At 74.2% G+C, this 46,614-nt stretch carries 41 protein-coding genes, 1 tRNA gene and 3 pseudogenes (1 of these 45 running past the window's edge); 26 read left to right on the forward strand and 19 right to left on the reverse strand.

Translation table 11 applies throughout. The annotated features are described in order from the left end of the window. Positions 1-1,743: pseudogene (locus IE170_RS20200) on the reverse strand (acyl-CoA dehydrogenase family protein); it reaches 410 nt to the left of the window's first position. A gap of 257 nt (positions 1,744-2,000) precedes the next feature. Here IE170_RS20200 and IE170_RS20205 point away from each other — a divergent pair. The 5 genes from IE170_RS20205 (at position 2,001) to IE170_RS20225 (ending at position 6,935) form a co-directional block, all read left to right on the forward strand. Further along, positions 2,001-3,062, forward strand: a complete 1,062-nt coding sequence (locus IE170_RS20205) for a polyprenyl synthetase family protein (protein ID WP_229884993.1) — start codon at positions 2,001-2,003, stop codon at positions 3,060-3,062. A gap of 41 nt (positions 3,063-3,103) precedes the next feature. Then, on the forward strand, positions 3,104-3,754 hold the full coding sequence (locus IE170_RS20210) for a class I SAM-dependent methyltransferase (RefSeq protein WP_189810816.1): 651 nt from the start codon (positions 3,104-3,106) through the stop codon (positions 3,752-3,754). A 119-nt stretch (positions 3,755-3,873) separates the two neighbouring features. Continuing rightward, positions 3,874-4,881, forward strand: a complete 1,008-nt coding sequence (locus IE170_RS20215) for an N-acetylmuramoyl-L-alanine amidase (protein ID WP_189810817.1) — start codon at positions 3,874-3,876, stop codon at positions 4,879-4,881. A 138-nt stretch (positions 4,882-5,019) separates the two neighbouring features. After that, a complete protein-coding gene (locus IE170_RS20220) occupies positions 5,020-5,811 on the forward strand; it encodes a DUF5336 domain-containing protein (RefSeq protein WP_189810818.1) in 792 nt (263 codons plus the stop codon). A 113-nt stretch (positions 5,812-5,924) separates the two neighbouring features. After that, complete coding sequence (locus IE170_RS20225) at positions 5,925-6,935, forward strand: LLM class F420-dependent oxidoreductase (protein WP_189810819.1); 1,011 nt, start codon at positions 5,925-5,927, stop codon at positions 6,933-6,935. Positions 6,936-6,983: 48 nt separating this feature from the next. On the opposite strand, the gene IE170_RS20230 is transcribed toward IE170_RS20225, so the two are convergent. The 4 genes from IE170_RS20230 to IE170_RS20245 all read right to left on the reverse strand — a co-directional run bounded on the left by IE170_RS20230 (position 6,984) and on the right by IE170_RS20245 (position 10,985). Continuing rightward, positions 6,984-7,652 carry a hypothetical protein gene (locus IE170_RS20230; RefSeq protein WP_189810911.1) on the reverse strand — a complete coding sequence of 223 codons (669 nt, stop codon included), beginning with the start codon at positions 7,650-7,652 and terminating at the stop codon, positions 6,984-6,986. A gap of 170 nt (positions 7,653-7,822) precedes the next feature. Next, positions 7,823-8,911, reverse strand: a complete 1,089-nt coding sequence (locus tag IE170_RS20235) for a prenyltransferase/squalene oxidase repeat-containing protein (RefSeq protein ID WP_189810820.1) — start codon at positions 8,909-8,911, stop codon at positions 7,823-7,825. Beyond that, positions 8,908-9,642 carry a class I SAM-dependent methyltransferase gene (locus IE170_RS20240; RefSeq protein ID WP_125545201.1) on the reverse strand — a complete coding sequence of 245 codons (735 nt, stop codon included), beginning with the start codon at positions 9,640-9,642 and terminating at the stop codon, positions 8,908-8,910. Before IE170_RS20240 ends, IE170_RS20235 begins: the two co-directional genes overlap by 4 nt. Before the next feature lie 38 nt (positions 9,643-9,680). Next, positions 9,681-10,985 carry a glycosyltransferase family 4 protein gene (locus IE170_RS20245; protein WP_189810821.1) on the reverse strand — a complete coding sequence of 435 codons (1,305 nt, stop codon included), beginning with the start codon at positions 10,983-10,985 and terminating at the stop codon, positions 9,681-9,683. Positions 10,986-11,228: 243 nt separating this feature from the next. Here IE170_RS20245 and IE170_RS20250 point away from each other — a divergent pair, with 243 nt between their 5' ends. Continuing rightward, a complete protein-coding gene (locus IE170_RS20250) occupies positions 11,229-11,855 on the forward strand; it encodes a TetR family transcriptional regulator (protein ID WP_189810822.1) in 627 nt (208 codons plus the stop codon). 101 nt (positions 11,856-11,956) lie between these two features. Here the strand turns inward: IE170_RS20250 and IE170_RS20255 are convergent, their stop codons facing one another. Together IE170_RS20255 and IE170_RS20260 are read right to left on the reverse strand one after the other, a co-directional pair. Next, entirely contained in the window at positions 11,957-12,190 is a 234-nt protein-coding gene (locus IE170_RS20255; protein ID WP_189810823.1) for a ferredoxin, read from the reverse strand. 3 nt (positions 12,191-12,193) lie between these two features. Beyond that, the gene (locus tag IE170_RS20260; protein WP_189810824.1) at positions 12,194-13,657 is read right to left on the reverse strand and encodes an aldehyde dehydrogenase; all 1,464 of its coding nucleotides are present in this window, start codon (positions 13,655-13,657) and stop codon (positions 12,194-12,196) included. 183 nt (positions 13,658-13,840) lie between these two features. Between IE170_RS20260 and IE170_RS20265 the strand changes: the two genes are divergently transcribed. From IE170_RS20265 to IE170_RS20295, 7 genes are all read left to right on the forward strand, one after another. Then, positions 13,841-14,914, forward strand: a complete 1,074-nt coding sequence (locus IE170_RS20265; protein WP_189810825.1) for a Strvi_7410 family MBL fold metallo-hydrolase — start codon at positions 13,841-13,843, stop codon at positions 14,912-14,914. A 363-nt stretch (positions 14,915-15,277) separates the two neighbouring features. Continuing rightward, entirely contained in the window at positions 15,278-16,531 is a 1,254-nt protein-coding gene (locus tag IE170_RS20270) for an SCO2321 family membrane protein (RefSeq protein WP_189810826.1), read from the forward strand. Beyond that, a complete protein-coding gene (locus IE170_RS20275) occupies positions 16,531-17,235 on the forward strand; it encodes an SCO2322 family protein (protein WP_189810827.1) in 705 nt (234 codons plus the stop codon). The genes IE170_RS20270 and IE170_RS20275 overlap by 1 nt, the downstream gene beginning before the upstream one ends. Before the next feature lie 434 nt (positions 17,236-17,669). Beyond that, entirely contained in the window at positions 17,670-18,773 is a 1,104-nt protein-coding gene (locus IE170_RS20280) for an energy-coupling factor transporter transmembrane protein EcfT (protein WP_189810912.1), read from the forward strand. Continuing rightward, positions 18,770-20,584 (forward strand): ABC transporter ATP-binding protein, encoded by a 1,815-nt coding sequence (locus IE170_RS20285; protein ID WP_189810828.1) that lies wholly within the window; start codon positions 18,770-18,772, stop codon positions 20,582-20,584. Before IE170_RS20280 ends, IE170_RS20285 begins: the two co-directional genes overlap by 4 nt. Beyond that, positions 20,581-21,417 (forward strand): ECF transporter S component, encoded by an 837-nt coding sequence (locus tag IE170_RS20290; protein WP_189810829.1) that lies wholly within the window; start codon positions 20,581-20,583, stop codon positions 21,415-21,417. Before IE170_RS20285 ends, IE170_RS20290 begins: the two co-directional genes overlap by 4 nt. A gap of 352 nt (positions 21,418-21,769) precedes the next feature. Then, a complete protein-coding gene (locus IE170_RS20295; protein WP_373299023.1) occupies positions 21,770-22,174 on the forward strand; it encodes an aggregation-promoting factor C-terminal-like domain-containing protein in 405 nt (134 codons plus the stop codon). A gap of 145 nt (positions 22,175-22,319) precedes the next feature. On the opposite strand, the gene IE170_RS20300 is transcribed toward IE170_RS20295, so the two are convergent. Beyond that, entirely contained in the window at positions 22,320-23,489 is a 1,170-nt protein-coding gene (locus IE170_RS20300; RefSeq protein WP_189810830.1) for a steroid 3-ketoacyl-CoA thiolase, read from the reverse strand. A gap of 264 nt (positions 23,490-23,753) precedes the next feature. On the opposite strand from IE170_RS20300, the gene IE170_RS20305 reads away from it, so the two are divergent. Beyond that, a complete protein-coding gene (locus IE170_RS20305; RefSeq protein WP_189810831.1) occupies positions 23,754-25,031 on the forward strand; it encodes a cytochrome P450 in 1,278 nt (425 codons plus the stop codon). A 116-nt stretch (positions 25,032-25,147) separates the two neighbouring features. Further along, entirely contained in the window at positions 25,148-25,519 is a 372-nt protein-coding gene (locus IE170_RS20310; RefSeq protein WP_189810832.1) for a DUF6193 family natural product biosynthesis protein, read from the forward strand. Between the two features lie 211 nt (positions 25,520-25,730). Here the strand turns inward: IE170_RS20310 and IE170_RS20315 are convergent, their stop codons facing one another. Together IE170_RS20315 and IE170_RS20320 are read right to left on the reverse strand one after the other, a co-directional pair. Further along, positions 25,731-26,417, reverse strand: a complete 687-nt coding sequence (locus IE170_RS20315) for a CAP domain-containing protein (protein WP_189810833.1) — start codon at positions 26,415-26,417, stop codon at positions 25,731-25,733. A gap of 207 nt (positions 26,418-26,624) precedes the next feature. Continuing rightward, on the reverse strand, positions 26,625-28,757 hold the full coding sequence (locus IE170_RS20320) for a phosphatase PAP2 family protein (RefSeq protein ID WP_189810834.1): 2,133 nt from the start codon (positions 28,755-28,757) through the stop codon (positions 26,625-26,627). 110 nt (positions 28,758-28,867) lie between these two features. Here IE170_RS20320 and IE170_RS20325 point away from each other — a divergent pair, with 110 nt between their 5' ends. Further along, positions 28,868-29,245 (forward strand): antibiotic biosynthesis monooxygenase family protein, encoded by a 378-nt coding sequence (locus IE170_RS20325; RefSeq protein WP_189810835.1) that lies wholly within the window; start codon positions 28,868-28,870, stop codon positions 29,243-29,245. Positions 29,246-29,342: 97 nt separating this feature from the next. Here the strand turns inward: IE170_RS20325 and IE170_RS20330 are convergent, their stop codons facing one another. Together IE170_RS20330 and IE170_RS20335 are read right to left on the reverse strand one after the other, a co-directional pair. Beyond that, positions 29,343-29,738, reverse strand: a complete 396-nt coding sequence (locus IE170_RS20330) for a nuclear transport factor 2 family protein (RefSeq protein WP_189810836.1) — start codon at positions 29,736-29,738, stop codon at positions 29,343-29,345. A gap of 216 nt (positions 29,739-29,954) precedes the next feature. Continuing rightward, complete coding sequence (locus tag IE170_RS20335; protein ID WP_189810837.1) at positions 29,955-32,021, reverse strand: MDR family MFS transporter; 2,067 nt, start codon at positions 32,019-32,021, stop codon at positions 29,955-29,957. A 312-nt stretch (positions 32,022-32,333) separates the two neighbouring features. Here IE170_RS20335 and IE170_RS20340 point away from each other — a divergent pair, with 312 nt between their 5' ends. Next, positions 32,334-33,161: a peptidoglycan-binding domain-containing protein gene (locus IE170_RS20340; RefSeq protein WP_189810838.1), complete on the forward strand. Its 828-nt coding sequence runs from the start codon at positions 32,334-32,336 to the stop codon at positions 33,159-33,161. Between the two features lie 512 nt (positions 33,162-33,673). Continuing rightward, complete coding sequence (locus IE170_RS20345) at positions 33,674-34,357, forward strand: HAD-IA family hydrolase (RefSeq protein ID WP_189810839.1); 684 nt, start codon at positions 33,674-33,676, stop codon at positions 34,355-34,357. 117 nt (positions 34,358-34,474) lie between these two features. On the opposite strand, the gene IE170_RS20350 is transcribed toward IE170_RS20345, so the two are convergent. Beyond that, positions 34,475-35,068 (reverse strand): TMEM165/GDT1 family protein, encoded by a 594-nt coding sequence (locus IE170_RS20350; RefSeq protein WP_125548304.1) that lies wholly within the window; start codon positions 35,066-35,068, stop codon positions 34,475-34,477. 620 nt (positions 35,069-35,688) lie between these two features. Between IE170_RS20350 and IE170_RS20355 the strand changes: the two genes are divergently transcribed. From IE170_RS20355 to IE170_RS20370, 4 genes are all read left to right on the forward strand, one after another. Further along, complete coding sequence (locus tag IE170_RS20355) at positions 35,689-36,333, forward strand: HNH endonuclease family protein (protein ID WP_189810913.1); 645 nt, start codon at positions 35,689-35,691, stop codon at positions 36,331-36,333. A 127-nt stretch (positions 36,334-36,460) separates the two neighbouring features. Continuing rightward, a complete protein-coding gene (locus IE170_RS20360; protein ID WP_189810840.1) occupies positions 36,461-38,140 on the forward strand; it encodes an alkaline phosphatase D family protein in 1,680 nt (559 codons plus the stop codon). A gap of 130 nt (positions 38,141-38,270) precedes the next feature. Beyond that, positions 38,271-38,888 (forward strand): DedA family protein, encoded by a 618-nt coding sequence (locus tag IE170_RS20365; protein WP_189810841.1) that lies wholly within the window; start codon positions 38,271-38,273, stop codon positions 38,886-38,888. Positions 38,889-39,085: 197 nt separating this feature from the next. Further along, entirely contained in the window at positions 39,086-39,583 is a 498-nt protein-coding gene (locus IE170_RS20370) for a hypothetical protein (RefSeq protein WP_189810842.1), read from the forward strand. A 15-nt stretch (positions 39,584-39,598) separates the two neighbouring features. On the opposite strand, the gene IE170_RS20375 is transcribed toward IE170_RS20370, so the two are convergent. The 5 genes from IE170_RS20375 to IE170_RS20395 all read right to left on the reverse strand — a co-directional run bounded on the left by IE170_RS20375 (position 39,599) and on the right by IE170_RS20395 (position 42,788). Continuing rightward, a complete protein-coding gene (locus IE170_RS20375; RefSeq protein WP_189810843.1) occupies positions 39,599-39,826 on the reverse strand; it encodes a DUF2277 domain-containing protein in 228 nt (75 codons plus the stop codon). A 14-nt stretch (positions 39,827-39,840) separates the two neighbouring features. Further along, positions 39,841-40,233: a TRADD-N-associated membrane domain-containing protein gene (locus tag IE170_RS20380; RefSeq protein ID WP_223856507.1), complete on the reverse strand. Its 393-nt coding sequence runs from the start codon at positions 40,231-40,233 to the stop codon at positions 39,841-39,843. Between the two features lie 198 nt (positions 40,234-40,431). Further along, complete coding sequence (locus IE170_RS20385; protein WP_189810845.1) at positions 40,432-40,725, reverse strand: Imm32 family immunity protein; 294 nt, start codon at positions 40,723-40,725, stop codon at positions 40,432-40,434. Positions 40,726-40,765: 40 nt separating this feature from the next. Next, entirely contained in the window at positions 40,766-41,167 is a 402-nt protein-coding gene (locus tag IE170_RS20390) for a hypothetical protein (protein WP_189810846.1), read from the reverse strand. A 559-nt stretch (positions 41,168-41,726) separates the two neighbouring features. Beyond that, a complete protein-coding gene (locus tag IE170_RS20395; RefSeq protein WP_189810847.1) occupies positions 41,727-42,788 on the reverse strand; it encodes an HNH endonuclease in 1,062 nt (353 codons plus the stop codon). A 183-nt stretch (positions 42,789-42,971) separates the two neighbouring features. Here IE170_RS20395 and IE170_RS20400 point away from each other — a divergent pair, with 183 nt between their 5' ends. From IE170_RS20400 to IE170_RS20410, 3 genes and pseudogenes are all read left to right on the forward strand, one after another. Further along, positions 42,972-43,565, forward strand: a complete 594-nt coding sequence (locus IE170_RS20400) for a hypothetical protein (protein ID WP_189810848.1) — start codon at positions 42,972-42,974, stop codon at positions 43,563-43,565. 632 nt (positions 43,566-44,197) lie between these two features. Beyond that, on the forward strand, positions 44,198-44,767 hold the full coding sequence (locus IE170_RS20405; protein WP_189810849.1) for a hypothetical protein: 570 nt from the start codon (positions 44,198-44,200) through the stop codon (positions 44,765-44,767). Between the two features lie 619 nt (positions 44,768-45,386). Next, positions 45,387-45,725: pseudogene (locus IE170_RS20410) on the forward strand (tyrosine-type recombinase/integrase); the annotation flags it as partial. Between the two features lie 55 nt (positions 45,726-45,780). On the opposite strand, the gene IE170_RS20415 reads toward IE170_RS20410, so the two are convergent. Further along, a tRNA-Val gene (locus IE170_RS20415) sits at positions 45,781-45,855 on the reverse strand. A gap of 104 nt (positions 45,856-45,959) precedes the next feature. Between IE170_RS20415 and IE170_RS32780 the strand changes: the two are divergent. Beyond that, a pseudogene (locus IE170_RS32780) lies at positions 45,960-46,614 on the forward strand (hypothetical protein); the annotation flags it as partial.

A 46,614-nucleotide genomic window follows, 5' to 3' on the forward strand; every position in this document is an offset into this window, starting at 1 on the left:
CGAGGGTGGTGCGGGCGACGGCCCAGCCGTCGCCGGGCTTGCCGAGGAGGGCGTCGGCGGGCAGCAGCGCGCCGTCGAACCAGACCTCGTTGAAGAGGGTGTCACCGGTGATCTCGCGCAGCGGCCGGATGTCGATGCCGGGGGTGGCGCGCATGTCGACGAGGAAGCAGCCGAGGCCGCGGTGGCGGGGGGCGTCCGGGTCGGTGCGGGCGAGGAGGATGCCGTGGTCGGCGGTGCGGGCGGCGCTCGTCCACACCTTCTGGCCGGTGATCCGCCAGGCCCCGTCCGGGCCGGTCCGCTCGGCCCGGGTGCGCAGGGAGGCGAGGTCGGATCCGGCGCCGGGCTCGGAGAAGAGCTGGCACCAGGCGAGGTCGCCGAGCAGGGTGGCGGGGAGGTAGGCGGCCTGCTGCCCGGGGGTGCCGTGGGCGATCAGGGAGGGCACGACCCAGGTGGCGATCCCGAGGTCGGAGATCCGTACGCCGGCCCGGGCCAGCTCCTGCGCGACGACGAGCTGTTCCAGGGGCCCGGCGCCGAGTCCCCAGGGGGGCGGCAGGTGCGGGGCGGCGTACCCGGTGGGGGCGAGGGCGCGGCGGGCGCCGGCCGGGTCGAGGCCGCGGGCGCCTTCGGCGGCGCGGCGGGCGGCGGGCCGGTACCGCTCGGCCTGCGGGGGGAGGTCGGTGCGGACCTCGCGGCGGGCGCCGGCGGCGGCGAGGTCCGCGGCGTGCAGCCGGTGCTCGTCGCCGGGGCCGAGGAGCTGGCGGGCCACGAGGGCCCGCCGCAGGTGGAGGTGGGCGTCGTGCTCCCAGGTGAAGCCGGTGCCGCCGAGGATCTGGATGCAGTCCTTGGCGCATCCGTACGAGGCGTCCAGGGCGGTGGCGGCGGCGAGCGCGGCGGCGAGCGGGCGGCCGGCGGGCGGCCCGTCGGCGGCGCGGGCGGCGTCCCAGGCCAGGGCGCGGGCCTGCTCCAGGCGGACGAGCATGTCGGCGCACAGGTGCTTGACGCCCTGGAAGCGGCCGATGGGCCGGCCGAACTGCTCGCGGACCTTGGCGTGTTCGGCGGCGGTGTGCACGGCCCAGGCGGCGGTGCCGCAGGCGTCGGCGGCGAAGAGGGTGCGGGCGAGGTCGCGGACGAGGCCGTCGTCGAGGGCGAGGAGCCGGTCGGGCGGGACGGGGGTGCGCAGGGCCCGTACCTCGGCGGTGGGGCGGGTCGGGTCGGGGCGGTGTGGGTGCGGACGGCGAGGGCGGCGGTGTCGACGGCGAACCAGCGGGTGCCGGCGGGGGTGGCGGCGGCGAGGAGGACGAGGTCGGCCTCGCCGGCGCCGAGGACGGGAGGGGCGAGGCCGTCGAGGAGGTGTCCGCCGCCGGGGGCGGGGGCGGCGGTCAGGGTGCCGGGCCCGAGGGCGACGGCCCCGATGCGGGTGCCGTCGGCGAGCGCGGCGGCCAGGTCGGCGGCTCCGGCCCGGTCCAGCAGGGCGGAGGCGAGGGAGCTGGGCAGGAAAGGGCCGGGCAGCGCGGCGCGGGCGGCCTCCTCGACGGCGACGGCCAGGTCGAGGAGGGTGCCGCCCTCCAGGTGGGGGGCGAGGAGCCCGGCTGCGGCGAGGCCGTCCCACCAGGCGGGGCGCTCCCCGGTGCGGGGCGGCGCGTCCAGCAGGGCGCGGACCCGGTCGGGCGGGACGTGGCGGGCGGCCCAGCCGCGCACGGCGGCGGCCAGGTCCTGCTGCTCCTGCGTGATGGCGATGCCCATGCGGATCCTGCCGCCCCTCCGGTGCCCCGACGTCCCGGCGGACGCGCCCGGGGTACCCGGCGGCGCGACCGCGGGCCAGGGTAGAACACGTTCCATTCTGACGGAAGGTCAGATGCATGGCGGGGAGCGGCGGTTGTCGGGTGCCGCAACGGGACGCGGCCGAAATCGCTCTGGATCCGGCCCGTTCCCGAATGATCGAATCCGGGGGCGGCCCAGGCCGCCGCCCCCCGCAGCCGCCTCCGGGAAGGAAACGGCCCGTGCACCCCCTTCCGTACGCGGACCTCCACGCGCTGGTCCCCCTCGACGTCGAGGCGGAACTGGACGCCGCCATCCGGCGGCTGGGGCCGGAAGCGGACGCGCGCGCCGCCCGCGGCGCGGTCGCGGGGCTGCTGCGCCGCCACCCGCTGCGGCACCCCCTGTGGCTGCTGCCGCTGCTCGTGCACGGAACGGAGACCGGCGAACCCGCCCCCGCCGCCCCGCTCGCCGCCCTGCACGTGCTGTGGTGGACCTCCGCCTGCCACCTCGACGACCTGGCCGACGCCCCCGGCCGTACGGGCCGCGGGGAGTCCGGGGCCGTGACCGGGGCCGGAGCCGGCCCGAGCGAGGAGCTGATGGCCGCCTTCCTCGCCGGGAGCGTCCTGCCGCTGCGGATCGTCGAGGCCCTTCCCGCCCCGCCCGCGACACGCGCCGCCCTGGCCTCCGAGGTCCTGACCGCCTGGACCGCCGCCGCGGAGGGGCAGCTGGCCGACATCGGCACGACCGCCGCGCACGCCACCCCGGAATCCGCGGTCGCCGCCTACCGCGGGAAGTCCGGCGGCCCCTACTCGATGATCACCGCGATGGCGGCGCGGCTGTCGGGGGCGGAGCCGCAGCGCGTGGAGTCCTGGCGGGAGTTCGGCGCCCTGTTCGGCATCCTGTGGCAGCTGTTCAACGACCAGGAGGACATCCTGACCGGCCGGCACGAGGACCTCCGCAACGGCACACCGACCCACCTGCTCGCCTGCGCCCTCGAAGGCGCCGCCCCACCCGCCGGCCGGGACCGCCTGCTCGCCCTGTCCGAGGCCGCGCGCCGGTCCGCCGCCGCCCGGTCGGAGCTCCTGGCGGCCCTCCTCGCGCCCGCCGTGCTCGACCGCCACCGCGCCGGCCTCGGCGCGTTCCGCGCCCGTGCCCACCGCGTGCTCGCCGCGCTCGGCGGCCACGAGCGGTACCTGCCGGCGCTGCAGCGCCTCGTGGACCATGCGTCGGCGCTGCTGCTCCCGCCGCCCGGCCCTGCCGCGGACGCGCAGCCGACCCGGCCGTGGCGGCCTACCGGGCGGTAGGGCAGCATGGGCTCCGCCCACGCGCAGCACAGGAGGAACCCATGGCCCCCGCCGCCACCCCCAAGCCGGAGACCCTCGCCGCCTTCGAGGCCGCCAAGGGCTTCATGCCCCTGCGCGAGGGGCTCGCGCTGTACGAGGCGGCCGCCGCGGCCGCTGCGCTCGGGCTGCCGCTGCTGGAGGTGGGCACGTACTGCGGGCGCTCGACGATCCTGCTGGCCGACGCCGCCCGGGAGGCCGGCGTGAGCGCCGTCACCGTCGACCACCACCGCGGCAGCGAGGAGCAGCAGCCGGGCTGGGAGTACCACGACCCGACCGTCGTCGACCCCGAGATCGGGCTGATGGACACCCTGCCGACCTTCCGCCGCACCCTGCACCGGGCGGGGCTGGAGGAGCACGTCGTCGCCGTCGTGGGCCGGTCCCCGCAGGTCGCCGCCGTCTGGGGCGGCCCGCTCGGCTTCGTCTTCATCGACGGCGGCCACACCGACGAGCACGCCGCCGGCGACTACGAGGGGTGGGCCCCGCACCTGGCCGAGGGCGGCACCCTCGCGATCCACGACGTCTTCCCCGACCCGGCCGACGGCGGGCAGGCCCCGTACCGGATCTACCTGCGCGCTCTGGACTCCGGCGCGTTCGAGGAGGTCTCGGCGACCGACTCGCTGCGAATCCTGCGCCGCACCGGGCCCGGCATCTGAGCAGGCGCCGGCCGCCCGGGGCACACGGGGCACACGGGGCATATCAGCACACGATCGCACCGCGCCCTCGGACGGCCCAGTGCCCGGCCGCGCAAGCGGGCCCGGTCTAGCATCGCGCCGTGCGCTACGACGACAGCCCCCCGCAGCCCGAGACCGCCCCCGCGCCCGGCGCGGACCGTCGGCGCTTCGCGCGCCGCTCCGCCCTCGCCGTCGCCGCGGCGGTCATCGCCCCGACCACCCTGGCCGGCTGGGTCCTGGTCCAGGTCGGCACCGGTGCCGGGGCGGACGACGCCCGTCCGCCCCGCATCGCGGCGCCGGCCGCGATGGGCACCGGCACACCGACCGCCACCCCGACCTCCACCGCCTCACCGACCGCCACCGCCTCCGCGAGCTCCTCCCCGAGCACCGGCCCCTCGGCGAGCGGCGGCCCAGCGCCCTCCCCCGGCGCCACCTCCCCCCTCGCCGGCAAGACCGTGGTCATCGACCCCGGGCACAACACCGGCAACTTCGACCACAGCCGCGAGATCAACCAGCAGGTCGACATCGGGACCGCCCGCAAGGAGTGCGACACCACCGGCACCACCACCCGCGCCGGCTACAAGGAAGCCGACTTCACCCTCGACGTCTCCCGCCGGCTGCGCACCCTCCTCGAAGGCCGCGGCCTGAAGGTGGTGTTCACGCACGAGGCCGACCGCGCCTGGGGGCCCTGCATCACCGAGCGGGCCCGCATCGGCAACGAGGCGAACGCCGACGCCGTCGTCTCCGTCCACGCGGACGGCGTCTCCGAGGGCAGCCGCGGCTACCACGTCATCCTCCCCGCCAAGGTCAAGGGCGGCGCCGCGGACACCGCCGCGATCGTCGGCCCGTCCCGGACGCTCGGCGAGCGGATCGCCGCGAACTTCGCGCGCGCCACCGGCTCCGGCCCCGCCAACTACCTCGGCGGCGGCACCGGTTTGGTCGTCCGCGACGACCTCGGCGGCCTCAATCTCTCGACCCGGCCCAAGGTGTTCGTCGAATGCGGCAACATGCGTGACAGCAAGGACGCGGCGCTGCTGACGAGTCCGCAGTGGCGGCAGAAGGCCGCGCAGGGCATCGCGGACGGGATCGTCGGCTTCCTCGGCGGGTAGTCCTCACGAGGGGGGGCGGCCTGCCGCCCCGGTCCTCTCGGCCGCGGGAAACCTCCGTACCATGGTCCAGCCCGCCCCCTGCTCCTGGTTGCACGACCGCACCACGAGACGACCGAGACCGAGAAGGACACCTAAGACGTGAACATCCGCTCCCTCACTCGAGGCGACGGCGTGGTGATCGGAGCAGCGGTGCTGCTGTTCATCGCCTCGTTCCTCGATTTCTACTCCGCGACCGGCCTGGACCTGCCGAGCGTGTGGGACACCGACGTCTACCGGCTGGCGCTGCCGTCCGTCTTCCTGCTGGGCTTCATCGCCGCCGGCCTGCTCGTCGCCGGCCGCTTCCTGCCGGCGGGCCGCCAGCTCGCCGGCCTGCCGCTGTCGGCGTGGGGGACGGTCCTCGCGGTTTCCGCCGCCTGGTCCTCGCTGTGGTCGCTCATCACCAGCCCGAGCGGCGCCGACCTGGGTGCGGGCTGCATCATCGCCTTCCTCGCCACCCTCGTCCTGGCCGGCACCGCCCTCTTCGGCGAGAAGGTCCCGGCGCTCGCCGGCCCGCTGCTCCCGGAGGCCCGCCCGGCCGCGCCGGCGCCGTACGGCGGCCAGCCGCAGCCGGGCACCGGGTACGGCTACCCGGGCGGCCAGCAGCCCCCCGGCTACGGCGCCACCCCGCAGCCCGCGCCGCCGTACGGCGGCACCCCGGGCCCGCAGGACGCGGCACCGGCCCCGGCGGCGGACTTCGCCCCGTTCTGGTTCGCCGTGCCGGTGGCCCGCCCGCTGTACGCGGAGGACGGCTCGCCGTCCCCGATCGCCGAACTCGCGCCCGGCACCTGGTACCTGGCGGTGGACCAGCGCGGCCCGTCCACGCTGATCGCCCAGACGCAGGACGGCCGCCGCGGTGTCCTGAACGACACCTCCGGCATCCAGCGCGGCTGACGCTCCGCAGACGGTTCCGACGGCCCTCCGCCCTTCCGGGCGGGGGGCCGTTGTCCTACAGTCGCCCCGTTCACTGACGCACCGTCAGAACCGGTCGGCGGAAGGGACCGCGCATGCGCCTCGGACTGGCACTCGGCTACTGGGGCCGCGGCCCCGACCCCTCCCACCTCGCCCTCGCCACCGAGGCCGAACGCCTCGGCTACTCCTCGGTGTGGACCGCCGAGGCCTGGGGCTCGGACGCCTTCACCCCGCTCACGTGGATCGCCGCGCACACCTCCCGCATCCTCCTCGGCACCGCCGTCGCGCAGATGGCCGCGCGCAGCCCGACCGCCACCGCCATGCACGCCCTCACCCTGGACCATCTCTCCGGCGGCCGCATGATGCTGGGCCTCGGCCTGTCCGGACCGCAGGTCGTCGAGGGCTGGTACGGGCGCCCGTTCCCGGCGAGCCCGCTGACCGCCACCCGCGAGTACGTCGACGTCGTCCGCCAGGTCCTGCGCCGCGAGGCACCCGTCGCCGTGGAGGGCCGCTTCCACAGCCACCCCTACCTCGGCCCCGACGCGACCGGCCTCGGCCGGCCCCTGCGGCCGATCACCCACCCGCTCCGCGCCGACCTGCCGCTGCTCCTCGGTGCGGAGGGCCCGCGCAACGTCGCCCAGACCGTCCGCATCGCCGACGGCTGGCTGCCCCTGTACTGGTCCCCGCTGCGGACCGGCACCTTCCGGGAGGCCCTCTCCGACCTGCCCGAGGGCTTCCTGATCGCTCCCATGGCGCGGGCCCGAGTCTGCGACGACGTCGCCGAGGGCCTGCTGCCCGTCAAGGCGATGCTCGGCTTCTACATCGGCGGGATGGGCCACGCCGCCCGCAACTTCCACGCCGACCTCATGGCCCGCATGGGCTTCGCGGAGGAGGCCCGCCGCATCCAGGAGCTGTTCCTCGCCGGGCGCAGGAAGGAGGCGGTGCTCGCCGTGCCCGACGCGTTCGCCGACGAGATCAGCCTGGTGGGGCCGCGCGAGCGGATCGCCGAGCGGCTGGAGCTGTGGCGCCGCGGCCCGGTCACCGACCTGCTGGTCACCGCCCCGGACCCGCACACCCTGCGCGTCCTCGCGGACCTCAACGCCTGACGTGCGCCGCCCGGCCGGGAAGAGCCCCGGCCGGGCGGCCGCGCCCGGCTATCCGCCGAGCTCGGAGACGCTGGGCACCTGGTCCTTGACGGGTGCGCCGGCGCTCTTGCCGGCGTCCTTCACGCCGTTGATGACGTTCTGGAAGGAGCTGATGTCGGCGTCGCCGACCTCGCCCTTGCGCAGCTTCGTCCCCATCTCCTTCAGGGATTCGATGCCCGCGGTCAGCGGGGCGAGCGCCTTCGACAGCAGCGGGTCGGCCTGGGCGTTGCCGACGGCCGCCTTCAGCCGGTTGTACGCGAACGCGCCCGCGAGGGCCGCCTTGATCAGCGTGAACGTGCGCCCGCTCGCTCCCTTGCGGAACTTGCCCTGCTGGTACGGCTTGATGATCCACTGGTAGGTGGCGCCGGCCGCGAGTCCCGCGTTCGCGACGAAGCGGGTCTTGGCGAACCTCTGGCGCTCGGCCGAGGTGGTGGGGGACGGCTCGGCCTCCGGGAGCGCGGCCCGGGCCGCGGCGTGCACGGCCTGCGCCCGCAGGGCGTCGGCCTGCTCCGCGTGCCCGAGGACCCGGGCGGCCGCGACGCCGTCGGAGGCGGCACCGCCGCCCTGGCCCCTCGCCCCGGCGGCCGCCGAGCCGCCGCACGCGGCACCTCCGGCGACCAGCGCGCCCGACAGCGCCAGCGCCGTCAGGCCGCGGCTGAATCGGATGCTCCTGCGTATCGACACGGTTGCCTCCCGATGGAGTGGGGTGTCCCCGGCAGCGTCACCCCCGGGCCCGGGCCCCGCCACTCGGGCCACCCGATCGGCCCACCCGGGTGGCGCGGGCGGTCCTCCGCCCGCACCATCCCCGCGGCAGCCGCAGCCGCTGCGTCCGCCGGTCGGCGGGCCCGTCAGGAGCGGCGGCAGCAGTCCGGCTCCAGCCCGGCGGGCAGCGACAGCCCCCCGAACACGGCCGTCGTGGCCTCGTCCCCGCCCAGCGCGGCGGCCGCCAGCAGCAGCGAGCCCGCCGTCCACGTCGTCTGCTCCACCGGCCAGACCGCCTCGTCCTCGAAGACGTAGCCGGTCCAGTACATGCCGTTCTCGGCGCGCAGGTGCGTGATGGAGCGCAGGATCTCCAGGGCCCGGTCCGACTCGCCGACCGCCCACAGGGCGAGCGCCAGCTCGCAGGACTCGCCGCCGGTCACCCACGGGTTGGGCAGCACGCAGCGCACCCCGAGGCCGGGGACGACGAACTCCTCCCACCGCTCCTCGATGCGCTCCTTGGCCGCCGCGCCGGTCACGGCTCCGCCGAGGACGGGGTAGTACCAGTCCATCGAGTAGCGGGACTTGTCCAGGAACCGCTCCGGGTGGCTGCGTATCGCGTGCCCGAGCGCGCCGGCCGCGAGCTCCCAGTCCGGCTGCGGGTCCTCGCGGTGCTCGGCGATCGCCAGCGCGCACCGCAGCGCCTGGTGGATCGAGGAGGAGCCGGTCAGCAGCGCGTCCGCGACGGGCGTGCCGTCGGCCTCGCGCTTCCAGCCGATCTCGCCGCCGGGCTGCTGGAGGTCCAGGACGAACTCGACGGCCGCGTACACGACGGGCCACATGAGCTCCAGGAACCGGTCGTCGCCGGTGGCCAGGTAGTGGTGCCACACCCCGACCGCCACGTACGCGGTGAAGTTGGTCTCCCGGCCGGCGTCCTGCGGGCTCACCGTGTCGACGCCGCCCGGCCGGTCGGCGTACGCCGCGTACCAGGAGCCGTCGGTGTTCTGGTGCCGGGCCAGCCACCGGTAGGCGCGCTCGGCGGCGGCGTGCTCGCCGGCCGCGTCGAGCGCCATGGCGGCCTCGGTGTGGTCCCACGGGTCGAGGTGGTGGCCGCGGAACCAGGGGATCGCGCCGTCGGGGCGCTGCACGGCGAGGATCCCCGCGACGGTCGCCGCGGCCTCCTCTGCCGTCAGCACCCCGTCCAGGGCGAGGCGTTCGGTGCGCCCGGTGGAGCTCACTGGGCGGCGCCGACGGGGAGGTGCGGCTTCGTCGCGTACACGACGAAGCTCTTGCCGATGACGGGGTTGAGGGCCTGCTCGGCGAGGCGCGTCGCGAGCGGCTTCTTCATGATGTCCCAGACCAGCAGCTTGTGGTACGCGCGGACGGGCAGGGCCTTGTCGTTGTCGACGCCGAAGGCGCACTTGAGCCACCAGTACGGGGAGTGCAGGCCGTGCGCGTGGTGGGTGCCGTACGGCTTGAGGCCGGCGGCCCGCATCTTGCCGAGCAGCTCGTCGGCCTTGTAGATGCGGATGTGGCCGCCCTCGACCTCGTGGTAGGCGTCGCTGAGCGCCCAGCACACCTTCTCCGGGCCGTAGCGGGGGACGGTGACGGCGATGCGCCCGCCCGGCTTGAGGACGCGGACCATCTCGGCGAGGACGCCCTTGTCGTCGGGGATGTGCTCCATCACCTCGGAGATGATGACGACGTCGAAGGAGTCGTCGGGGAAGGGCAGCGCGAGGGCGTCGCCCTCCATCGCGGTGGCGGTGGCGCCGGCCGGGGCCTCGCCGGCCTCCTTCATCGCGGCGAACCACTTGGCGACCTCGCGGATCTCCTCGCCGTTGCGGTCGACGGCGACGACCTGCGCGCCGCGCCGGTAGCACTCGAAGGCGTGCCGGCCTGCGCCGCAGCCCAGATCGAGCACGCGGTCGCCTGCGGCGAGCGGGAACCGGGAGAAATCGACGGTCAGCACGGGGTCCTGCCTTCGCGGTCGCGGGGGTGGGGAAACATTCAGCGGGTGCGGCGGGCCTGCGCGATCGCGGCCCGGTAGTGGGCCGCGGTGCCCTCGGCGGCCTTGGCCCACGTGAACCGGGCGAGGACCCGCGCGCGGCCGGCGGCGCCGAGCCGGGCCCGCAGCTGCGGGTCGCCGAGGAGCCGGCCGAGCGCGGCGGCCAGGGCCCCGGCGTCGCCGGGCGGCACCGCGAGGCAGGTCTCGCCGTCGGGTCCGGCGACCTCGGGGATCGCGCCGCCGGTGGTGGCGACCAGCGGGGTGCCGGTGGCCATGGCCTCGGCGGCGGGCAGCGAGAAGCCCTCGTACAGGGAGGGCACGCAGGCGGCCTGGGCGCTGCGGACGAGGTCGACGAGCTCGGCGTCCGTGACGCCCTTGACGAAGCGGACGGCGTCCTGGAGGCCGTACGTCTCGATGGCGCGGGCGACGGGCCCCTCCTCGGCGCGCCTGCCGACGACGACGAGGTGCGCGGCGGGCTGCTCGGTGCGCAGCTTGGCGAGGGCCTCGACGAGGAACACCAGGCCCTTGAGGGGCACGTCGGCGCTGGAGGTGGTGACGATCCGGCCGGGCACCTCGGCGACCGCGGGGTCGGGCGACCACAGGTCGGTGTCGGCGCCGATGTGGACGACGTGGATGCGCTCGCCGCGCACGCCGAGGTGCTCGGCGATCTCCTGCTTGGAGGAGCCGGAGACGGTCAGCACGGACGGCAGGCGGCGGGCGACGCGGGCCTGCATGCGCGTGAAGGCGTACCAGCGGCGGACGGAGAGGCGCCGCTTGCGGTCGGGGGCGGCGTCGAGCTCCAGCTGCCGGTCGACGGTGATCGGGTGGTGGATCGTGGTGACCAGCGGGGCGCCGAGGTCGCCGAGGAGGCCGTAGCCGAGGGTCTGGTTGTCGTGGATGACGTCGAACTCGCCGGCGCGGGCCGCGAGGTGGCGGCGGGCGCGCAGGGAGAAGGTCAGCGGCTCGGGGAAGCCGCCGGTCCACATGGTGGCGACCTCCAGCGCGTCGATCCAGTCGCGGAACTCCTCGCGCCGCGGGGTGCGGAAGGGGTCGGGCTGGCGGTAGAGGTCGAGACTGGGCAGCTCGGTCAGGGAGGCGCCCTCGTCGAGGACCGGATAGGGCTGTGCGCCGATCACCTCGACGGAGTGGCCGAGCCGGACGAGTTCCCGCGAAAGGTGCCGCACGTAGACGCCCTGGCCCCCGCAGAACGGGTTCCCCTTGTACGTCAGGAGTGCGATGCGCAACGGCCGGTCACCGTCCGTCACAGACCCTGCGAAAGGGCTCGTCACCACGGCCTCAGCGGTCACTCTCGGCCCCTTTCTGGCTGCAACTTTCGCCGGAGCGTAACCGCTCGGATAATGTAGAACAAGTTTCAGAGTTGATCCGTCGCGGACCATTGAATCTACCGGCCGGAAACCCCACCGTAAGAGGCGGAGCAGGTGATTCGCGCCACCACGCGGCGCCTGCCATGCTGGGCCCGCACCAGCCCGGAAAACGGCCCCGCACCTGCGGGGCGTCTCCAGCCAGCGGCACACCACGGAACGGGGCACATGACAGCGGAAGCGAAGGCCGTCACCACACCGGCGTCCCCTCCCCTGACCGAGCGCCAGGAGGCGCGCCGCCGCCGCATCCTGCACGCCAGCGCCCAACTGGCGGGGCGGGGCGGCTTCGACGCCGTCCAGATGCGCGAGGTCGCGGAGGCCGCGGGCGTCGCCCTCGGCACCCTCTACCGCTACTTCCCCTCCAAGGTGCACCTGCTCGTCGCCACGATGCAGGACCAGCTCCAGCACATGCACGCGACACTCCGCAAGCGCCCGCCGGCCGCGGAGGACCCGGCCGCCCGGGTCGCCGAGACGCTGATGCGCGCCTTCCGTGCCCTCCAGCGCGAGCCGCACCTCGCGGACGCGATGGTGCGCGCGCTGACGTTCGCGGACCGCAGCGTCAGCCCGGAGGTGGACACCGTCTCGCGGCTGACGACCGCGATCATCCTGGACGCGATGGGCCTGGACGCGCCGCCGACCGCGGAGCAGCTCTCGGCGGTCCGCGTCATCGAGCACACCTGGCACTCCGCGCTGATCACGTGGCTGTCGGGGCGGGCCTCGATCGCCCAAGTGAAGATCGACATCGAGACGGTCTGCCGGCTGATCGAGCTGACCGCCCCGCCCGAAAAGGCCTGAACCCGCCGTCGCCGCGGGGCGGCGCAGGGCGGCGCAGGGCCGGGCGGGGGCCCACCCCGCCCGGCGCGCCCGGCCCACCCGTCCCGGGCACCCCGGGCGCCTCACTCCTCGGGCGGGAACACCGCCTCCCCGCTCCCCGCGAGCGTGATCGAGATGGCTTCGACGGGGCAGCCCTCGGCCGCCGCGAGCACCGGCTCGCTCGCGTCGGCCTCCTCCCGCCGCGGGTGCGACTGCCGCGCCGCGTCCAGGGCGAAGCCCTCGGGGGCCAGGCCCGCGCACATGCCGGAGCCGATGCACACCCTCCGGTCGACCTCCACCCGCCACCGGTCGCCCACGGCTCAGGCCCCCGCCCCGTACCCGGCCGGCAGGTGGACCATCTTGTGCTCCAGGTACTCGCCGAACCCCTCCGGCCCGAACTCCCGTCCCAGGCCGCTGTTCTTGTAGCCGCCGAACGGCCCGAGCACGTCCAGGCTGAAGGTGTTCACGTTGAAGGTGCCCGTCCGCACCCCGCGGGCGAAGTCGATGCCCCGCTCGACGTCCGCCGTCCACACGCTGCCGCTCAGCCCGAACTCGGAGTCGTCCGCGATCCGCAGCGCCTCCGCCTCGTCCCCGTACGGGATGAGGCAGACCACGGGGCCGAAGATCTCCTCGCGGGCGATCCGCATCGCGTTGTCCACCTCCCCGAAGAGGGTCGGCTCGACGTACCAGCCGCGCTCCAGGCCGGCGGGCCGGCCGCCGCCGGCGAGGACCTTCGCGCCCTCTTCCTGCCCGATCCGGATGTACTCCAGCGACCTGCGCCGCTGCCGCTCGGCGACGAGCGGTCCGACCTGCGTCGCGGGGTCGAGGGGGTCGCCGACGACGAGGGCCCCGGCGGCCGCGGCGAGCGCCTCGGCGATCTCGCCGTAGCGGCTGCGGGGCGCGAGGATGCGGGTCTGGGCCACGCACGCCTGCCCGTTGTTCATCCAGGCGGCGGGCACGATCCCGGCGACGGCCGAGTCCAGGTCGGCGTCGGGCAGGATCACGGCGGCGGACTTGCCGCCCAGCTCCAGGGTGACCCGGGTCAGGTTCCGCGCGGCGACCTCCATCACCCGTCGGCCGGCGGCAGCCGAGCCGGTGAAGGACACCTTGTCCACGCCCGGGTGCCCCACCAGGTACTCGCTCACCTCCCGGTCGGCGGGCAGCACCGACAGCACCCCTTCCGGAAGCCCGGCCTCCCGCGCGATGCCGGCGAGGAGGTACGAGTCCAGGGGCGACTCGGGGGACGGCTTCAGCACCACCGACGACCCCGTCAGCAGCGCGGGCGCCAGCTTCGCCGCGGCCACGAACTGGGGGACGTTCCACGGGATGACGGCCGCGACGACGCCGACCGGCTCCCGCCGCACCAGGATCGGCCCGAGCGCCCCCTGTCGGCGCTCCTCGAACGGGAAGGCGCGCGCCACCTGGATCGCGGCGTCGTAGACCATCATCGGGCCGAGCGCCTGGGCGAGGATGCTCCAGGAGTACGGGGAGCCGTTCTGGGAGCTGATCGAGCGGGCGATCTCCTCGTGGCGGACGGCGAAGGCGTCCTTGATCCGCGCCACGACCGCGATCCGCTCCTCCAGCGGCATCCGCGGCCAGGGGCCCTCGTCGAAGGCCCGGCGGGCGGCGGCCACGGCGCGGTCCACGTCGCCCCGGGAGGCGTGCGGGACGCTGCCGATGACCTGCTCGGTGTGGGGGGAGACGACCTCGATCGTCCCGGCGCCCAGCGGATCCGCCCATTCCCCGCCGATGAACAGCTGTCCGTGGTCCACGCGCTCGGTCATGGCTGATGCCTCCTGCGGCTTGGCGTTCCGGAACTGATACCAGTTCCAGTTCGAGGAGTCCACGGCTCCGCACGGCCTGCGGAGATCCCGTACTGGCCATCCGGTCCGGCGCATGGTCGACTGGGGCTACCACTGCAACACGTTCTCGCCATGCGGCTCCGCCGGACGCAGACAGGACCCCTCATGCCACGGAACGCACCCCAGCAGCCACCCCGCACCCCGCCGCGGACCGCCGACCACGGCGGCGGCGTCCACTCCATCGCGGTGCCCATCCCGGACAACCCGCTCGGCCACACCCTCGTCCACGTCCTCGACACCGGCCGGGGCCCCGTCCTCGTCGACACCGGCTGGGACGACCCCGCCTCCTGGGACGCCCTCACCGCCGGGCTCGCCGCCCTCGGCACCGCCGTCGCCGACGTCCACGGCGTCGTCGCCACCCACCACCACCCCGACCACCACGGCCTGTCCGGCCGGGTCCGCGAGGCCTCGGGCGCCTGGATCGCCATGCACCCCGCCGACACCGAGGTCGTCGTCCGCACCCGCTCCGCCCCGCCCGGCACCTGGTACGCGTACGTCCACGACAAGCTCGCCGCCGCCGGCGCCCCCGAGGAGCACCTCGCCCCGCTGCGCGCCGCCCGCCGCGACCCCCGCGGCATCCCCGGCCTGCGGGCCGCCGTCCCCGACCGGGACATCGTCCCCGGCGAGCTGCTGCCCCTGGCCGGACGCCGCCTGCGCGCCGTCTGGACCCCGGGCCACACCCCCGGGCACGTCTGCCTGCACCTGGAGGAGCGCCACCCGGCGGGCCTGCCCGGCGCCGGCCGCCTCTTCTCCGGCGACCACCTCCTGCCCGGCATCTCCCCCCACATCGGCCTCTACGAGGACCCCGACGGCGAGGCGGGCGCCCTCGACCCGCTGGGCGACTACCTCGACTCCCTCGAACGCGTCGCCCGCCTCGACCCCGCCGAGGTCCTCCCCGCCCACCAGCACGCCTTCACCGGCGCCCCCGGCCGCGTCCGGGAACTGCTGTCCCACCACCGGGAGCGGCTGGCGGGGCTGCGGCTGCTGCTGGCGGCACGGCCGCTGACCCCCTGGGGGCTCGCCGAGCGCATGGAGTGGAACCGGCCCTGGGAGGACATCCCGTACGCCTCCCGCACCATCGCCGTCTCCGAGGCCGAGGCGCACCTGCGGCACCTCGTCAAGCAGGGCCGCGCGGAACCCGTCCCCGGCAGCGACCCCGTGGAGTACCGAGCCGCCTGACGGACCGGCAGGCTGCGGACGGCCCCCGGACACCCGCCGCGGCGGCGCCGGACCGGGCTCCGCCGCGGCCCGAGCCGGGGTGTGCGGGCGGCCGCCGGCTCCGTCCCCCCGCAGTACCGGCCGGTACAGTGAGGGCCGTCGTCCACCCTCCGTACGGGGGAAAGCCGGTGCGATTCCGGCGCTGACCCGCAACCGTGACCCGCCCGGGCAACCCTGCCGGGCGGCAGCCGGAACGCCCCGTACCGAGGTGCGCGGCTCGTGCCGCCGGATCCCCCGGCGGCCGGCACCGTCGAGGAATACGGAGCCGGAGCCGGTGCCCCCGCACCCTGCCTCCGGCCCCCCTGCAGGAGAGGCACCGCCCCCATGAACGTCCGCCGCAGCGCAGCCGCGCTCGCCGCCTCCGCCGTGCTGTGCGCCGGCGCCGCCCCCGCAGCCCTCGCCGCGCCGGCCACGCCGTCGCCGTCGGCCCCGCCGGTCGTCCCGTCGGGGCTGTACGGCAAGAACGACCCCACCTACGACGGCGTGTGGCGGCAGTCCATCGCCCTGCTCGCCCAGCACACCGTCGGCGTGAAGCCCGCCAAGGAGGCGGTGGCCTGGCTGGCCGGCCAGCAGTGCGCGAACGGCGGCTTCGCCTCCTTCCGCGCCGACGCCACCGCGGCCTGCGGCGACGGGACGGCGTACGACACGAACGCCACCGCGGTGGCCGTGCAGGCGCTGAAGGCCCTCGGCGGGCAGGACGCCGCGGTGAAGAAGGGCACCGACTGGCTGAAGTCCGTGCAGAACGAGGACGGCGGCTGGGCGTACGTCCCCGGCTCGCCGAGCGAGGCCAGCTCCACCGCCGTCGTCATCAGCGCCCTCGCCGCCGCCGGCGACAAGCCGGCCGAGGTGAAGTCGAAGGCCGGCAAGTCCGCGTACGACGGCCTGCTCGCCTTCCGCCTGCCCTGTTCCGCCGAGCCGGCCGCGGACCGAGGCGCGTTCGCGTACCAGCCGGTCGACGGCAAGCTCCTCGCGAACGCCGACGCGACGGCCGCCGCCACGCTGGCCGCCCTCGGCAAGGGCATCGTGGTCGCCCCCGCCACGAAGGACACCCCGGCGGGCGCCGAGTGCACGGACGGCGCCGCCCCGGAGGCCGCCGCCGAGGCCGCCGCCGGGCACCTGGCCGCCGCGCTGAAGAAGGACGGCCACCTCACCGCCGTCGCCCCCGGCGCCGACCAGCCCGCCCCCGACACCGGCAACACCGCCGACGCCGTCCTCGCCCTGGTCGCGGCCGGGCACAAGCAGTCCGCGGCCGGCGCGGTGGAGTGGCTGAAGGGCAACTCGGCCGACTGGGCGAAGGGCAGCCCGGCCGCCCTCGGCACCCTCGTCCTGGTCGCGCACGCCACCGGCACCGACCCGAAGGCGTTCGGCGGAACGGACCTGGTCACCGCCCTGAACGCGATGGGCCCCGCCCCGCAGGCCGCCACCGGCTCCGCGACGGACGAGCCCGCGAAGAAGGACGACGACGGCGAGGGCTCCGGCGGCGACCAGAACCTCTGGTGGATGATCGGCGCCGGAGCGGCCGCCGGCATGGGCATCGGCATCCTGCTGAGCGGCCGCCGGAAGAAGAACCAGCTCTGATGCGCCGCGGCCTGACCCCACTCCGCCGCACCGCCGCGGCGGCGGCCGCCGCCCTGCTGTCCGTGCCGGCACTGCTCCTGGCGTCCGCCCCCGCGCATGCGGCGGGCTACCGCTACTGGTCGTACTGGGAGGGCGCAGCCGCCGGCGGGTGGACGTACGCCCAGGTCGGGCCCTCGATGGCCCGCCCCGCGGACGGCTCCGTGCAGGGCTTCCGCTTCGCGGTCAGCGCGGACGCGGCGGCGCAGGCCGCCCAGCCCCGCACACCGGCCGACTTCGCGGCCGTCTGTGCGGCCACGCCGGCCGCGGAGGGCCGCAAGCGCATAGCCGTCGTCGTCGACTTCGGCGTCCCCGCCGACGCACCGGCCGGCGAGGCACCGCCGCAGGACGCCCCGCGCACCGCCTGCGCCCAGGTCGCCCCGGACGCCGGCGCCGCGGAGGCGCTGGCCGCGGTCGCGAAGCCACTGCGCTACAACGGGTCGGCGATGCTGTGCGGGATCTCCGGCTACCCGCGGCAGGGCTGCGGCGAGCAGGTCGCCGAGGAGCCCGGCCCGGCGGCCGCACCGACCGGGACACCGGACACGGCCGCCGCGGAACCGGCGTCCGGCTCGGACGGCGGCGGCTGGTCAGGCCCGCTGGCGGGCGCCGCGGCCCTGGCCGCGGTCGCCGGCGCGGCCCTCTGGCAGTCCCGCCGCCGCTCCCGATGACCCCCCACCCGAAGCCGGCCGCCGACGACCCGGGCGCGCACGGGCCGGGCGCCCGAGGCGCGGACACCCCGGGCCGTAACACCCTGAGCCCGGATACCCGAGGTTCCGACGCCCAGGGCCCCGGCCCCCAAGGGCCGGACGCCCAAGGGCCGGACGCCCAAGGCCCCGGCACCCGAAGCCCGGGCACTCAGGCCCCGGACGCCCAGGGGCCGGACGCCCAAGGGCCGGGCGCCCAAGACCCGGACAGCCGAGGCCCGGGCGCCGGGAGGTCGGGCGTCGAGGGACCGGGCCGTGCACACTTCGCCGCGGGCGGGCCGGTACCCCGGCCGCGGCCCGCCGGCCGCGGCGCCGCCCCGTCGGCTGCGGCCGCAGGCGGGCCCGGCGGGGCGGCCGCTGACGGGCCCGGCCCGCGGCGCCCCGCCCGCCCCGGGCCGCTGCGGCGGCTGCGGGCGCCGCTGGCCCGCCGGGGCAACGCGCTGCACGCGGGGGCGTGGTGGCTGTGGGCGCTCGGCCTGGCCGCGGCGGCCTCCCGGACCACCAACCCGCTCCTCCTCGCGCTGGTCGCGGCTGTTGCCGGCTACGTGGTGGCCGCGCGGCGCACCTCCGCGCCGTGGGCCCGCTCGTACGGGGCGTTCCTCAAGCTGGGGCTGTTCGTCATCGGGCTGCGCGTGCTGTTCTCCGCCCTGCTCGGCTCGCCGCTGCCGGGCACGCACGTGCTGTTCACCCTGCCCGAGGTGCCGCTGCCCGACTGGGCGCAGGGCATCCGGCTGGGCGGGCGGGTCACCGCCGAGCAGCTCGTGTTCGCGTTCTACGACGGCGCGAAGCTGGCCGTGCTGCTGGTGTGCGTGGGCGCGGCGAACGCGCTCGCCAGCCCGGCGCGGCTGCTGAAGTCCCTCCCCGCCGCCCTGTACGAGGCGGGGGTGGCGGTCGTCGTCGCCATGACGTTCGCGCCGAACATGGTCGCGGACGTGGCCCGGCTGCGGACGGCCCGCCGCCTGCGCGGCCGCCCGACCGGCGGGGTCCGGGCCGTCCTCCAGATCGGCCTGCCGGTGCTGGAGGGCGCCCTGGAGCGCTCCATTGCCGTCGCCGCGTCGATGGACGCCCGCGGCTACGGCCGTACCGCCGGCGTCCCGGCCGCCGTCCGCCGTACGACCGCCTGCCTCACCCTCGGCGGCCTGCTCGGGATGTGCGCGGGCACGTACGGGCTGCTGGCCGCGGAAGGCGCCGCGTACGGGGTGCCGGCGCTGCTCGCCGGCCTGGCCCTGGCCGTGGCGGGGCTGCGCCTCGGCGGCCGGCGCAGCGTGCGGACCCGCTACCGGCCCGACCGGTGGGGGGCGCGGGCGTGGCTGGTCGCGGGCTCCGGCGCGGCGGTCGCCGTGCTGCTCGCGTACGCCGCGGGCGCCGACCCGCAGGCGCTGCGGCCGGGCGTCGTCCCGCTGGTCGCGCCGGAGTTCCCGCTGTGGCCTGCGGCCGCCGTCCTGATCGGTCTGCTTCCCGCCTTCGTGGCACCCGTACCTCCCGAGGAGTCGTCCCCGTGATCCGTTTCGAGCAGGTGTCGGTCACGTACGACGGCGCCTCCCGGCCGGCGCTGGGCGGCGTCGACCTCACCGTCCCCGAGGGGGAGCTGACGCTGCTGGTCGGCCCGTCGGGCGTCGGCAAGTCCACCCTCCTCGGGACCGTCTCCGGGCTGGTGCCGCACTTCACGGGCGGCACCCTGCACGGCCGGGTCACGGTCGCCGGCCGTGACACGCGCACGCACCGGCCGCGGGAGCTCGCCGACGTCGTCGGCACGGTCGGGCAGGACCCTCGGGCCCACTTCGTGACGGACGCGGTGGAGGACGAGCTGGCGTACGGGATGGAGTCGCTGGGCCTGCCGCCGGCCGTGATGCGCCGCCGCGTCGAGGAGACCCTCGACCTGCTGGGCCTGAACGAGCTGCGCGACCGCCCCCTGTCCGCCCTGTCCGGGGGACAGCAGCAGCGGGTCGCGATCGGCTCCGTCCTGACCGCGCACCCGCGGGTGCTGGTGCTGGACGAGCCGACCTCCGCACTGGACCCGGCCGCGGCCGAGGAGGTCCTCGCGGTGCTCCAGCGCCTGGTGCACGACCTGGGAACGACGGTGCTGATGGCGGAGCACCGGCTGGAGCGGGTCGTCCAGTACGCCGACCGCGTGCTGCTCCTGCCCGGTCCGGGTGCGGCCCCGGTGCTGGGGGCGCCGCAGGAGGTGATGGCCGTCTCGCCCGTCCACCCGCCGGTGGTCTCTCTGGGCCGGCTGGCGGGCTGGTCGCCGCTGCCGCTGTCGGTGCGCGACGCCCGCCGCCGCGCGGAGCCTCTACGGGCCCGGCTGGCCGGGGTCGGAGCGGGGGCCGGGGCGGGGGCGCCGCAGGCACCCGCGGACGGCCTTGTTCCGGTATCCCTGCCCCCGGCGGCTCCCGCGCCTGCGGCCGCGTCCCGGCGGGGCGGGCTGGTGGCGCGGCTGCTCCGCCGCGGCGGTACGACCGCCCCCGCCGCCGCCCCCGGCGTCCCGGACGCCGCGGTGGCGCGGGTGCGCGGCCTGTCCGTGCGGCGGGGCCGTGCCGAGGTGCTGCACGGCGTGGACCTGGAGGTCGCGGGCGGCGAGACGGTGGCGCTGATGGGCCGCAACGGCGCCGGCAAGTCGACGCTGCTCTCCACCCTCGTCGGCACCCTCGCCCCCGCCTCGGGCGAGGTGTCGGTCGGCGGCCTGGCCCCGCACCGCACGGCCCCGGCCGAGATGGTGCGCCGCGTCGGCCTCGTCCCGCAGGATCCGCGGGACCTGCTGTACGCGGACACGGTGGCCGGGGAGTGCGCCGCCGCGGACGCGGACGCCGGCGCGGCCCCCGGGTCCTGCCGGGCCCTGGTGTCGGCGCTGCTGCCCGAGGTGGCCGACGGCACGCACCCGCGGGACCTGTCCGAGGGGCAGCGCCTGGCGCTCGCCCTGGCGCTGGTCCTGACGGGCCGGCCGCGGCTCCTGCTACTGGACGAGCCGACGCGCGGCCTGGACTACGCGGCGAAGGCCCGCCTGGTGGGGATCCTGCGCGCGCTGGTCGCGGACGGGCACGGCATCGTCCTCGCGACGCACGACGTGGAGCTGGCGGCGGAGCTCGCCGACCGGGTGGTGGTCCTCGCGGGCGGGGAGGTCGTCGCGGACGGCCCGACCGCCGAAGTGGTGGTGTCGTCGCCGGCTTTCGCCCCGCAGGTCGCGAAGGTGCTGGCGCCGGGCCGCTGGCTGACGGTCGCCGAGGTGGCGCGCGCCCTGGAGGGGTCCCCGGCGTCCGCGGCGGATGCCGCTCGGGGGCCGGACGGTGCCGCGGCCGCGGAGGTGGCGCGGTGAACCGGCCCGTCCGTATCGGGCCGCGCGCCGCGGCCGCCCTGGTCCTGGTCTCGCTGATCGGCGTGGCCGCGTTCGGCTGGCCGCTGCTCGCGGACGCCGGTTCGGGGCTCGCGCACGCGCAGGACGCGCCGTGGCTGTTCGCCGCGCTGCTGCCGCTGCTCGTCGCCGTGGTCGTCGCGACCATCGCCGACCAGGGCCTCGACGCCAAGGCGGTCGCGATGCTGGGGGTGCTGGCCGCGGTGGGGGCCGCGCTGCGGCCGCTGGGCGCGGGGACGGCCGGCCTGGAGCCGATGTTCTTCCTGATGGCGCTGAGCGGGCGCGTCCTCGGGCCCGGCTTCGGCTTCGTGCTGGGCGCGGTGACGATGTTCGCGTCCGCCCTGCTGACGGGCGGGGTGGGGCCGTGGATGCCGTTCCAGATGCTGGCGATGGGCTGGTTCGCGCTGGGCGCGGGGCTGCTGCCGGGGGCGCGGCGGATCCGGGGCCGGGCGGAGTCGGCGATGCTGGCGGCGTACGGGTTCGCGGGGTCGTTCGCGTACGGGACGGTCATGAACCTGCAGGGCTGGGTGCTGCTCCAGGGCATGGGGCAGGGCGTCTCCTTCCATCCGGGGGACCCGGTCGGGGCGAACCTCGCGCGGTTCCTCGCGTACTGCGCGGCGACGTCCCTGGGCTGGGACCTGGGGCGGGCCGTCCTGACGGTGGTGCTGACGCTGCTGCTGGGCGGGACGCTGCTGAAGGCGCTGCGCCGGGCGACTCGCAAAGCGGCGTTCGAAGCGCCCGTTTCCTTCGATCCGGGGGCTGGAAGTGGCCCCGGCCACACAACAAAAGGGACATAGGCCGCTACACGGGGTGAGATCGGACCTCTTGGAGGGTGAGGCGCCCCATAGGACCCAAGTCACATACGACCCCGCCTAGTGGACGGCGGGCGGCCTCCGCCGGGCCCCGGGCCGAGCCCCTCGCGGCGGCGGACGGGACCCCTCGGCCGGCCGCACGGAGGGGCTTCCTCCGAGGGTCCCTAGTAGCGGGGGGCCTTTGCCAGGGCCGCCGAGGCCTGGCTAACTGGTGATGTCGCCACGGCGGCCCGGGCCCACAGCCCGCCGCCCGATGAGCCCCTCTCCCCCGTGTGAGTGACTCACGCATGCCTCCTGCATGCGGCGGCCGCACCCCGTCCCCTACGGAAGGCTCTCCGTGTCCATCTCCGTCATCCGCCGCATCGCCGCTTCCAAGAAGACCCTCGCGGGTACCGTCGTCGGCCTTGCCGCCGCCGGTTCCATGCTGGCCGCCGTCCCCGCGCAGGCCGCCCCGACGAGCGCCAAGGCGATCGCCCAGCAGATGATCAAGGACCCGGCCCAGTTCGCCGCCTTCGACAAGATCATCTCCCACGAGAGCGGTTGGGACCACACGGCGACGAACGCGTCCTCCGGCGCGTACGGCCTGGTCCAGGCCCTGCCGGCCTCCAAGATGGCCTCGGCCGGCTCCGACTGGAAGACCAACCCGGCCACCCAGATCAAGTGGGGCCTGGACTACATGAACGAGCGCTACGGCTCCCCGGTCGGCGCCTGGAACTTCTGGCAGGCCAACCACTGGTACTAAGCCGCGGCAGCACGCCCCGGCACGACACCGCACCGCCGCCCCGGCACGAAGCCGGCGCGGCGGTGCGGTGCGAAGGCCCCGGTGGCCGGCCTCCCCAGGCCGGCCACCGGGGCCTTCGGCTTCCCATCCCAGTGGGCTCTCGGTGTCACAGCCGCTGGATGATCGTGCCGGTCGCCTGTGCGCCTCCCGCGCACATGGTGATCAGCGCGAACTCCTTGTCGCGGCGCTCCAGCTCGTGCAGCGCGGTGGTGATCAGCCGGGCGCCGGTCGCGCCGACCGGGTGCCCGAGCGCGATGGCACCGCCGTTGACGTTGACCTTGTCGAGGTCCTGCTCGAAGACCTGCGCCCAGCTGAGGACGACGGAGGCGAACGCCTCGTTCACCTCGACGACGTCGATGTCCTTTAGGGACATGCCCGCCTTGCCGAGCACGGCCCGCGTCGCGTCGACCGGCCCGTCCAGGTGGTAGTGCGGATCGGCGCCAACGAGCGCCTGCGCGACGATCCGCGCGCGGGGCTTCAGCTTCAGGGCGCGCGCCATGCGGCGGGAGGCCCACATCACGGCGGCGGCCCCGTCCGAGATCTGCGACGAGTTCCCGGCGGTGTGGACCGCGGTCGGCATGACGGCCTTGAGCCCGGCCAGCGCCTCCATGTTCGTGTCGCGCAGCCCCTCGTCCCGGTGCACCAGCCGCCACATGCCCTGCCCCGCGGCCTGCTCCTCCTCGGTGGTGGGGACCTGCACGGCGAACGTCTCGCGCTTGAACCGCTCCTCGGCCCAAGCCGCCGCGGCGCGCTGCTGGGAGAGCAGGCCGAGCCGGTCGACGTCCTCGCGGACCAGTCCCCGGCGGCGGGCGATGCGCTCGGCGGCCTCGAACTGGTTGGGCAGGTCGACGTTCCACTCGTCGGGGAACGGCTTTCCGGGCCCGTGCTTGGAGCCGGCGCCGAGCGGGACCCGGCTCATCGCCTCGACACCGCAGGCGATCCCGATGTCGATGACGCCGCCGGCGACCATGTTCGCCACCATGTGGTTGGCCTGCTGGGAGCTGCCGCACTGGCAGTCCACGGTCGTCGCCGCGGTCTCGTACGGCAGTCCCATCGCGAGCCAGGCCGTGCGGGCGGGGTTCATGGACTGCTCGCCGGCGTGGGTGACGGTGCCGCCGACGATCTGCTCGACGCAGTCGGGCTGGATCCCCGTACGGGCGAGGAGCTCGCGGTAGGTCTCGCCGAGCAGGTACGCGGGGTGCAGGTTGGCGAGGACGCCCCCGCGCCTGCCGATCGGCGTGCGTACGGCTTCGACGATGACGGGTTCCGCGGCCATGGGATCGTCCTCTCCTGCGCAGCGCTGCCGGCACGGCGGGACGGGGCGGGCCGTTCCCGGCGCCCCGCCCGCACCCCGAAATTGGTACGCGTTCTAGTTCTCCCCCCGAAGTCTTATGACCCGCGGGCCCGGCACGCAAGGGTCTTGCATCCGGCCTCCACGGATTCCACACGCAACCGCCCGCGCGCGGCCCCTTGCCACTTCCGGAGCCCGTCACTACCTTCTGGCCAATTGCTGATGGGCCGTCAGACTTGGAGTGCCGCGATGACCTGTCCCGCGCTGCCCGAAGGCTTCGACGCCACCGACCCCGACCTCCTCCAGGAGCGGGTCCCCCTCCCGGAGTTCGCGCGGCTGCGGCAGACGGCACCGGTGTGGTGGTGCCCCCAGGAGCGCGGCACCACCGGCTTCGACGACGACGGCTACTGGGCCGTGACCCGGCACGCGGACGTCAAGTACGTCTCCACGCACCCCGAGCTGTTCTCGTCGACCGCGAACACCGCCATCATCCGCTTCAACGGCGGCATCGCGCGCGAGCAGATCGACGCCCAGCGGCTGATCATGCTGAACATGGACCCGCCCGAGCACACCCGGGTCCGCCAGATCGTCCAGCGCGGCTTCACGCCGCGGGCCGTCCGCGGCCTGGAGGGCGCCCTGCGCGAGCGGGCCCGCCGCATTGCGGAGCAGGCCCGCGCCACGGCGGCGGCAGCGGCGGCGGCCGGCGGGGGCGGGGACGGGGACGGGGGTTTCGACTTCGTCACCCAGGTGGCCTGCGAACTCCCCCTCCAGGCGATCGCCGAACTGATCGGCGTACCCCAGGAGGACCGGCTGCGGATCTTCGACTGGTCGAACAGGATGATCGCGTACGACGACCCCGAGTACGCCATCACCGAGGCGGTCGGCGCCGAGGCCGCCATGGAGCTCATCGGCTACGCGATGCACATGTCCGCCGCCCGCAAGGAGTGCCCCGCCAGGGACATCGTCACGCAGCTCGTCGCCGCCGAGGGCCAGGGCAACCTCAGCAGCGACGAGTTCGGCTTCTTCGTCCTGCTCCTCGCCGTCGCCGGCAACGAAACCACACGCAATGCCATCAGCCACGGCATGCACGCCTTCCTCACCCACCCCGGGCAGTGGGAGCTCTACAAGGCGACACGGCCCGCGACGGCCGCCGAGGAGATCGTCCGCTGGGCCACCCCCGTCGTCTCCTTCCAGCGCACCGCCACCCGCGACACCGAGCTCGGCGGGCAGAAGATCCGGGCCGGCGACCGGGTCGGCCTGTTCTACGCCTCCGCCAACCACGACCCGGAGGTCTTCACCGACCCGGACACCTTCGACATCACCCGCGACCCCAACCCGCACCTCGGCTTCGGAGGCGGCGGCCCCCACTTCTGCCTCGGCAAGTCCCTGGCGGTGATGGAGATCGACCTCATCTTCAACGCCGTCGCCGACCACCTCCCCGACCTGCGGCTGACCGGCCCTGCGCCGCGCCGGCTGCGGGCCGCCTGGCTCAACGGCATCAAGGAGCTGCGCGTCAGCCACCCCTGACCGCGGGTCCGGCGGGGCGGCGTACGGAGACGATCGCGACAAGCTGCGGTAACGGCACGCCATCGATGCCTTCCCGGCCATTGTGGCGGCGGCGGGCCGGGGCCCAGACTGCGCGGATGAACCTCCAGGACAGCGGAACGCGTGCCGGCGCGGAGGCCCTCTGGCAGCGCCTGCCGACGACGTGGCGGCTGATGGTCGAGCGCGGCGGCCCCCAGGCCGCCGCCGGCCGGGGCGTCCTCGCCCTCATCGAAGCCGCCGCCGCGCAACCGGAACTGCGCCGGCTGTACCCGTTCACCAGCCGCTGCGTCCTCCGCTTCGGCTCCCGGGGCGGCGTGCCGACCGAGGCGGACGCGCCCGCGCTGGAGCCGACGCGCGACGGCCGCTTCCGCGTCCTGAGCCCCAGCCTGCAACGCGTCCTCGGCGAGGCGGACTCCGCGGAGGAGGCGGTGGCCCTGGCCGTCGCCCGCCTCCCCTCGCCGTCCGCCTGAACGGCCCCCACCGCTCCGGCCCGTACGCATGCGGGACCGCGCAAAGCCCCCCGTACGGGCGAGCGAGGATTCACCCGAGTGGCGGACTCCGCGCCCCTGCCGGACCATGACAGCACGCGGCGATCCACCCGCGGGGGCGCCGGGGCCGGTGAGTCCCGGCGCCCCCGCGGCTCCGCGTGCGGCGCCGCAGCGGCCCGAGGCTGTGAGCCCGCTACCTCTCGCAGCGCCCCAGCACCACCACGTACGTCCCCGCGTCGGACGCCCCCGCGCCCCTGCGCTCCGCGGCGCCGCCCCTCGGCGCGATGCCGAACTCGGTGAGCGAGGGGTCCCGGATGATCCCGGCGTGACCGCCGGTGCTCCGGTTCAGCCACCAGTCCACGGCCGCGCGGGGCGTCCCCGCGCCCGCCCACCCGTTGTAGGTGATCTCGTAGCCGCCCCACGACCGGCCGCCCCGGCAGTACCCGGCGTCGCGGATCCGGTTCACGATCTGCTCGCCGCCCGTGCCGGCGGCCTGCGGATTGCGGTGCGGGTCGCGCTTGTCGTCCGGGTCCTGCGGGTTCGGCCACCACTTCTGGGCGAGGGCCGCCGCCACGTGCCGGTTCGCCGCCTCCCGCAGCTCGCCGGAGTCCGTCAGCTCGCGCAGCCCGAGCCTGCGGCGCTCGGCGTTGATCAGGCAGTGCACCCCCGCCGTGGCCGGCAGCACCCCGTACCCGAACCGGCCGGGGTCGGCGGGCGGCGGCCGGTCGTAGGCGTCGGCACCCAACTCCCCGCAGTGCTCCCACGGCTGGGCCGCGGCGCTGCCGGCCGCGGCGGCCGGCAGCGGCGGACCCGCGAGCGCGGCGGCCGCGGCGGCGGCGAGCAGGGCGGCGGCGGGGGCGCGCCGGATGCGCATGCACATGGCGGTGCCCGTCTCTCCCCGAGTCGGATGTCCCAGCCGCCGGGCGTGGCTGCCCTGACGGCGTCCGGCCTGAACCGGCCTCCCCCGGCGCCCGGTTCCCCGTACCACGCCCCCGGGGGCACGCTCGGTGCGCCACCCCCCATGGTGCGCCCCGGGCCCGCCGCCCGCCATTCGGCCCCCGGCAGGGGCCGGACGGCGGGCCCGACCCTACGACCGGGCGGAGGCCCGTGCTCCGGCCCCGGCGGCCGGCCCGGACCGGCCGCCGGGCGGGCCTCCCTGCGCCGGCAGACTCACCCGGAGCCGCCGCGGCCCGGACAGCACGTGCACCAGCCCGAACCCGGCGCCGACGACCGCCGCGCCGCCGACCGCGTCCAGCACCCAGTGGTTGGCCGTCGCGACGATCGCGCACACCGTGATCAGCGGGTGCAGCGCCCCCAGCAGCTTCTGCCAGGCCTTCGGCGCCAGGGCGACGACCACGATCCCGCACCACAGCGACCAGCCGAAGTGCAGCGACGGCATCGCCGCGTACTGGTTGGAGATGGCCGTCATCGCCCCGTACTGCGGGTTGGCGAGGTCCTGCGGCCCGTGCACCGTGTCGACGAAGCCCATGCCGGGCATCAGGCGCGGCGGAGCCAGCGGGTACAGCCAGAACCCGGCGAGGGCCAGGACGGTCGCCAGCCCCAGCGAGGCGCGCGCCCACCGGTAGTCGCCGGGCCGGCGCCAGTACAGCACGCCCAGGATCGACAGCGGCACCACGAAGTGGAACGACGTGTAGTAGAAGTTGAAGAACCCTTCCAGCCACGGCGTCGCCACCACCGCCTGGTTGACGGCGTGTTCGATGTCGATGCCGAGCACCCGCTCGACGGCGTGGATCTGCCCGCCGTTCTCCTCCGCGACACTGCGGGAGGCGGGCGCGGCGGCCCGGATGTGCGAGTAGATCGAGTACCCGACCCGTATCAGCAGCAGCTCCAGCAGCAGGTTCGGCCGGGTCAGCACCCGCCGCCAGAACGGCAGGAGCGGGATCCGCGACCAGCGCGCCGCCGCCGGGCGCCCGTACTCCGTCGGCACCGGCGTCCGCCAGTACGGGGAGCTGCGCGGCAGGAACGGCACGGCGCAGGCCGCCGCGAGCGCAGCCAGCAGCAGCACGTTGTCCCGTACGGGCGCCAGCGCGGCCATGTTCGGCAGCAGCACCGCACTCGGCAGCGTCGTCGCCAGGACCACCGCGACGGGCCACACCCGCCGGTCGGCGGCCCGCGCCCCGACCCGGCCCGCCACCGCCAGCAGCACCCACAGCAGCTGGTGCCGCCACCCCGTCGGCGCCACCGCGACGGCGACGCACCCGGTGACGGCGGCCGCGAGCAGCACCTGCCCGTCGCGGGCGTACCGCACGGCGCGCCGCAGCCCCGCCCAGACGACCGCGGCGGCGAGCAGCGCGTACAGCACGGCCTCGCCGGGCCCGGACAGGCCGAGCCGCAGCAGCGCCCCGTGCACGGACTGGTTGGCGAGCGCGTCGGGCGCGCCGCCGAGGCCCGTGCCGGCCAGGTGGTGCGCCCAGTACGCCCAGGAGTCGCGCGGCAGGGCCGCCCAGGACAGGGCGGTGGCCGCGGCGAACGTCGCGGCGGCCGCACCGGCGGCGGGGCGGCGGCCGGTCCGCCACAGCAGCGGGGCGAACAGCAGCAGGGCCGGCTGGAGGGCCGCGGCGAGCCCGACGAGGAACCCGGCCGGCCGGTCGGAGGGCACCCGGAACAGCGCCAGGAGGACCAGCAGCACGGGCAGGGCGGGCAGCACCAGCACCGCGCCCCGGCCGGACGCGGCGGCCTCGCGGACGGGCAGCGAGACCATCATCAGTCCGACCAGCACGGGCGCGGCGAGGAGGGCGGTGCGCCGCGGGACGGGGTCGGGCAGGCCGCGCGCGGCGACCAGCGCGACGGCGGCGACGGTCAGCAGCGATGCGCAGGTCCACAGGACGCCGACGGAGGGCGGCGGGGCGAGGCCGAGGAACGGCTTCAGGACCAGGGCGGCGAACGGCGTGCCGGTGAACCGGTCGGGGTCGTGGAGGACGTGCGGGATGTACAGGGCGCCCGGGTCGTACGGGGAGTACGGGGGGTAGGGGGAGCCGAGCGGCCACGGGCCGGACGGGGCGCGCAGCACGGCGGCGGCCTGCCGGAGGGCGAGCACGCCGGCGAGCGCCCAGAGGAGGAGGCGCACGGCGGCGAGCCGCGCGTCGGCGCCTGCAGCCGCCGAGGCGGCGGCTGCGGCAGCGGATGCGCCCGCGTGCCCGCCTGCGCTTATGACCCCGGCATGCCCGTTGGCACCGCTGTGCTCCGCCGCGTTCGCCACGCCTCGCAGGCCTCCCGCCCTCAGATGCGCGGGCCCCGGTCCGGCCTGGCCGCCGCGCTTGATTTTCCGGGGACGACGATATCCCCCGCCGGGTACCTAGGATGGCGGTCATGAGCATCGTGAAGATCAACGTCCTGACCGTGCCGGCCGAGCAGCGCGAGGTCCTGGAGCAGCGGTTCGCGTCGCGGGCCGGGGCCGTGGAGGGTTCCGACGGATTCGAGTGGTTCGAACTGCTGCGTCCGGTGGAGGGCACGGACCAGTACCTGGTCTACACGCGCTGGCGTTCGGAGGAGGACTTCCAGGCGTGGATGGAGGGGCCGATGAAGGCCGCGCACCAGGGCGGTGGCGGCGGCGCGGGTGCGGGCGGCGCGGGTGAGCGTCCGAAGCCGGCGGCTTCGGCGTCGACGGTGTGGTCGTTCGAGGTCGTCCAGCAGGCGGGGCCGAAGGCCGGCGCCGGGGCCGGGGCCGAGGCCGACGCCGACCGGTAGGCCCCGGCCTCGGGTCCGGGCTCGGCCCCGGCCCCCGCCCCGGCTTCGGCCCCGGACCCGGCCTCGGACCCGGCCCCGGCCCCCGGCGTGCCGGACGTCACCGCCAGAAGGCGTCCTCCTCGTCGATGTCCTGGGTGCACTCGTCGATGTCGGTGATCTTCCCGCCGACGATGGTGAAGAAGAGCCCCTGCTGCACCTCCAGGCCGCGGTCGCCGCGGTCGCCGTAGAAGGTGTGGACGGCCATCACGTGGCCGCGTCCGTCCACGAGCACCGAGTGCACTTCGACCCGTGCCGTGCCGCCGGTCTCCTCGCCGATCCGGCGGTACAGGTCGAGGACGGCCTCGCGGCCCTTGTGGTGGCCGGACAGCGGGTTGCTGCCGGGCACGTGGTGGATGACGTCCGCGGTCATCAGGGCGCCCAGGGCCTGCATGTCGCCCTTGCCGAAGGCTTCGTAGCCGCGGCGGACGAGGGCAGCGTCAGGGTGTTCGGACATGGCGTTCCCGCCCTCCCGTTGATGTGATTGAACCCTTTTCCCATCATCGGCCCGCCCCTGTGGATATTCCACGCGTCGCCCGCCGCCCCTCCCCGACACTGGCTCCATGACCACCCACACGACGACATCCCCGCCCCCACCGGCCGCCTCGATCCGCCCCGCCCCGCAACCGGCGGCCGCAACCCGTGGCCGGCGAATACAGGACACGGGCGGTGCTCAGCGGGCGGCGTGATCGCGCCGCGGCTCGGCGTCGTAGGGCTCCTCGGCGTCCGATCCGCACAGCTCGGCGTTGATCTCCCGGACGAGTTCGGTCAGGTCGGTGGGCCGGTCCGGCCCCCACCAGTCGCCGAGCAGTTCGGCGAGGGACTCCTCGCGGGCGCGGGAGAGCCGGTTCGCCTGTTCCCGGCCGAGGGCGGTCGGGACCAGTTCCAGCCCGTCCCGCACGGCGAGCCGGCGCTCCTCCAGCTGGCGGGCCGCATCCGTGATGACCTTGATCGGGATGGCGGTGCGCTCCGCGAGGACCGCGGGCCCGGTGGCCCCGTACTTGGTCATCCGCAGCAGCATCCAGCTCGCGGCGGGCAGCAGGTCCAGCCCGGCGCGCGCGGTGATCTTCTCGTAGACGCCGCGGCGGCCCTCGCGGGTCCCGAGGACGGTAAGGGCGCGGGCGACCTCGTCGTGGGACGAGCGGTGGACGGGGTTGGAGGCGAGCGTCTCGGTGACGTCGGGCGCGGTCACAGAGCCCCGGAGTACGTCCTCCCTGAGGAAGAGGGAGATGACGAACGCGAGGAGGACGACGGGCACGGCGTAGAGGAACACGTCCGTGATGGAGGCGGCGTACGCGTCGAGGGCGCGCGGCTGGAGGTCGGCGGGCAGGGCGGCGATCGCCCGGGGGTCTGCTTCGACCTGCGCGGCCGTCCCCGGCGGCAGTGACTGGCCGGCGAAGGCGGTGGTCAGTTTGCCGTCGAGCCGGTTGACGAAGACCGTGCCGAAGATCGCCACGCCGAAGGAGGCGCCGATGGACCGGAAGAAGGTGGCTCCGGAGGTGGCGACCCCGAGGTCGGCGTAGCTGACGGCGTTCTGCACGGCCAGGACCAGCACCTGCATGACGAGGCCGAGCCCGAGGCCGAAGACGAAGAAGTACAGGCTCATCTCCCAGGTTCCGCTCGTGCGGTGCATCTGGTGCAGGAGGACCAGGCCGACCGCGGTGACGGCGGTGCCCGCGACGGGGAAGACCTTCCACCGGCCTGTGCGGGAGACGATCTGCCCGGAGCCGGTGGAGGCGATCAGCATGCCGAGGACCATCGGCAGCATGTGGACGCCGGACATGGTCGGGGAGACGCCTTGGACGACCTGCAGGAACGTGGGCAGGTAGACCATCGCGCCGAACATGGCGAAACCGACGATGAAGCTGATCACCGAGCACAGGGTGAAGGTGCGGATCCGGAAGAGGCCCAGCGGCAGCACGGGTTCGGCGGCTTTCCGCTCGACGAACACGAACACGACGAGGAGCACGGCGCCGAGGACGTCCAGCCCGATGATCCGCGCCGAGCCCCAGCCCCAGGTGCCGCCGAGGGAGGCGATCAGCACGAGGCAGGTGGCAACGCAGGCGATGAGGAAGGTGCCGAGGTAGTCGATGCGGTGCGGCTCGCGGCGCACCGGGATGTGCAGGGCGGCCGCGATGACCGCGAGCGCGACGAGTCCGACGGGGAGGTTGATGTAGAACACCCAGCGCCAGGACAGCTGGTCGACGAACAGGCCGCCGAGGAGCGGGCCGAGGACGCTCGTCGCACCGAACACGGCACCGAAGAGGCCCTGGTAGCGGCCGCGTTCCCGCGGGGGGACGATGTCGCCGACGATCGCCATGGACAGCACGATCAGACCGCCGCCGCCCAGGCCCTGGAGGGCGCGGAATCCGATCAGCTGGGGCATGTCCTGGGCGAGCCCGCACAGCGCGGACCCGATCAGGAAGATGACGATGGCCGTCTGGAAGAGCTTCTTGCGCCCGTACTGGTCGCCGAGCTTCCCCCACAGGGGTGTGGCGGCGGTGGCGGCGAGCATGTAGGCGGTGACCACCCACGACAGGTGGTCCATGCCGCCGAGCTCGCTGACGATCGTCGGCAGGGCGGTCGAGACGATCGTCTGGTCGAGTGCGGCGAGCAGCAGGCCCAGCATCAGTGCGCCGATGGGGACGAGCACCCCGCGGGAGGCGTGCTCGGCTGCGGGTCCCTTGCCGCCCGGTCCGGTGTGGGGGTCGCGGGAGCCCGACGTCACTTCCTGGGACATCCGTTCCTCCTCAGGCCGATCAACATCTCCATCCTGAGCGGTGTGTCCGGTTATGGCCTCTCGGGAGGGTTGGGCGGGCTGGAAAGGGTCTGCATAATCGCAGGCAATGCCCAGGGAGGGAGTCCAGTGAGCGCTGAGCGCTGTCCAGATTGCGACGCTGCGGGCGTCGACTGCGGGTGTGCGCCCGGCGCGGGTGGGGGCGGTTTCGAGCCACTGAGGGTCCGCCCGTACGTGACACTGCCCCACCCGGGCGACCCCTCGGCCCACGGCCCGCAGCCGCCACGCCCTGCGCAGCCGCCGGTGCACGGCGTCATGGCCGAACCCGCCCCACCGCACACGCCCCCGCCCGGGCCCGGCCCGGAGGCGGCGACCCCGGCGTACGGCACACCCGTATGGCCGGACACCCCGCCGCAGGCGTACTGGCCGGCCGAAACGGCCCCCCTGCCGCCGGTCCCGCCGGCACCGGTGCAGGACCTCGGCCTGCTCGCACAACCGCACGCCAAGGGGCAAAGGGGAAGGGACGGGGGAGGGGGCGGGGCCCCCGGGGGCAAGCGCACGGGCGGCGGCTCCCGGCGCCGCCGGTTTCCGACGGTCCTGGCGGGCACCGGCACGGTGGTCGCCGTCGGCACGGTGGCGCTGGCGATGGGCATGCTGTCGCGTTCCGTCGAGAGCGACACGGTCCTCCTGGACGCCAAGCCCTCGGCGCCCGCCGCGAGCGTCCTCCCGACGACCCCGGCGGAGTCGGCGTCCCCCTCGGCCGCTCCCACCAGGCCGGCTTCGCGCTCGGCGTCCCCGTCCGCGTCGAAGTCGACGTCCGCGTCGCCCACCGCGTCGGCTCCGTCGACCGCCGCCGCAGCTCCGGCCGCACCGCCCGCCACGGCGAGCCCGAGCCGTTCGGCGACCGGCTCCCCGTCCCCGTCGAAGGCACCCACCCTCCGCCAGGGCGACTCGGGCCCGGAGGTGGAGAGGATGCAGCGCCTGCTGGCGGCCGACGGCGTGTACGGCGGCAGGATCACCGGCCGGTTCGACAACCGGACGAAGGAAGCCGTCGCGGAATTCCAGTGGCGGAACGAGATCTACACCGACGGCTACGGCGTCTACGGCCCCGCCACCCGCAAGGCCCTGGAACGCACCGCCTGACACCTCCGAAACCGAAGCCCGGTCGGCGGCGGGCGCCCGCCCCTGCCTCCGCCGCGGCGCAGCCCGGCCGGCGTCGCCGCAGGACGTCCCGCACGCCGCCGTCGCCCCGGACTCGACGGCCCACACCGCACGGCCGGGCGCGGCGTCGTCGAGCGCTGGTTCCGCAAGCGCAGCAGGGCGCAAGTCGGGCCACCCGATACGGCTGCCGCCCGCCCGCACACGGTGCACCCCGGACTCGCGGTCTCCGGCATGCCCGCCCCGGAGCCCCCAGCCGCTCCTCCGCCCGTCCGCGACCGGCGGCCGCCGTCTGCCCGCGCGCGGGGCCGGGGCACACCCACCCCGGCCCACCTCCGGTCGCCTCACGGGCCCGGGTTTCAGCACATCCGGAGGCCGAGTGGCGAACACGCCCCCATGTTTTGTATCGTGTAGGAACAAAGTGGTTCCGTCCGCATTCCCTGACCGGTGGACGGAACCGCTTGTTTTCTTTCTCCCGCCCGTCTGGAGCCCCGCCGATGCCGGCCAGCACCACCACCGCCCCCGCCGTCCTCACCGCCAAGGCCCTCCTCCTGGACATGGACGGCACCCTGGTCAACTCGGACGCCGTGGTCGAGCGCTGCTGGCGGGAGTGGGCCGTCTCGCACGGCCTCGATCCGGAGGAGGCCCTCAAGGTGGTCCACGGCCGCCAGGGCTACGCCACCATGGCGATCCTGCTGCCCGACCGCCCGATGGAGCTCAACCACGCCGAGAACGCGGTGATGCTGGCCCGCGAGACCGCCGACACCGACGGCGTCGTCCCGATCGGCGGGGCTCCGGAGTTCATGCGGGCCATCGCCGGGCTGCCGCACGCCCTGGTCACCTCCGCCGACGCCGCCCTCGCCTCGGCCCGGATGGGAGCCGCCCGGCTGCCGCTGCCCGAGGTGCGCGTCACCGCCGAGTGCGTCGAGGCCAGCAAGCCGCACCCCGAGGGGTTCCTGAAGGGCGCCGCGGAGCTGGGCGTCGACCCCGCCGACTGCATCGTCTTCGAGGACTCCGCCGCCGGCATAGCCGCGGGCAGGGCCGCCGGCATGCGCGTGGTCGGCATCGGCCCGCGCGCCGCCGAGCACGGCCCCACGGCGCACGTCCCCGACCTGACCTCCGTCGAGGTGACCACCGCCCCCGACGGCTCGATCCACCTCACGCTCACCCCCGCCGCCTGACCCGCACCCGGCAGCCACGCCTGCCGCGCGGGGCGAGCCTCCTCCCCCGGACGCACCACCGGCCCCCGGCCCCCGTAGGCACGTACGCCGACGGGGGCCGTGCGGCGCACCGCGGGCTCAGCCGACGACGGCCTCGTACAGGGAGAACCCGCCCAGGGCGATCATCACGGCAGCCGCGATCTTCGTGATGAGGCGCAGGGGGACGTACTTCATGAGGGTCCGGCCGCCGAGGATGCCGATGCCGGCGACCGCCCAGAGGGCCAGTACGGCGCCGATGCCGACGGAGAGCGGGTTGTCGTAACGGGCGGCGAGGTTGGCGGTCATGATCTGCGTGAGGTCGCCGAACTCGGCGACGAGGATCAGCATGAACCCGGCGCCGGACACCTTCCAGAAGGACTGGTCGGCGGGCGGCTTGACGTCCTCTTCCCCGTCGTCCTTCTTCAGCAGCAGCATCGCCGCGCCGGCGAGGAAGAGCACGCCGACGACCGCCTGGACGAGCCGGTGCGGCAGCAGGGTGAGGACGCTGCCGGCGGCGATGGCGAGCGCGACGTGCACGGCGAAGGCGGCGGCGACTCCGGCGAAGACGTACGAGGCGCGGTAGCGGGTGCCGAGGACCAGGCCGGCGAGGGCCGTCTTGTCGGGCAGTTCGGCGAGGAAGACCACGCCGAAGGCGATGGCCGTGACGGCGATGCTGAAGTCGGTGCTGAACACGGGGCTGGGACCTCGATCGGTGGGCGGGCGGACGCCGCCGTTCCGAGAGACCTGGCGTGCTGTGTCAGGGGTCGCTTCGGCTCGGCGGCGCCCTGACGGTGTTCGTTGCGCCCGTGGCGGTGCACGGGTGCGGTGAACGCGGACAGGACACTGCGGCCGAAGGTCTCGCTGGCCGGCCGCGGCGTGCGGCCTGCCTCCGGGCGCCGGCTGGGTGGCCCAGCAGTATGTCGACGGTCCGGCGAAGAGCTACTCCCCTTCTGCTCAGCCCAGGATACGCGACGACGGGGCCGCCGTGAGGAGGCGGGCGGCCGGGGGGCGGCCCGCGGACGACCGGGCGGGGCGGCCCGCCCGAGGCATACGGCCGGAGCCCCTGACGCTCCGGCCCACCCGCTCCTACACGCGGGGCTTCCGCCGCCCCCCAAGCACCGGAATCTCAACGTCCGCTTAATCCGGGGAAGTTACCCGCCCACAAGCCTGACGTGCACATGTCGCAAGCCGGTAACCTGGCGCCCGCCGTCACGCAATCCGGCACCGCCACCCTGGCCGCGGCCCCTTCCGCGGGGCCTTCCGGTCTCCACACCCCCCACCCAGGGAGCTCCCCCATGGCCCTTTCGGCCCGCATATCCCCCGTCTACGCGCGTCGCATTGGCGTGCTCGCGTCATCCGCTGCGCTCGCCTCCCTCGCGTCCCTCGTGAGCGCCCCCGCCGCGCACGCCGCCCCGCCCACCCCCATCAGCGCCTCCTCCGCCCGCGCCTACCTCGCCACCGTCACCCCCCGCGCCGAAGGCTCCCTCACCGGCTACAGCCGCTCGCTGTTCCCCCACTGGAGCACCGTCTCCGGCACCTGCAACACCCGCGAGACGGTCCTCAAGCGGGACGGCTCCGGCGTCGTCACCGACTCCTCCTGCGCCTCCGTCCGCGGCTCCTGGTTCTCCGAGTACGACGGCGCCACCTGGACCGCCGCCTCCGACATCGACATCGACCACGTCGTCCCGCTTGCCGAGGCCTGGCGCTCCGGGGCGTCCTCCTGGACCACCTCCCAGCGCCAGCAGTTCGCGAACGACCTCACCCGCCCGCAGCTCATCGCCGTCACCGACCACGTCAACCAGGCCAAGGGCGACAAGGACCCCTCCGACTGGATGCCCTCCCGCACCTCCTACCGCTGCACCTACGCCCGCATGTGGGTCCACGTGAAGCAGTACTGGGGCCTGGGCATGGACTCGGCGGAGAAGGCGGCCCTGGTCAACGAACTGAACGCCTGCTGACGACGGGCCGGCGGCGCCGCGCCCCGGCCACCCGCCGCCCGCCGGGACCATTTCCCCCGCCAGGGGGAGGCCCGCCGCCCCCTCCCCGTCGTACCGTGATCGCAGGGTCGTCAGGAGGGGGAGTTCGATGGCCACGCTGCGTCTGGGACCGCTGTTGCGCCACGTCGACTGGGAGACGGGCGGCTCGGCCACCCTGTGGGTCGAGGCCGACCGCCCGTGCAGGGCCGAGGTGCGCTGTGCCGACGGCGCGGGGGGCCGTGCGCGGACGTTCCAGATAGCCGGGCACCACTACGCGGTCGTCCCGGTGTCGGGCCTGACCCCGGGAACCACGACGGCGTACGAGGTCCTGCTGGACGGGGTGCGCGTGTGGCCCCTGCCCGACAGCGGCTTCCCGCCGAGCACGATCACGACGCCCGCCGTCGCCGGCCCCGGCCGGGCCGCTCCGCCCGTCCGCATCACGTTCGGCTCGTGCCGCCATGCGGCGCCGCCCGCCGACCGGCACGGGCCGCACGGCCCGGACGCGCTGGACACCCTCGCCGCGCGGCTCGCCGCCCACCCGGACGAGCCCCGGCCCGACGTCCTGCTGCTCCTCGGCGACCAGGTGTACGCCGACCAGCCGTCCCAGGAGACCCGCCAGTGGCTCGCGGCCCGCCGCGACCTGCGGGATCCGCCCGGCGCGCAGGTCGCGGACTACGAGGAGTACACGCGGCTGTACGACGAATCGTGGCGCGACCCGGAGATCCGCTGGCTCCTGTCCACCGTGCCCAGCCTCCACATGTTCGACGACCACGACGTCATAGACGACTGGAACACCAGCGCGGCCTGGCTCGCGGAGATGCGGGCGAAGCCGTGGTGGCGGGAGCGCGTGCTCAGCGGACTGATGTCGTACTGGGTGTACCAGCACCTGGGCAACCTCTCCCCTGGCGAGCTGGCCGCCGACCCGCTGTACGGTGCGGTGTGCTCCGCCCCGGACGGTACGGAGGCGCTGCGCGCCTTCGCCTCCGCGGCCGACTCCGACCCGGCGGCCGTGCGCTGGAGCTACCGCCGTGACTTCGGCCGGACCCGGCTGCTGATGGTGGACACGCGGGCCGCCCGGGTCCTGGAGGAGGACCGGCGGGCCATGCTGGATCCGACGGAGGAGCAGTGGCTGCGGGAGAACGCCCTCGCCGGCCACGGCGGCTTCGACCACCTGCTGATCGGCTCGTCGCTGCCCTGGCTGATACCACCCCTGATCCACGACGCCGAGGTGTGGGACGCCGCGCTGTGCCGCGGGGAGCGGGGGCCGCGCTGGGCGCGGGTCGGCGAGCGGCTGCGGCGGCTGGCCGACCTGGAGCACTGGGCGGCGTTCCCCGGATCGTTCGCCGCGCTCGGCGATCTGATCGAGGAGGTGGGGACGGGCCCGCGGGCGCCGGCGACCGTGGCGGTCCTCTCGGGGGACGTCCACCATGCGTATGTGGCCGAGCCCCGAATAGCCACGGCGGCGCGGGTGTTCCAGCTGACGTGCTCGCCGGTGCACAACTCGGTGCCCGGGGTCGTCAAGTGGGGCTTCCGGCTGGGTTGGTCGCGGCTGGGCCGCTGGCTGGGCCGGGGCCTGTCCCGGCACGGGCGGACGGGGCGGCCTCCGCTGGCCTGGCGGCGTACGGGCGGGCCGTGGTTCGGCAACCAGCTGATGACGTTGTCGCTTTCGGGCCGGGAGGCGCGGCTGCGCCTCGACCAGGCGCGCCGCCGGCGGGGTGGCCGCCGCGGCGGTCGGCGAGCGGCGCGGCTGGTGAGTGTGCTGGACCGGCGGCTGACACCGGGCGGTTGAGGCCGGACCCGCGCGCCGGACGGGCGGGTGCCGGGCGTACGCTGTATGGCTGTCAAGCCGCTCCTGCCGCTCCCCCGCGACGTCGCGGCGCCGTACGCCGTCGCACGCCAACCGGAGTGGGGAGTCCCGCTTGTTTGAGACGCTGGGGTCGCTGACCACGAGCCCGTGGATCTACGCCGTGGTGGCCTTGTCGGTGGTGCTGGACGTGTTCCTGCCGGTACTGCCGAGCGGCGTCCTGGTGATCACGGCGGCTGCGGCTGCGGCGGCGGCCGGCGCGGCCGGGCCGGTGCCGGTGCCGGAGCAGGTGCCGGACATCGCGGCGCTGCTGGTGATCGCCGCCACGGCGTCGGTGCTGGGTGACATGGCGGCCTTCCGGGTGGCCCGGCGCGGCGGCGGCCGGCTGGAGCGGGCCATCGCCCGCTCCCGCAGGCTGACGCTCGCCCAGGAGCGCCTCGGTGCGGCGCTGGCCCGCGGCGGCGGCGCCCTCGTCGTGATCGCCCGGTTCGCGCCCGCGGGCCGCTCGGTGGTCTCCCTCGGCGCCGGCAAGACCCACCGCAAGGTGACGGAGTTCCTGCCCTGGTCGGCCCTGGCCGGCCTGGCCTGGGCCGGCTACAGCGTCGCCCTGGGCTACTTCGGCACCCAGTGGCTGGGCGCGGCCTGGCTCGGCACCGCCGTGTCGGTGCTCGCCCTGTTCGCGGCGGGCGCCCTGGCCGGCTTCGTCATCCGCCGCCCGTCGCCGGCGGTATAGCGGCAGCGGGCGCCCGCACCTGTACGCCACGTACGTGCTCCTGTCCCCCGGACGGCGCACGGGCTCACCCGTTCACCCAGCCCGGATCGCCGTGTCCGGCGGTGGCTCCTAGCGTCGCAGGGAGGCGCACAGCCGAATTCCGCGTCACATCCGTGGCGGGGTCGCGCCGTTTCGAGGAGCCCCGAGGAGTTCTCTCCATGACCGCCAAGCTGCCGAACCGCCGCCTGCTGGGCCTCGCGGCCGCGACGCTCGCCGTGGCCGCCGCGACCGCCACTCCCGTCACCGCAGCCCCGTCCGTGACCTCACCGACCGCGTCGGTCTCCCCGACCAGTGCAGCCCCGGGCAGCCGCGTCAGCCTGACGCTCCGCGGCTGCGCGACGCGGGCGGCCAGAGCCACGTCCACCGCCTTCGGCGATGCCCGCCTCGCCCCGGCGACGGGCGACGGCACGGCCCTCTTCGGAGCGGCGACCGTCTACAACAACGCCTCGACGGGCGCGCACTCGGTCACCTTCGACTGCGGCGACGGCTCCCGGATCACGGTGTCCCTCCAGGTCACCTCGGGCGCGGCCCGTGGCGGCACCGGCGGCAGCATCGGCGGCGCCAACCCTGCCCTGATCGCCGTCGGCGGCACACTGGCCGCGAGCGCCCTCGGTGCGGGCGTCTGGGTCCTGCGCCGCCGCACCCGCACCACCTGAGGGCCGGCGGGGCGGCTACGCGGCCGGCGCCGCCGCCCCCCGTACCTGCAGCCCGTCGAGCAGGTCCCGCGTCGCCTCCGCGACGGCGTCCACGGCGGCGTCGAAGACGGCCTGGTTGTGCGCGGCGGGCGCCCGGAAGCCGGACACCTTACGCACGTACTGCAGCGCGGCGGCGCGGATCTCCTCCTCGGTGGCCTTCTCGGGGATGGCGGGCGGTCGCAGCGTCTTAATGGAACGGCACATACCCCCACTATCCGCTACCGGGACAGTTCCGCTCCGGACAATTTCACGATCAAGGCGGCCTGGAGCCGCGCCCGCACCTCGGGGTCGGCGACCTCGTCGAGCAGCCCGACCGCCTGCTGCATGGCGGCGGCCGCCCGCCGGTCCTCGCGCAGGGACGCGGTCTGTGCGGCCATGTGCCGCAGCGCGACGTCGGCCCGCCGGTGGAAGAGCTGCCCGATCAACGTGACGACCACCCCGACAGAGCAGGTCACGATCCCGAGGTAGAGATCCCCGGACGTCTCGGCCCGCCACACGGCGAGCGCCACCCCGAACAGCAGGATCGCGCCCCCCGCCCCGGCGAACCACTGACTGGTGACGAAACTGCTCCGCGCCTGCGCCAGCCCGTAGGCGTAGTACTCCACCAGCACGGACGTGAAATCCCCGTCCCCCCGGCGCCCACCCCGCGGGAGCGCTCCCACATCCGCATACTTGCCATCCGGCTCCCCCTCCCGCTCCCCCATCCCGGCAAGCAGCCGCTCCCGCTCAACCCCCCGCCACCGCTCAAGCCTCTCCCCGAACAACCCACCACCCCCACAACCGAATGCACGGACGCGCCGGGCTCCCGCTCACTCCTCGCAGCCGCGCTCCAACACCAGCCCGACCGAGCCGCCTTCCAACCCGTTGCCGTCCTCGAGGTGCAGGTGCGCCCCGTCGTGAACACCGTCGCCGGCGAGCACCAGAAGATGCCCGGCAAGCGTCCGCAGCCCGGCGGCATTCGCCTCGATGACGACCTCTCCTCCGAGGTCCCGCACCTCGATCCGCGCCGCGGCATCCCAGGAGAAGGCGAGCGCTGGGCCCCCGGTGCCGCCCACGGCAACGTGCGTGCTCTCCACCGGACCCGAACCGTTTCCCGAAGTCATGCCCCCATCCTGCCCGCCCCAACCAACCGCCCACCCGGCCTCACGAGCGTGCGTGGCGCGCGTAAAGGCCGTTGACCTGCCCGATCCAGAACTCCATCCTGGCCCTCTCCGAGGAACCCTTGGGCAGCAAGCCGAGCTGCTGCGCCAGCGCGTAGAAGCCGGGGCCGGCGTCGTTCGCCCCCAGGTAGTTCACGAGCGCAGAAACCATGAGCCTGCTCTTCGGGAAGTCCCGCTCCACCACCAGGCCGAGCAAGTGCCCCATCCCCGCCCGTTCCTCGGGCCGCTCGAAGTCAAAGCCCGGCAGTCCGGTACGCCGAGCCAGCACCGAGCTCATCTCGGTGTACGTGGTGATCCTCCGAAGCCGCGCCCTCTCCACGAGGAACACCAGTCCGGCCCCGGCCAGTTGCTCCCACTCATCCTCACTCCGCCCGTACACGTCCACCCCTCACCCCAGAGCCGATGCCGCCCGAGTATGCCGCTCCACCAGCCCACCGAAGGCGCCTTTCCCCAAACCACCCCCGAAGAAGGGAGCCTTCGTCGGAATGGGCGGCGACGGCGTGGCCACGGACATTCGCCAGGTGCTGCCAGATCACCCCGGCCCACGAGATGTACGAAGCCGAGCATCGTCCTGAGTGGGAGGTCACCCGCCGCTCGTCGAAGCTGTAGGAATCGACTTCCATGCTGTTCGCATCCGCCCGGCTGTCTGACGAGCAGATCGGGGAAGGTCCGGCCGGCCGAGCCCGACGCGGAATGCGGCCCCCAAGTGGCACGGCGCCTCCTCGCAGCCTCCCGCCCCGAGAGCAAACAAGGCCCAGGTCCCGGTTCGCTACCGGTGACCTGGGCCTTTGTCTATCTACCTACTGGTGGGCGCGGGCCGACATAAGCTTCGTAAGTGCGCCCAACAGCGGCTGAGCACCCGGCGGCCCTGGCGATGAATGCCGTCCACGGTCCTCCGGAACTGCCTTTGTGCGCCGCCGTTGAGGTCAGCGGCGGATCTCAGATCAAGGGTTCAGCATCTGCTCGTCAGCCGCCTTGCGTGGCCGTGCAATGGCTTCTGCGGCGCGCCTGTCAGCTGCATGCTTTCGCTCGATGGAGGCCCGCAGCTCCTCAGGGGTCGGCCATGGCGCACGTCGATGGATCATGCGGTGACAGTTGGCGCATATGAGGGCAAGATCGCTTAGCTTGGTCCGCCCGTCGCCCGCTTCGTGCAACGGCACAACGTGATGGCACTCGATGTACCCAGCACCGCGATCGCCATAGACCTGCTCGAAGTCGAATCCACACGCCTCACACGCCAGCCGCCCACCGCGCTGAGTCACAGAAGCGATCTTCTTCTTCCGTAGGCTCTTGTTCCGCTCGCGGGCCTGGTGCCGACGCATGAGGAGTCGTCCCTCGGGAGCGCTATAGTCGTCGAACTCCTCGTCTTCGGTCGGCGCAAGGCTCTGCAGCTCGCCGGTCACGATGCCCTGCCGAATGAGTCGAGCGGCCTCGGTCATTTCGTCGGGCCGGGCAAGGAACTCCATCAGCACCGCAACATCGAGGGCGCCGCCGTTGGTGGGCTTGCCCTGGTACCCGGGATGTCGCGTGGCGATGTCGAACGTCTTGCGCGCCACTCCGTTCGGGTTGCGGAACTTCTCGTTGCGCTCCGCCTCGACGTGGAAGGGAAGCAGTTGGAGCAAGCCTGACAGCTCGACCACCCTGGCATCCTGAGCGTCCAGCCCCTTCCAGCCGTTCTCCATCACGAGCTGACAGGCAAGGATGATCTCGTCCCGGGCCCAGTCAGGATTCTTGACGGCTTTGACCTGGAAGCCTGCCCGTTTCAGCCACGCCGCGGCGTGCTCCTTGCCTCCGCTGAACTCATCAGGTCTGAGAGCTCGCCCCTGATCCCATTGATGCGCCACGCCGGCTATGGCTTTGGAGTCGTACTCCCGCCCCTCGTGCACCACAACGTACGAGCGAGCCTCGCCGAAGCCGTACTTCGCCAGGAACGCAACCTGTCCCAACTCGTCGTACTCTGCGATGGCCTTGAGCACGGACCCCTGTGTGATCGCTCCTCTGTGCATGGCGGCAGCGTACGGCTCACCACTGACGGTCACCTGGCACCTGACACCTGACGCAGCCTATGCCGGGCACCGTGCGCCTCGCCATGCGCCGTATGCCCTCTTGCGCGGCTCGCACTCAGCCTGCACGGTTTCGTTGAATGCTGCTCGGCACTCAGGTGCCACTAGGGGGAAGGGCGGTATGCCATGGCAACCGTGACAGGGTGGGCCGAGAAGACCTTCGGCGACGCCGCTGGCTCGTTGGCCGACTTAATCCCCGCCAGCTTGGTTCGAGCCCATGCCCGAGCCCGTAACGGCCACGAGGGCGTACAGACCCAGACCCTGGAGGCATACGGACACGGCTTGTACGCCGCGCAGTATGAGGAACTGGAAGTGGGCCTTGCCTCACTCCCTGCCGCCGCGCCTGTGCGCTTACAGGGACGAACGCTCATGATCCTTGGTGACCATGTGATCTATCCGCTCCGCTACGCGAAGAAAGACGTCCCCGTCACGGCGGCACGACTGCGACGCGCCACGGGGTTCCGAGCCGATCTGATACGCAGACACGGCCCCGAGCCCATGCAACAGGCCTTCGACTTGGGACTCGACGAGTTGGACGAGCAAGAGCCCCATCCCGACCTGGCCCTGCTGTCAGAGGACGTCAAGCTCGTGCTCGTCGCCTACGCCTGCTCGATGACTCAGGGCGTCATGCGCATCGAGTGGGGCTCCGCCGAACTGTGCCGCGAGAACCGTTACCTCATCTGGCACCACCACGAGCCACTTAGCCTACCGCCGCGGTGAGAAACACCCCATCTTGCCTGACCGCCACCCCCAGGATGGAACCAGTAAGTTAGGGGCACGCTGACCCGAGCCACCCCGGTAGCCGACCTGTCACTGTTGGTCGCCACCCCCTGAGCCCCTTCGCACGGCCCACAGACGGCCCAGCGGACAAGACTGCTCCGCAGCCTTACTAGTCTGCAACGGTCCCGCAAGGACAGCTAGACCGCGCACCTGACGCTAAGGTTTACAGGCAGCCAATCTTGCGCTAAATTCCTCGACGAAGCCGGAGCTTTCCGGCCTCCGAAGTTTCCGGCTTCGGGCTGATTGGTGTAATGGTGTGCGGATTCGCGCCGGTCGATTCGCACAAGAACACGCTCGCCTGGCGAGAATTCCTCGGTTCAATTCCGAGGTCGGCAGAGTCTATCAAGCCTGGTAGATTCTGCCGACTTCGGTAATTAAACCTTTAGGGGAGCCCGATGGATCGCGGCAAGCGCCATAGCGCACACGTACGCAACATGGAAGCCCTCGAAAAGTCTTTCGAGGTGGCTAGCCGCTCCTGCAAGGAATCCATCAGGCATGGAGAAAAGCACGAGGTTGAGGCACTAACGCGAACCTGTGCACTCCTCCTCGGTGCCACACTCGAAGATCGCCTAATGACGATCATCAGCTCACCCTATTTCCCGGAAGCAAGTGAGCAGCGCGTCATGCAGCAGCGGACCGTCCTCGACATGTGGAAGCAGGTGCTCGTCGAAGCTTTCGCAATCCGTTACAAAATACCTCGAACGAAGGTTCCTTCAAGCCTTCCCTACACCAGTGCAGCCCACTTCGCTGGCATGAAGTCAGTTCTTGACGTGTGGATGGAACCGCTAATCAATACCAGGAACTCCCTTGCCCACGGGCAATGGATTGTCGCCTTCAATGAACAGCGTGACAAGGTAAACAACGATCGAACCAAACGATTGAATGCACTGACCCTCTGGCATCTTCGCCTACAAAAGAACATGCTGAAGCATCTTGAGCGGCTAATTTTCGACCTGACGGCCACCCAGTACGCTTTCGAGCGAGATTTCGATAGGCATTGGGCGAACCTTAAGGCCGCTCAAACCAGAATTGCCATGGATAAGGCAGCGGATTGGGAGCTCCTCCTTCAGCGTCGGCACCAGAGGGGCAAGAGGCACATTAGGCGGAACTACCGTCGCCTCATTGACGCTGGCCTCATCTAAGTCGGCCACCACAACTAATTCCAGCTTCCATCCCGTCTGCCGTCGACCCACACACCGTGGAGCAGGCGCGGGTCCTGGCGTCCAGGTGGAGCGCGCCACTGTACGACGACATGGACGCCAGGACCCGTGTTGCTCGGCTCTGCTTGGGTCGACGGCAGAGGGGATGGAAGCCCCCATCTCCACCACGACGCCGTCGGCAGACGCCCACGGGCCCCTCCGTCCTGGAGCCTGAGCGCCCCCGCCGGAGGCATCGTCCTGGCCGGCACTTCCCGTACTCGCCCTGGCCCCAGCGTGGTTCCTCCCACCCATCAATCCAAGCGGTCAGCCGTGCGAACGGCGCCCGGGCTGGAGCGGGGCGGAGACAGGAGCGCAGGCCGGGTGACGGAACGCGCTCGCCGCGCCGTGCGCGGCGGGTGCCTTGATGGAGTAGGGAAACTTTCATCGCACTGCGTAGAGCTGGCGCCCGTCATGGCTTCGCACATGAGGCCCGTGTCCGTCCAGGGGTTCCAGGAGCCGGTTGGCGCAACCTCGCATTGCCGGGCTCCGACGGGAAAACGTCGGCCTGGAGCACCAGGAGATCCGGATCCGTACGCAGCGGCAGCGGGTCGGCGAGGAAGCGTACGAGGACGACCCCAATGGACGGCGTCGCCGGCAGACGCTCCCGCTCCCCCGGATCTGCGTCGCTCCCCTGCGCTGGCAGCGGCTACGGCAGGCCGCCGGAGAGAAGGACGCCGGGCTCCGGGTGGTTTGGCTGCACGACGCACGCCATGGCACCGCGACGCTGCTGACCGCCGCCGGCGTACCGCCCCGGGTCGTGATGGAGATCCTCGGGCACTCGCAGATCGCCGTCACCATGAACGTCTACACCCATGTCGTCCAGGACACGCAGCGCGAGGCCAGCGGACACCTGGACCGGCTACTGAGGAAGCGGGCGGCGCTCCCGATCCGCTCCCGTTGATGTCAGATCTGGATGCAAAAGGCCCCCCGCCAAGATCGGCGGGGGGCCTTTGTGCTGGTGGGCGCGGACGGTTTCGAACCGCCGACATCTGCTTTGTAAGAGCAGCGCTCTACCCCTGAGCTACGCACCCGTGGACGAGCCGACAGCCTACATGGCGGGCGCACCCCCCACGCAAACCCGTTCGCTGGGGGAGAATGGAGCGGGGCATGGCGGCGGCGGTACGGGAGAGGGATTGTGACGACGGCATCCCGGCGGTGGTTCGGCGGGCGGGGAGACAGTCGCAGGGCGGATGCCCAGGCGGCGAAGGATGCCGCGGCGGCGGCGTTCTACGAGCTGGACACCGCGCAGCGGGATCTGCGGATCTCGTTGGAGACCATTGCCGCCGGTGACGGTTCGCCCGCGGCGCGGCAGGCGGCCGAGGCGTTCGCCGCGCTGGGGCGGCGGATCGATGAGGCCAGCCATGTGTACATCGAGGCGGTCGACGCGCACGACCTGGACCGGCCCGCGCTGGACGGGGCCGTGGCCGGGCGGGCGCGGGACGAGCTGACGCGGGCACGCGACGGGCTCGTCCGGGTGAAGGACGAGCTGGACCGGTTCGCGCAGGGCATCCAGCCGCTGCTGGACCGGGCGGAGACGCAGTTGGCGCGGGTCGTGCCGGCGCGGGAGCGGGCGAAGGCGGCGCTGCTGGCGGCGAGCACGGCGTTGGACGAGGTCCGGGCCCGCGGAATGCGGGCGGACGAGTTCGCGGCGCGGCTGGCGGCGCTCGCGCCGGAGCTGACGCTGCTCAACCAGGGCGCGGCGCGGCACGGGGTGCAGGAGACGGTGCAGCGCGCGGACCGGATCCTGCGCGACGCCGAGGGGATACGGGTCGAGCTGGAGCGGCTGCCGG

The organism is Streptomyces toxytricini (assembly GCF_014649915.1).
Classification (GTDB): domain Bacteria; phylum Actinomycetota; class Actinomycetes; order Streptomycetales; family Streptomycetaceae; genus Streptomyces; species Streptomyces toxytricini.

Excerpts from the sequence above, each read along its gene's own strand:
- IE170_RS20225 (WP_189810819.1), top strand. The coding sequence starts at position 5,925 with ATGCGCCTCGGACTGGCACTCGGCTACTGGGGCCGCGGCCCCGACCCC.
- IE170_RS20265 (WP_189810825.1), top strand. The coding sequence starts at position 13,841 with ATGCCACGGAACGCACCCCAGCAGCCACCCCGCACCCCGCCGCGGACC.
- IE170_RS20400 (WP_189810848.1), top strand. The coding sequence starts at position 42,972 with ATGGCAACCGTGACAGGGTGGGCCGAGAAGACCTTCGGCGACGCCGCT.
- IE170_RS20250 (WP_189810822.1), top strand. The coding sequence starts at position 11,229 with ATGACAGCGGAAGCGAAGGCCGTCACCACACCGGCGTCCCCTCCCCTG.
- IE170_RS20330 (WP_189810836.1), bottom strand. The coding sequence starts at position 29,738 with ATGTCCGAACACCCTGACGCTGCCCTCGTCCGCCGCGGCTACGAAGCC.
- IE170_RS20360 (WP_189810840.1), top strand. The coding sequence starts at position 36,461 with ATGGCCACGCTGCGTCTGGGACCGCTGTTGCGCCACGTCGACTGGGAG.
- IE170_RS20345 (WP_189810839.1), top strand. The coding sequence starts at position 33,674 with ATGCCGGCCAGCACCACCACCGCCCCCGCCGTCCTCACCGCCAAGGCC.
- IE170_RS20260 (WP_189810824.1), bottom strand. The coding sequence starts at position 13,657 with ATGACCGAGCGCGTGGACCACGGACAGCTGTTCATCGGCGGGGAATGG.
- IE170_RS20325 (WP_189810835.1), top strand. The coding sequence starts at position 28,868 with ATGAGCATCGTGAAGATCAACGTCCTGACCGTGCCGGCCGAGCAGCGC.
- IE170_RS20315 (WP_189810833.1), bottom strand. The coding sequence starts at position 26,417 with ATGTGCATGCGCATCCGGCGCGCCCCCGCCGCCGCCCTGCTCGCCGCC.
- IE170_RS20335 (WP_189810837.1), bottom strand. The coding sequence starts at position 32,021 with ATGTCCCAGGAAGTGACGTCGGGCTCCCGCGACCCCCACACCGGACCG.
- IE170_RS20270 (WP_189810826.1), top strand. The coding sequence starts at position 15,278 with ATGAACGTCCGCCGCAGCGCAGCCGCGCTCGCCGCCTCCGCCGTGCTG.
- IE170_RS20300 (WP_189810830.1), bottom strand. The coding sequence starts at position 23,489 with ATGGCCGCGGAACCCGTCATCGTCGAAGCCGTACGCACGCCGATCGGC.
- IE170_RS20405 (WP_189810849.1), top strand. The coding sequence starts at position 44,198 with ATGACGATCATCAGCTCACCCTATTTCCCGGAAGCAAGTGAGCAGCGC.
- IE170_RS20370 (WP_189810842.1), top strand. The coding sequence starts at position 39,086 with ATGACCGCCAAGCTGCCGAACCGCCGCCTGCTGGGCCTCGCGGCCGCG.
- IE170_RS20310 (WP_189810832.1), top strand. The coding sequence starts at position 25,148 with ATGAACCTCCAGGACAGCGGAACGCGTGCCGGCGCGGAGGCCCTCTGG.
- IE170_RS20340 (WP_189810838.1), top strand. The coding sequence starts at position 32,334 with ATGGCCGAACCCGCCCCACCGCACACGCCCCCGCCCGGGCCCGGCCCG.
- IE170_RS20275 (WP_189810827.1), top strand. The coding sequence starts at position 16,531 with ATGCGCCGCGGCCTGACCCCACTCCGCCGCACCGCCGCGGCGGCGGCC.
- IE170_RS20395 (WP_189810847.1), bottom strand. The coding sequence starts at position 42,788 with ATGCACAGAGGAGCGATCACACAGGGGTCCGTGCTCAAGGCCATCGCA.
- IE170_RS20305 (WP_189810831.1), top strand. The coding sequence starts at position 23,754 with ATGACCTGTCCCGCGCTGCCCGAAGGCTTCGACGCCACCGACCCCGAC.
- IE170_RS20375 (WP_189810843.1), bottom strand. The coding sequence starts at position 39,826 with ATGTGCCGTTCCATTAAGACGCTGCGACCGCCCGCCATCCCCGAGAAG.
- IE170_RS20385 (WP_189810845.1), bottom strand. The coding sequence starts at position 40,725 with ATGACTTCGGGAAACGGTTCGGGTCCGGTGGAGAGCACGCACGTTGCC.
- IE170_RS20210 (WP_189810816.1), top strand. The coding sequence starts at position 3,104 with ATGGCCCCCGCCGCCACCCCCAAGCCGGAGACCCTCGCCGCCTTCGAG.